Origin of the sequence: Flavobacterium humi, assembly GCF_004745595.1 — a bacterium.
GTDB classification, from domain to species: Bacteria; Bacteroidota; Bacteroidia; order Flavobacteriales; family Flavobacteriaceae; genus Flavobacterium; species Flavobacterium humi.
The window spans coordinates 230,687-288,357 of sequence record NZ_SRLH01000003.1 but is presented as its reverse complement, the minus strand read 5'-3'; the positions used below and the strand labels follow the sequence as shown (position 1 = coordinate 288,357).

General features: G+C 41.8%; 47 protein-coding genes (2 of these 47 running past the window's edge). 31 read left to right on the top strand and 16 right to left on the bottom strand.

The genetic code is table 11. The features are described from left to right. The 4 genes from E4635_RS06625 to E4635_RS06610 form a co-directional block, all read right to left on the bottom strand. Positions 1-1,165, bottom strand: partial view of a S8 family peptidase gene (locus E4635_RS06625; RefSeq protein WP_135525842.1) — the 5' portion only. 443 nt of this gene lie to the left of the window's left edge; the window shows 1,165 of its 1,608 coding nt (coding positions 1-1,165); it begins with the start codon at positions 1,163-1,165; the stop codon falls past the left edge of the window. Positions 1,166-1,253: 88 nt separating this feature from the next. Continuing rightward, positions 1,254-2,612 carry an alpha/beta fold hydrolase gene (locus E4635_RS06620; protein WP_135525841.1) on the bottom strand — a complete coding sequence of 453 codons (1,359 nt, stop codon included), beginning with the start codon at positions 2,610-2,612 and terminating at the stop codon, positions 1,254-1,256. A gap of 29 nt (positions 2,613-2,641) precedes the next feature. Next, the gene (locus tag E4635_RS06615; RefSeq protein WP_135525840.1) at positions 2,642-3,076 is read right to left on the bottom strand and encodes a MarR family winged helix-turn-helix transcriptional regulator; all 435 of its coding nucleotides are present in this window, start codon (positions 3,074-3,076) and stop codon (positions 2,642-2,644) included. Between the two features lie 129 nt (positions 3,077-3,205). Beyond that, positions 3,206-4,069 carry an MBL fold metallo-hydrolase gene (locus E4635_RS06610; RefSeq protein WP_135525839.1) on the bottom strand — a complete coding sequence of 288 codons (864 nt, stop codon included), beginning with the start codon at positions 4,067-4,069 and terminating at the stop codon, positions 3,206-3,208. A gap of 163 nt (positions 4,070-4,232) precedes the next feature. Here E4635_RS06610 and E4635_RS06605 point away from each other — a divergent pair, with 163 nt between their 5' ends. Genes E4635_RS06605 through sufD form a run of 4 tightly spaced genes read left to right on the top strand, consistent with a single transcriptional unit; the run spans position 4,233 to position 8,130 of the window. Continuing rightward, entirely contained in the window at positions 4,233-4,562 is a 330-nt protein-coding gene (locus E4635_RS06605) for a HesB/IscA family protein (RefSeq protein WP_135526020.1), read from the top strand. Positions 4,563-4,580: 18 nt separating this feature from the next. Further along, positions 4,581-6,029, top strand: coding sequence for a Fe-S cluster assembly protein SufB (gene sufB, locus E4635_RS06600; RefSeq protein ID WP_135525838.1), 1,449 nt, complete (start codon positions 4,581-4,583; stop codon positions 6,027-6,029). A 30-nt stretch (positions 6,030-6,059) separates the two neighbouring features. After that, the gene (gene sufC / locus E4635_RS06595) at positions 6,060-6,812 is read left to right on the top strand and encodes a Fe-S cluster assembly ATPase SufC (RefSeq protein WP_135525837.1); all 753 of its coding nucleotides are present in this window, start codon (positions 6,060-6,062) and stop codon (positions 6,810-6,812) included. 1 nt (position 6,813) lies between these two features. Beyond that, positions 6,814-8,130, top strand: coding sequence for a Fe-S cluster assembly protein SufD (gene sufD, locus E4635_RS06590; RefSeq protein WP_135525836.1), 1,317 nt, complete (start codon positions 6,814-6,816; stop codon positions 8,128-8,130). Between the two features lie 52 nt (positions 8,131-8,182). Here the strand turns inward: sufD and E4635_RS06585 are convergent, their stop codons facing one another. Further along, positions 8,183-9,529 carry a serine hydrolase domain-containing protein gene (locus E4635_RS06585; protein ID WP_135525835.1) on the bottom strand — a complete coding sequence of 449 codons (1,347 nt, stop codon included), beginning with the start codon at positions 9,527-9,529 and terminating at the stop codon, positions 8,183-8,185. A gap of 113 nt (positions 9,530-9,642) precedes the next feature. Here E4635_RS06585 and E4635_RS06580 point away from each other — a divergent pair, with 113 nt between their 5' ends. From E4635_RS06580 to E4635_RS06545, 8 genes are all read left to right on the top strand, one after another. Continuing rightward, positions 9,643-10,632, top strand: a complete 990-nt coding sequence (locus E4635_RS06580) for a DUF2157 domain-containing protein (RefSeq protein ID WP_135525834.1) — start codon at positions 9,643-9,645, stop codon at positions 10,630-10,632. Then, positions 10,616-11,773 carry a hypothetical protein gene (locus tag E4635_RS06575; RefSeq protein ID WP_135525833.1) on the top strand — a complete coding sequence of 386 codons (1,158 nt, stop codon included), beginning with the start codon at positions 10,616-10,618 and terminating at the stop codon, positions 11,771-11,773. The genes E4635_RS06580 and E4635_RS06575 overlap by 17 nt, the downstream gene beginning before the upstream one ends. 66 nt (positions 11,774-11,839) lie before the next feature. Then, complete coding sequence (locus tag E4635_RS06570) at positions 11,840-13,051, top strand: aminotransferase class V-fold PLP-dependent enzyme (protein WP_135525832.1); 1,212 nt, start codon at positions 11,840-11,842, stop codon at positions 13,049-13,051. Positions 13,052-13,063: 12 nt separating this feature from the next. Continuing rightward, positions 13,064-13,540 carry a hypothetical protein gene (locus tag E4635_RS06565; protein ID WP_135525831.1) on the top strand — a complete coding sequence of 159 codons (477 nt, stop codon included), beginning with the start codon at positions 13,064-13,066 and terminating at the stop codon, positions 13,538-13,540. Between the two features lie 2 nt (positions 13,541-13,542). Beyond that, a complete protein-coding gene (locus tag E4635_RS06560) occupies positions 13,543-13,962 on the top strand; it encodes a SufE family protein (RefSeq protein WP_135525830.1) in 420 nt (139 codons plus the stop codon). A 10-nt stretch (positions 13,963-13,972) separates the two neighbouring features. Next, positions 13,973-14,296, top strand: coding sequence for an SUF system Fe-S cluster assembly protein (locus E4635_RS06555; protein WP_135525829.1), 324 nt, complete (start codon positions 13,973-13,975; stop codon positions 14,294-14,296). 4 nt (positions 14,297-14,300) lie between these two features. Further along, complete coding sequence (locus E4635_RS06550) at positions 14,301-14,807, top strand: DUF2480 family protein (RefSeq protein ID WP_135525828.1); 507 nt, start codon at positions 14,301-14,303, stop codon at positions 14,805-14,807. 54 nt (positions 14,808-14,861) lie between these two features. Further along, entirely contained in the window at positions 14,862-15,815 is a 954-nt protein-coding gene (locus E4635_RS06545; protein ID WP_135525827.1) for a DUF3078 domain-containing protein, read from the top strand. 253 nt (positions 15,816-16,068) lie between these two features. Here E4635_RS06545 and E4635_RS06535 read toward each other — a convergent pair whose 3' ends face one another. Further along, positions 16,069-16,587, bottom strand: coding sequence for a ferritin (locus tag E4635_RS06535; RefSeq protein ID WP_135525825.1), 519 nt, complete (start codon positions 16,585-16,587; stop codon positions 16,069-16,071). A gap of 84 nt (positions 16,588-16,671) precedes the next feature. Next, positions 16,672-18,732, bottom strand: coding sequence for a methionine--tRNA ligase (metG, locus tag E4635_RS06530; protein ID WP_135525824.1), 2,061 nt, complete (start codon positions 18,730-18,732; stop codon positions 16,672-16,674). A gap of 280 nt (positions 18,733-19,012) precedes the next feature. On the opposite strand from metG, the gene E4635_RS06525 reads away from it, so the two are divergent. From E4635_RS06525 to E4635_RS06510, 4 genes are all read left to right on the top strand, one after another. Next, positions 19,013-19,915: a S66 peptidase family protein gene (locus E4635_RS06525; protein WP_246020712.1), complete on the top strand. Its 903-nt coding sequence runs from the start codon at positions 19,013-19,015 to the stop codon at positions 19,913-19,915. 1 nt (position 19,916) lies between these two features. Then, positions 19,917-20,276 carry a YraN family protein gene (locus E4635_RS06520; protein ID WP_135525822.1) on the top strand — a complete coding sequence of 120 codons (360 nt, stop codon included), beginning with the start codon at positions 19,917-19,919 and terminating at the stop codon, positions 20,274-20,276. A 73-nt stretch (positions 20,277-20,349) separates the two neighbouring features. Further along, entirely contained in the window at positions 20,350-21,009 is a 660-nt protein-coding gene (locus E4635_RS06515; RefSeq protein ID WP_135525821.1) for an aspartate kinase, read from the top strand. Positions 21,010-21,015: 6 nt separating this feature from the next. After that, positions 21,016-21,609, top strand: a complete 594-nt coding sequence (locus E4635_RS06510; protein WP_135525820.1) for a DUF6624 domain-containing protein — start codon at positions 21,016-21,018, stop codon at positions 21,607-21,609. On the opposite strand, the gene mfd is transcribed toward E4635_RS06510, so the two are convergent. Together mfd and E4635_RS06500 are read right to left on the bottom strand one after the other, a co-directional pair. Continuing rightward, a complete protein-coding gene (gene mfd / locus E4635_RS06505) occupies positions 21,606-24,914 on the bottom strand; it encodes a transcription-repair coupling factor (RefSeq protein ID WP_246020720.1) in 3,309 nt (1,102 codons plus the stop codon). The two genes, E4635_RS06510 and mfd, sit on opposite strands and share 4 nt — an antisense overlap. 52 nt (positions 24,915-24,966) lie before the next feature. Next, positions 24,967-25,587, bottom strand: coding sequence for a hypothetical protein (locus tag E4635_RS06500; protein WP_211518739.1), 621 nt, complete (start codon positions 25,585-25,587; stop codon positions 24,967-24,969). Between the two features lie 135 nt (positions 25,588-25,722). Here E4635_RS06500 and E4635_RS06495 point away from each other — a divergent pair, with 135 nt between their 5' ends. Together E4635_RS06495 and E4635_RS06490 are read left to right on the top strand one after the other, a co-directional pair. Next, entirely contained in the window at positions 25,723-26,667 is a 945-nt protein-coding gene (locus tag E4635_RS06495; protein WP_135525818.1) for an L-threonine 3-dehydrogenase, read from the top strand. 166 nt (positions 26,668-26,833) lie between these two features. Then, positions 26,834-27,535 (top strand): hypothetical protein, encoded by a 702-nt coding sequence (locus tag E4635_RS06490; RefSeq protein ID WP_135525817.1) that lies wholly within the window; start codon positions 26,834-26,836, stop codon positions 27,533-27,535. A 301-nt stretch (positions 27,536-27,836) separates the two neighbouring features. Here E4635_RS06490 and E4635_RS06485 read toward each other — a convergent pair whose 3' ends face one another. The 3 genes from E4635_RS06485 to E4635_RS06475 are packed head-to-tail and all read right to left on the bottom strand — an operon-like array spanning position 27,837 to position 32,648. Then, on the bottom strand, positions 27,837-29,207 hold the full coding sequence (locus E4635_RS06485; RefSeq protein ID WP_135525816.1) for a DUF5689 domain-containing protein: 1,371 nt from the start codon (positions 29,205-29,207) through the stop codon (positions 27,837-27,839). Positions 29,208-29,220: 13 nt separating this feature from the next. Further along, positions 29,221-29,835, bottom strand: a complete 615-nt coding sequence (locus tag E4635_RS06480) for a choice-of-anchor J domain-containing protein (protein ID WP_135525815.1) — start codon at positions 29,833-29,835, stop codon at positions 29,221-29,223. 11 nt (positions 29,836-29,846) lie between these two features. Continuing rightward, entirely contained in the window at positions 29,847-32,648 is a 2,802-nt protein-coding gene (locus tag E4635_RS06475; protein WP_135525814.1) for a carboxypeptidase-like regulatory domain-containing protein, read from the bottom strand. Between the two features lie 348 nt (positions 32,649-32,996). On the opposite strand from E4635_RS06475, the gene E4635_RS06470 reads away from it, so the two are divergent. The 5 genes from E4635_RS06470 to E4635_RS06450 all read left to right on the top strand — a co-directional run bounded on the left by E4635_RS06470 (position 32,997) and on the right by E4635_RS06450 (position 39,432). Then, positions 32,997-34,097, top strand: a complete 1,101-nt coding sequence (locus E4635_RS06470; protein WP_135525813.1) for an endonuclease/exonuclease/phosphatase family protein — start codon at positions 32,997-32,999, stop codon at positions 34,095-34,097. 170 nt (positions 34,098-34,267) lie between these two features. Beyond that, the gene (locus E4635_RS06465; protein WP_135525812.1) at positions 34,268-34,786 is read left to right on the top strand and encodes a 3-hydroxyanthranilate 3,4-dioxygenase; all 519 of its coding nucleotides are present in this window, start codon (positions 34,268-34,270) and stop codon (positions 34,784-34,786) included. Positions 34,787-34,944: 158 nt separating this feature from the next. Beyond that, positions 34,945-35,871, top strand: coding sequence for a magnesium transporter CorA family protein (locus tag E4635_RS06460; RefSeq protein ID WP_135525811.1), 927 nt, complete (start codon positions 34,945-34,947; stop codon positions 35,869-35,871). Between the two features lie 165 nt (positions 35,872-36,036). Beyond that, complete coding sequence (gene amaB / locus E4635_RS06455) at positions 36,037-37,590, top strand: L-piperidine-6-carboxylate dehydrogenase (protein ID WP_135525810.1); 1,554 nt, start codon at positions 36,037-36,039, stop codon at positions 37,588-37,590. A 462-nt stretch (positions 37,591-38,052) separates the two neighbouring features. After that, the gene (locus E4635_RS06450; RefSeq protein WP_135525809.1) at positions 38,053-39,432 is read left to right on the top strand and encodes a PcfJ domain-containing protein; all 1,380 of its coding nucleotides are present in this window, start codon (positions 38,053-38,055) and stop codon (positions 39,430-39,432) included. A 31-nt stretch (positions 39,433-39,463) separates the two neighbouring features. Here E4635_RS06450 and E4635_RS06445 read toward each other — a convergent pair whose 3' ends face one another. Genes E4635_RS06445 through E4635_RS06435 form a run of 3 tightly spaced genes read right to left on the bottom strand, consistent with a single transcriptional unit; the run spans position 39,464 to position 41,316 of the window. Then, positions 39,464-40,048: a PhnA domain-containing protein gene (locus E4635_RS06445; RefSeq protein WP_135525808.1), complete on the bottom strand. Its 585-nt coding sequence runs from the start codon at positions 40,046-40,048 to the stop codon at positions 39,464-39,466. A gap of 2 nt (positions 40,049-40,050) precedes the next feature. Beyond that, positions 40,051-40,548 (bottom strand): DUF6646 family protein, encoded by a 498-nt coding sequence (locus tag E4635_RS06440; RefSeq protein WP_135525807.1) that lies wholly within the window; start codon positions 40,546-40,548, stop codon positions 40,051-40,053. A 42-nt stretch (positions 40,549-40,590) separates the two neighbouring features. Then, positions 40,591-41,316 carry a metallophosphoesterase family protein gene (locus tag E4635_RS06435; protein ID WP_135525806.1) on the bottom strand — a complete coding sequence of 242 codons (726 nt, stop codon included), beginning with the start codon at positions 41,314-41,316 and terminating at the stop codon, positions 40,591-40,593. 285 nt (positions 41,317-41,601) lie between these two features. Between E4635_RS06435 and E4635_RS06430 the strand changes: the two genes are divergently transcribed. The 7 genes from E4635_RS06430 to E4635_RS06400 all read left to right on the top strand — a co-directional run bounded on the left by E4635_RS06430 (position 41,602) and on the right by E4635_RS06400 (position 55,994). After that, positions 41,602-41,811: a hypothetical protein gene (locus E4635_RS06430; protein WP_135525805.1), complete on the top strand. Its 210-nt coding sequence runs from the start codon at positions 41,602-41,604 to the stop codon at positions 41,809-41,811. A 92-nt stretch (positions 41,812-41,903) separates the two neighbouring features. Then, positions 41,904-43,943 (top strand): ATP-binding protein, encoded by a 2,040-nt coding sequence (locus E4635_RS06425; RefSeq protein WP_135525804.1) that lies wholly within the window; start codon positions 41,904-41,906, stop codon positions 43,941-43,943. A 30-nt stretch (positions 43,944-43,973) separates the two neighbouring features. Next, a complete protein-coding gene (locus tag E4635_RS06420; RefSeq protein ID WP_135525803.1) occupies positions 43,974-44,636 on the top strand; it encodes a response regulator in 663 nt (220 codons plus the stop codon). 523 nt (positions 44,637-45,159) lie between these two features. Continuing rightward, complete coding sequence (locus E4635_RS06415; RefSeq protein WP_135525802.1) at positions 45,160-52,248, top strand: Ig-like domain-containing protein; 7,089 nt, start codon at positions 45,160-45,162, stop codon at positions 52,246-52,248. Positions 52,249-52,299: 51 nt separating this feature from the next. After that, entirely contained in the window at positions 52,300-53,235 is a 936-nt protein-coding gene (locus tag E4635_RS06410; protein ID WP_135525801.1) for a PorP/SprF family type IX secretion system membrane protein, read from the top strand. A 17-nt stretch (positions 53,236-53,252) separates the two neighbouring features. Beyond that, positions 53,253-55,187, top strand: coding sequence for an OmpA family protein (locus E4635_RS06405; RefSeq protein WP_135525800.1), 1,935 nt, complete (start codon positions 53,253-53,255; stop codon positions 55,185-55,187). Between the two features lie 495 nt (positions 55,188-55,682). Then, positions 55,683-55,994 (top strand): hypothetical protein, encoded by a 312-nt coding sequence (locus tag E4635_RS06400; RefSeq protein WP_135525799.1) that lies wholly within the window; start codon positions 55,683-55,685, stop codon positions 55,992-55,994. 20 nt (positions 55,995-56,014) lie between these two features. Here E4635_RS06400 and E4635_RS06395 read toward each other — a convergent pair whose 3' ends face one another. After that, positions 56,015-57,172 (bottom strand): ATP-binding protein, encoded by a 1,158-nt coding sequence (locus tag E4635_RS06395; RefSeq protein ID WP_135525798.1) that lies wholly within the window; start codon positions 57,170-57,172, stop codon positions 56,015-56,017. Positions 57,173-57,243: 71 nt separating this feature from the next. Between E4635_RS06395 and E4635_RS06390 the strand changes: the two genes are divergently transcribed. Further along, a protein-coding gene (locus E4635_RS06390; protein ID WP_246020711.1) for a DUF4382 domain-containing protein crosses the window boundary here: on the top strand, positions 57,244-57,671 show its 5' portion. It continues 385 nt past the right edge of the window; only the first 428 of its 813 coding nucleotides appear in the window; its start codon is at positions 57,244-57,246; the stop codon falls past the right edge of the window.

The window sequence follows — 57,671 nt, the reverse complement described above, 5'->3', positions numbered from 1 at the left end:
GCGCCGTATCGATATCCTCGGCATCGTTTCCTGCAGCATGTACAAAAAGGACGTCTTTGGATGCCGCATATTTGATAGCGTCATAAACCCATTGTTTGTTTGGGGAGAAGCCTTTTCCGAAACTTCCGTTGATTACTTTGGCACCATTGTCAACCGCATAACGGATCGCTAAGGCAATATCCTTGTCGTACTCGTCTCCGTTCGGAACCGCACGAACGGCCATGATCTGAACGTTGTTGGAGGCAATTCCGTCTCCACCTTTGTTATTCCCGCGAACGGCAGCGATAATACCTGCTACGTGTGTTCCGTGTTTGGCACCGTCTTTTTTAGGCCCGATAACGTTATTGTTCCCGTATTTTGTGTCGTTGATGTCGTTCGGGTTGTCCCCAACAATTTTACGCCCGTCAAAAGAAGTATTCAGGTTGTAGTTCACCTGATCGTAAACATAGTCTTTGTATTCCTGCATTTGCGCGTCAAATTCCGCTCTTGGCGTAGACGTCAGGATTTGAACCATCATCGCTTTGTATTGTGACAAAGCCTGGTCTGTAGTTTGTATTTTTTTAGCGTCTTCGGCAGTATAGTCTTTCTTTTTAAGGTAATCTGCTACGGCTTTGTCTCCGGCAAGGATAAAATCCAATTGCTGTTTTTGCGGAGCCAGTTCTGCTGTTTTGTGCTCCAGTTCTGCTTTGGCATTTTCAAATTGTACCGAACCGTCGTTGCCTTTTTTGACTATACGCGTCAATTCTAGCTGTTCGTTGTCGGCATCACCCAGGAAGTTCCATCCGTGGATATCATCAACATAACCATTGTTGTCATCGTCTTTTTTGTTTCCGGCTATTTCTTTTGGATTGTTCCAGATTTCACCCTGTAAATCTTCGTGTTCGATATCTACACCTGAATCCACAACACCGACAACTACTTTGGTTCCTTTTTTGCCTTTTAGCAATTCGGCATAAGCCCTGTCTACACTCATACCAGGCACTGTGTCTTTGTCCAGGTCGAAATGGCTCCAGCGTTGCAATTGTGTATCGGAAAGTTTAGTGGTTTTGAATGGTCTGACATCAATTTTAGCCGGGTTGGTACTTACGATGCCTTTTGGAGCGCTGCAACTTGCAATAGCTAAGGCAATGGCTCCGGTAAAAGTAATGGTTTTTAAAATTCTCATGTTTTGGATTTAATAAGTGTAAAAATCTGCATTAATCTAACAAAGTTATATTTTTTAACATTACTTTATATGATTTTGCTTAAAAAACTTACACTTTTGATTGTAGCCATTTGACGGTTTCCTGGGCAATCTTTTCATTAAAATTCCCTTTGGCATATTGTTGTTCGTTGAAGTTTTTGACAGCTTCCGGCCAATCCTTGCTTTTCATCATAAAATGATCCAGGTCGGGAATGGTGATCCAGGTAGCGGTATTGGGGTGTTTTTCATTAATTGTTTTCTGGGTGAGCATAGGTTCTACCAATGAACATTGCTCGTAATCGGTCCCGCCGTGCAGGATGAGGACAGGGCAGTTGACTTCCTGCCAGCTTTTGGCCAGGTCCAAAGTATCAAGCTGCTGCCAGAATTTCCAGGATCTTCCCCACATATTGGTGCTTCCGGGCTTGTAATTCAATTCCGAAACGACCAGGGCGTTGTATTCCGGGTTTTCCGATAATGTGGCAGGCGATTTTTTCAACACAAAGAACTCATAATAGATTTTCTGGATTTTACGGGTGAAATCTTCGGTTTGCTGATACGTCAGGTTTTCCAATAAAGGTTTTTGGACCCGATGCATTTCCAGCAGGAATTCGCTCCATGGGCGAAACACGGAACCAAAGACCATGACGCCTTTGGGATGGTGTTTTTTGGCGACTTCCGGAGCTATCGTGCCACCCATCGAATGCCCCCAGATAAATAAATTGGCCTTGTCTACAAACGAAAGCCGCTCCATATAGCTGTAGCCTGCATCGAAACTTTCAATATCGGTAAGCAAATCTGCTTCAGCGCAAGCTTCACAACCGAAACTGTCTCCCAATCCTGATTTTTCAATGGTCACTACGGCAAAACCGTTTTTGAGCCATTCGTCCATGAGTTTTCCATTGTAGCTTTTGCTGTAATTTTCGATACTTCCGCAACCGTAACCTGGGATTAGTAAAATGCAAGGGACGTTTTCTTTTCCTTTCGGTTTTCGAGTGATGGTCCTTAAATAACCGTTCCTAAATCGTACCCAATCATACATTATATCGGCCACGACCGATGTTTCCAGTGGTTTTACAACGGCTTTTGTTGTGGCTGTCGCCGTTTTTCCATTTCGGGTGTACTGAGCGGTTATTTTGTCATTTGCCCTGATGGCGGAGGCTGCTGCGGCATACAATTCCAAAGTTGAGGTGGCGTTTCCGTTGATGGACTGGATTACATCTCCTTTTTTGAGTTTGAGTTTGGATGCTGTCGAATTCGGCAGGACCGAATCGATACTGATTCCTTTTTCGGTAGGTTTGCCCAAAAAACCTATGAAAGCCTTACGCTCAGGGAAAGTTTCCCCGGCAACCGGAACAGGGCTTTGTGCACGAAGTACGGTGGTTATTGCTGTGATCAGAATGAGGGCTAAGGTCCAGGCTAATCGTACCATGATGTTTGTTGTTTGATTGATGATTGAAACTATGCTGATTTACAGTTCCTGATGATTTGATTTAATGTTTTATTCAAAATGTCCAATTCGTTAAGGGTTACTCCTTCCAGTGCGGTTTTCCTGTTTTCCAATACCAGGCCGTGCACTTTTTTGATGATTTGTTTTCCGGTTAGGGTCACTTTCAGGTTTGTTTTCCTTCGGTCCTCCATATTGACGGAACGTTCCAAATACCCCGATTGTACTAAAAGTGCTATAATCCTTGTGACCGAAGCATTATCTTTAAAAACCATTTCCCCTATTTCCTGTTGTGTGATGTTTGGGTTCTCCATGATTGATTTAATAACCAGCCATTGGTCTATGGTTATTTTGAATCCAAACTCTTTAAGCCTTTTCTGGGCATAAACCCGATATGTTCTTATGGCTTTGTCTATGGTGTAAAAGGTGATGTCTTTTAGTTTTTCCATGTATATTTTTTTCAAAATTAGAAATGATTTGTCAATATTTGATATATCAAATAAATTTTAATATAAAATTAACAGCCGCCAACTTATTCGTTTTCAAAAGTTGGCGGCTGCGGGTTTGTATGTTGTGCTTTAGTTGGTTAAGATATCCCCACAGGTAAAAACTTCTTTTTGGCGGACACCTTTTTCAGTCATTTCAACCGTTATGATTTCATTATGGGCATCGTGTTCCAGGAACAGATAGTAATTGTTTTCTGCGGCAGCGGTCAGGAATTTTGCTTTTTCCGGCAGTGTCAATAAAGGCCGGGTGTCGTAGCCCATTACGTAAGGCAGCGGCAGGTGGCCGGCTGTAGGAAGCAAATCAGCCATAAATACAATGGTTTTTCCCTGGTATTGGATGTGCGGGATCATCATCTTTTCGGTATGGCCATCCACAAAATAAATCCCAAAATCCAATTCGGACTGGTTCAGGAAATCGCCTTCCGGCCTTTTGATGAAATGCAACTGCCCGCTTTCCTGCATAGGCAGTATGTTTTCGGAAAGAAAAGAAGCTTTTTCCCTGGCGTTTGGTTGGGTTGCCCATTGCCAATGATTGTCATTGGTCCAGAATTTCGCATTCTTGAAAGCCGGCTCATAACCCGTTTTGTCCTTATTCCATTGGATGCTTCCGCCGCAATGGTCAAAATGGAGGTGTGTCATGAAAACATCGGTAATGTCATCCCGGTGGAAACCATATTTTGCCAACGACTTGTCTATGGAATGGCTTCCCCAAAGTGAATAATACCCAAAAAATTTCTCGGATTGCTTGTTTCCCATTCCGGTGTCAATCAAAATGAGCCGGTTTCCTTCCTCGATCAGCAAACAGCGCGCACCAATGTCAATCAGGTTGTTTTCATCTGCAGGATTGGTTTTGTTCCAGATGGTTTTCGGCACCACGCCAAACATAGCGCCTCCGTCGAGTTTGAAGTTGCCGGTTTCTATAGGATAAAGTTTCATGGTCTTGTTTTAAAAAAACTGCAATTTAAGAAAAACGGGCCGTTTTATAATGGCCTGATAAACTTTTTCTATAGCCGGATTAGTTATAAAAATGTTAGTAATTATGGAAAAAGGTTTTTTATATAGTATCTTTGTGGATTATTTAGACAAAATCAAATTAACGATGATAAAGGTATCAGATACAGCAAGTAAAAAAATTGTCGATATGATGAAAGATGACGGTTTTGATGCTACTAAAGATTACGTTAGAGTTGGCGTAAAAAGCGGTGGGTGTTCAGGATTGTCTTATGAATTGAAATTTGACAGGGAAATAGGAGAAGATGATAAGATTTTCGAGGACAACAATGTTAAGATTGCGGTCGAGAAAAAAAGCTTCCTTTACCTGGCTGGGACTATTTTGGAATTTTCAGGAGGATTGAATGGGAAAGGTTTTATTTTCAATAATCCTAATGCTAACAGGACTTGCGGTTGTGGGGAAAGCTTTTCCTTATAAAAAAAATTAAAAAAAATTATGTCAAAATACACGGAGGACGACCTAAAAATTGAACTCGAAAACAAAGAGTACGAGTACGGGTTTTATACTGATATAGAATCCGAAACTTTTCCTATTGGCTTAAATGAAGATATTGTACGGGCCATTTCACTTAAAAAGGAAGAACCGCAATGGATGACCGACTGGCGCATCGAAGCGTTTCGTGCCTGGAAAGAAATGACCGAGCCAAATTGGGCAAATGTGGCATATGATAAACCTGATTTCCAGGCCATATCGTATTATTCCGCCCCTAAAAAAGTAGATCCCAACAAAACCCTGGACGATGTAGACCCGGAACTTTTGGCGATGTACAAAAAACTGGGTATTTCACTCGATGAACAAAAGAAGATGAACAATATCGCTATGGATATCGTTGTTGATTCTGTCTCGGTGGCCACTACATTCAAAAAAACATTAGCGGAAAAAGGCATTATTTTCTGCCCTATTTCCGAAGCGATCAAAGAACATCCGGAATTGGTACAGAAATACCTGGGGACTGTGGTTCCGCAGAAAGACAATTTCTATGCCGCACTAAATTCTGCTGTTTTCTCTGACGGTTCTTTCTGTTATATCCCAAAAGGCGTTCGCTGCCCAATGGAATTATCAACGTATTTCAGGATCAACCAGGCAGGGACAGGGCAGTTTGAAAGAACATTGGTCATTGCCGATGAAGGAAGTTATGTTTCATACCTGGAAGGATGTACGGCGCCAAGCCGTGATGAGAACCAGCTGCACGCTGCAGTTGTAGAACTTATCGCCCTTGATGATGCCGAAATAAAATATTCTACGGTACAAAACTGGTACCCGGGGAACAAGGAAGGAAAAGGAGGCGTTTTCAATTTTGTAACCAAAAGAGGCTTGTGCGAGAAAAACGCAAAAATCTCCTGGACACAAGTGGAAACCGGTTCTGCCGTGACTTGGAAGTACCCGTCTTGTGTACTAAAAGGAGACAATTCAATTGGGGAATTTTACTCCATTGCCGTAACCAATAATTTCCAACAAGCCGATACCGGGACAAAAATGGTCCATTTGGGTAAAAACACGAAATCAACCATTATTTCCAAAGGAATTTCTGCAGGAAAATCGCAAAATAGTTACCGAGGCCTGGTACAAATCAGCGCCCGTGCCGATAATGCGAGGAATTTCTCGCAATGTGACTCACTGCTGATGGGCAACAATTGCGGTGCGCACACTTTCCCGTATATCGAAAGTAAAAATACATCTGCCAAAATCGAGCATGAGGCGACAACTTCAAAAATCGGGGAAGACCAGGTGTTTTACTGCAACCAGCGCGGAATCCCGACCGAGAAAGCCATTGCCTTGATCGTAAACGGTTTCAGTAAGGAGGTATTGAACAAACTTCCGATGGAATTTGCGGTAGAAGCACAGAAATTATTGGAAATCTCCCTTGAAGGTTCCGTAGGTTAATTACAAATCAGAATAAAATACATTCGAAAAATGTTATCAATAAAGAATTTACACGCAAGTATAGAAGATAAGGAAATATTAAAAGGAATCAACCTTGAGGTAAAAGCAGGCGAAGTACACGCAATCATGGGGCCGAACGGTGCCGGGAAAAGTACCTTGTCCTCCATTATCGCCGGGAATGAAAATTACGAAGTGACCCAAGGGGAAATCAATCTTGAAGGAGAAGATATCTCAGAATTGGCTCCGGAGGAAAGAGCGCACAAAGGCGTTTTCCTTTCCTTTCAGTATCCTGTGGAAATCCCTGGGGTTTCGGTAACCAACTTCATGAAAACTTCCATCAACGAAACACGCAAAGCCAACGGCCAGGAAGAAATGCCTGCCAATGAAATGCTTAAACTGATCCGTGAAAAATCGGAATTGTTGGAAATTGACCGTAAATTCCTGTCCCGCTCGCTTAACGAAGGTTTTTCAGGTGGAGAAAAGAAACGCAACGAGATTTTCCAGATGGCGATGCTAAACCCGAAATTAGCCATCCTGGACGAAACGGATTCAGGATTGGATATCGATGCCCTTCGCATCGTGGCCAACGGTGTCAATAAGCTGAAAAGCAAGGACAATGCAGTAATTGTCATTACGCACTATCAGCGTTTGTTGGAGTATATCGTCCCTGATTTCGTGCACGTTTTATACGATGGGAAAATCGTAAAATCGGGTGGGAAAGAGCTGGCCCTTGAACTGGAAGAAAAAGGCTACGACTGGATTAAACAAGAACAAGAAGCATAATATGGAATTGAAAGAAAAATTGATTGCCTCTTTCATGGCTTTTGAAGAAAATGTGGATGTAAACGCTGATTTGCACGACATCAGGACTTCGGCCATTAAAAATTTTGAAACCAAAGGATTCCCGACCAAAAAGGAAGAATCCTGGAAATATACTTCGCTGAACACCATTCTTAAAAATGATTTCAGCGTATTCCCGAAAAAAGACAATGCCATTGAATTCAAGGACGTTAAGAAGTTCTTTTTGAATGATGTAGATACGTATAAGGTGATTTTCATCGATGGGATCTTCAGTTCTTACCTGTCTTCGACAACGCACGACGGGTTGGATGTTTGCCTGATGTCATCGGCTTTGACCAAACCGAAATACAAAATGATTATCGATACTTTCTTTAATCAGGTAGCCAGCAAGGAAGAAAGCCTTACGACGCTGAATACTGCTTTCGCCAATGAAGGGGCTTACATCAATATCCCTAAAAGCAAAGTGGTCGAAAAACCAATCGAGATCATTTATTTTTCAACGGGGAATGAAGCTGCGCTGATGGTCCAGCCGAGAAACCTGATCATTGTGGGTGAAAACGCCCATGTCCAGATCATTGAGCGTCACCAGAGCCTGAACGAGAATCCGGTCCTGACCAATTCGGTAACGGAAATCTTTGCCCAGAAACGTGCCATTGTCGATTATTATAAAATCCAAAATGACCTTCAGTCTTCCAATTTGGTAGACAATACGTATATCGCCCAAAAGCAGGAAAGCCGCGTAGCTGTGCACACTTTTTCTTTCGGAGGGAACATCACCAGGAACAACCTGAATTTCTACCATCAAGGGGAAAGGATCGACAGTACACTTAAAGGAATCACGATTATCGGCGACAAGCAGCATGTGGACCATTATACATTGGTACAGCATGCAACGCCTAACTGCGAAAGCCACCAGAATTACAAAACAATCCTGAACGATAGCTCGACCGGGGTTTTCAACGGGAAGATTTTTGTGGAAAAAGAAGCGCAGAAAACCGATGCTTTCCAGCAGAACAACAATATTTTATTGAGCGACAAAGCCACGATAAACGCCAAGCCGCAATTGGAGATTTTTGCCGATGATGTAAAATGCTCTCACGGATGCACAATCGGGCAATTGGATGAAAACGCCATGTTCTACATGCAACAGCGTGGTATTCCTAAAAAAGAAGCCAAAGCATTGCTGATGTATGCTTTTACAAGCGAAGTGACTTCCAGCATCAAAATACCGGAACTGAAAATCAAGATTGCCAAGATCATCGCCACAAAATTAGGCGTGAATTTAGGATTTGATTTATAAAACAAAACCCGCTACCTGAGTAGCGGGTTTTTTTTATGATAAACAGGTTGTTTTATTTCTTCAAACTTCCCACCACTTCTTTCAAAAATCCATTAAAATCGAAATCCGGCTCTTCCGTGAGCCCCATTCGTACAATAACTAAGTCCTTTGAAGGGAAAATAGCAATCATCTGCCCCTGGTAACCACTGCAGTAAAACATTTCCTTAGGCACATCCGGGAAATAACCGCCGGCATTAAGCCAGAATTGTGCACCATATTGCCCTTTGGAATCGTTTGTAGGCGTAGAAACGTATTTTACCCAGCTTTCGTCCAGGATTTGTTCGCCGTTCCAGTTGCCTTTGTGCAAATACAGCAATCCGAATTTTGCCCAATCGCGTGTTGTGGCCCAACCGTAAGAAGAACCTACGAAGTTGCCCGCCATATCGGTTTCTACCAGCGCGGAATTCATGCCAATTTTATCCAATAGGGAACTGTACCAGAAATCAAGGTATTCCTGATGCGTTTTGAATTGCTGGCGCAAAATGCCCGATAACAGGTTGGTAGTCCCCGAAGAATAGTTCCAATGGGTGTTGGGTTTGAAAGCGGCCGGTTTTTCGATCTGGCATTTCGACATGTCTTCCGCCTGGAAAAGCATTTTGGTTACATCTGAGATTTTGGTGTAATCTTCTTCCCATGCCAACCCCGAATTCATGTGTAGCAAATCATTGGTGGTGATGTTTTTGCGCTGGTCATTTTTCCATTCTGCAACAGGTGCCGGTTTGTTGATGTCGAATTTGCCTTGCTTCTGAAGGATCCCAAAATAAGTGGCCGTGATGCTTTTGGTCATGGACCATCCGAGTATCTTCGATTTTTTCGAAAACCCGTCAGCGTATTTTTCGGCAATGATTTTATCTTTATAAATGACAAGGATCGAACGGGTGCGTCGTTTTTTTTCTCCTTTTTTATCGAAGGCATTGTCTACCGCCGATTGCAGCCTTTTGTAATCAATCGTACTGAAAAGGGTATCCTTGGGTTCGTTATTTCCGTACGGGAAAGGCAAATTGTTCTCTATAATGGTTCTTTTTGGGATGTCATACGGTTTGTTCACATCAAAATTGTCATCAATCAGGACCGCTCCCAGGCCTTCCCGGTAAATGGCCTTCCTGCTTTTCAAACCATACACTGATGCGGATGCGATTTTGGCCGTTTCGTCAATTTCGTTTTTGGCCAAATCGATCATGTCAATATCGTTATCACCCTGCTGGATGGTCTCAAGCGAACGGTTGTCTATAAAATGCCCCGAAGCGATGCTTTTTGAAGAAAACCCGGAAATCAGGTCCAGTTTTGGATACGTTTCAAATCCGTAGTAAAGAATTACGGCCAAAAGCACAAGGGCTATAAAACCAAATATTTTTTTCATGAGTTGTAAAGTTTACCGCAAATTACTAAAAAAAGCTTTTCGTTCTTACAGCCCGATAATTTTACTGAATTTTATTTCTCTTTTAGGTATATTTGTTTGTAAGCGATTGAAAAATGAAACAAGAAGAACTAGTACACAAATTAAGGGAAGAAGAATTTATTTCAGCGGAACAGCTCAGTGATATTGAGGAATACCGTGCCCTCGGCATTTTTTCCCTGCACAACGAACTGCTGTTTTTACTGTATTTGGCAGTATTGCTTTTTACAACAGGAATCGGGATCCTGATTTACAAGAACATAGACAGCATCGGGCATGGTTTTATTTTGGGTGTTTTGTTTTTGGTAACTGCGGCCTGTTTTTATTTTAGTTTTAAAAAATCAAAAGGGTTTTCAAGGGAAGATGTTGATTTTGAAAATCCGGTCTACAATTACCTGGTGCTCGCGGGTACAATCCTGTGCTGCATTTTTATGGGTTATTTTCAGTTCCAGTACCAGGTTTTCGGAGCGAATTACAGTTGGGCAACCTTGGTTTCGGCTTTGTTCGGTTTTGGCGTAGCATATTATTTCAATAATAAAAGTGCGTTGTCCATTGCCATTACGGCTTTGGCAACGACCATAGGAATTTCCCTAACACCGAAGGATATCCTGGAAAATGATATTTATAACAATCCTATGCTTTCTTATTACGGGCTGGCTTTAGGGGTTTTGCTGTTGGTTTGGAATCATTATTCCGGAAAAATGCTTCTAAAAAAACATTTCAGCCTGGTATTCCTGACCTTTGCCCAGCATTTAATTGGCCTTTGCTGCATTGCAGGGCTGACAGAGGATTACTGGTTCGTTTTTGTGTTGTTAATGGCAGCTTCCATGTATTATTTCTACCGGGTTAGTTACCAAACCAAAGCCATTTCCATTTTTACCTTCACGCTGGTGTATGCCTATATCGGTTTTAACATCTTCCTGTTCAGGCTGTTTGATATTGTTGATCTGGATTTGTTCGGGGAATTCATAATCATTATGGCGCCCTTATATTTCATCGGATCGATAGTTGGATTTATCCAATTGATAAAACAATTTAACAAAAAAGCACATGATAGCATACAATAAAGAGCTGTTAGACAATACGTTCCTGTTTAATGAAGCACAGCACTTGAAAAACAGCGGTTTTATACCGAAGAACCAGCTTGATGGAATTGCCGCAAAACGCCCAACACTAAAAAACCACCAGAATATATTGGTCCGGATTGGTTTTTTCCTGCTAGGGTCATTTTTGTATTCTTCCATTGCAGGAGTAGTTTCTTTGATGACGCTTCCTTTTTTGGAAAACCAGTATAAAGCCTTGGTTTTTATATATGCCATTATTGGTATTGTTGCATCTGAATTTTTGGCGGTACAAAATTTTAAAAGCCATGGCTTAGACGATGCTTTTATACTGGGAGCCCAAGGCTGTTTGCTGGGAGCTGTTGGTGTTGCCACAGAAGAACCCGCAGTTGTCTTTGCCACAATGGCCATAGTTGGGCTATTGAGCTGCTTGCGATACGCCCATGCCTTATCTGCGTTGATTGGTTGTATTGGGATAATCGGTTTTTTTGGTAATCTGATTGTTGAGGAAAAAATGATCAACATGTCGTTCCTTCCTTTTGTCATGCTGCTTTTGGCCTTCATTATTTATTTTATTTACTTCAGGTTGATTTCGGTTTCGGCAGTATATTACAAAAACAGCCTTTTGCTTGTACAGGGTTTTGCCTTGGTTTTAGCCTACGCATCTATGAATTATCTTGTGGTACGAGAGCTTTCGGTTGCTTTGATGGATTTGGACCTCGCGCCAGGTTCGGACATTCCGTTTGCTTTTGTATTTTACGGATTCACTTTCCTGATCCCGCTTTTTTATATCTTTTATTCTTTGGCCAAAAAAGACAAACTAATGTTGTACGTGGGTTTGGCAGCTTTAGGCTTTTCCTTTTACACCATCAGGTACTACTATTCGGTTTTGCCGGTTGAAATTGCTTTGATCCTAGGCGGATGCTTATTGTTTGCCATTTCCTATTTTGCCATTTCCAGGTTGAAAAACAACACAAGCGGTATTACTTTTATGCCGGACAGGAACGAAAACAATACCGTTTTGTCCAATATCGAAGTGATAATGGCAAATTCACAGGTAAGTTTAAAAGGAGTTTCGGCCACAGAACAGAAAATGCCTTTCGGCGGCGGAGGATTTAGCGGCGGCGGTTCGGGAGGAACATATTAAGTTTATCAATTCATTAGTATTGTTTTAAGTAAACATAACTTAAATTTGCACTAAATTTTAGAAGTTATGTTTGATGTTCAAAAAATAAGAGCTCAATTTCCAATATTATCACAAACCGTAAACGGAAAGCCTTTAGTCTATTTTGATAATGGTGCGACTTCGCAAAAACCCAAAGTGGTCATTGATGCGATTGAAAAATATTACCAGGAAATAAATGCCAATATCCACCGTGGCGTGCACACTTTAAGCCAGTTGGCTACTGATGCCTATGAAATTTCACGGGCTAAAATACAGGACCACATTAACGCGGAGCACCTTCATGAAGTGATTTTTACTTCGGGGACTACGCACGGGATCAATCTGGTGGCCAACGGATTTGCTTCGATTGTAACCAAAGGCGATGAGGTAATGGTTTCCGCATTGGAACACCACAGCAACATTGTCCCTTGGCAAATGCTTTGCGAAAGGACCGGAGCCAAGCTTGTCGTGATCCCAATGGATGAAAACGGGGAACTGATCCTTTCCGAATTTGACAGGCTGCTTTCCGATAAAACCAGGATTGTTGCCGTAAACCATATTTCAAACGCTTTGGGAATTATCAACCCGATCCGCTACATGATTGATAAAGCGCATCAGGCCGGTGCAGCGATCCTTATTGACGGGGCGCAGGCAACTCCGCATCTAAAACCGGATGTACAAGCCCTGGATTGTGATTTTTATGTGTTTTCAGGGCATAAAATCTGCGGGCCGACCGGAGTTGGGATCCTTTATGGAAAAGAAGCGTGGCTCAATAAACTGCCGCCTTATCAGGGAGGAGGAGAAATGATCAAAGAAGTTACTTTCGAAAAAACAACCTACGCCGAACTGCCGCATAAATTTGAAGCCGGGACGCCTAATATTGCCGGTGGGATCGTGTTGGGAACGGCCATTGATTTTTTGAACGAAGTAGGTTTTGATGCGATTCAAAAGCAGGAAAAGGAACTACTTCAATATGGAACGGCCAAATTATCGGAAATAGAAGGACTCACGATTTACGGCACCGGCGAGAAGACCTCCGTAATTTCTTTTAACATCGAAGGCATCCATCCGTATGACATTGGTACGATTGTTGACAAATTAGGGGTAGCGGTACGAACCGGCCATCATTGCGCACAGCCGATTATGAATTATTTTAATATCCCGGGAACGATAAGAGCAAGTTTTGCGTTTTATAATACCAAGGAAGAAATTGATATATTTGTAGAAGCGGTCCAAAAAGCTAAAATGATGTTATCCTAAAACCCATAAATTATGAAAGCAATTACCTTACTAACGGCCATGATAGTGACTTTTTCAAGTTGCAATTGCCAAAAGAAAGCAGCAGCAGCAAGCAACAATGTAAGCGAAGAAACCGTAATGAAACAGCAAACAGTGCTCCCAACATTGGAATACGAAGCCAACACCCGTGGTTTTTTCAGGAAAATCTCCGTTGCAGACCAGGTGGCCTGGGTAACCAATGTACGGGATGGAAAACCGGAAGAAGTCAAAATAAGCGATGCGGACTGGAAAGAACTGGTTTCGCTTTACAAATCAGTGAACAAGGACGGCCTGGCCAACCTGAAAGCGCCTACTGAAGAACGTTTCCATGATGGTGCGCCGATGGCAAACTTCAGAGTGATCGAAAAAGGGAAAACGTTCGAATCGGTAACCTTCGATGGAGGAGCCCCGCCGGCAGAAATAGCAAAAATCGTAAATAAACTTATCGAAATAGCCGATAAAAAGGAATAAGAATGACTATTAAAGAAATACAGGAAGAAATTGTCGATGAGTTCTCGATGTTTGAAGATTGGGACGAGCGTTTCCAATATGTAATCGATTTAGGAAAAGGACTTCCGCTGATCGAGGAAAAATACAAGACGGAAGAAAATACCATCAAAGGATGCCAATCCAAAGTTTGGGTCCATGCAGAGCAAAAGGACGGGAAAATCATATTTACCGCTGACAGCGACGCCATCATCACCAAAGGGATTATCGCAGTTTTGGTCCGGGCCTTTTCCAACCATTCTCCAGCCGAGATTTTGGAAGCCGACACTCAATTTATAGATGAAATAGGATTAAAAGACCATCTTTCGCCAACCCGTGCCAATGGCTTGGTATCGATGATCAAACAAATAAAAATGTACGCTTTGGCCTTTCAGGCGAAGCAATAATAAAACAATAATGGAAGAATTTAACGATACCATCAATTTAGGAGAAGAAGTAGTAAAGGTTTTGAAAACAATTTACGACCCGGAAATTCCGGTTGATATTTACGAATTGGGATTGATCTACGATGTTTTTGTGAATGAAACGCTGGATGTGAAAATCCTGATGACCCTTACCTCGCCAAATTGCCCTGTGGCCGAAACCCTGCCTAAGGAAGTGGAAGACAAGATCAAGAAAATCGAAACCGTAAAATCCTGCGAAGTGGAAATCACTTTCGATCCGCCGTGGAGCAAGGATTTAATGAGTGAAGAAGCCAAACTGGAACTGGGAATGCTCTAAGGAAATGGAAGAAATTGTAAACAAAGTAGCCAGCAGCGCCCTGGAAGTTTTTGACCTGGAAGATTATTACCAGCCCGGGGCAAGGACTCAGGTGGATATTTCGCAGTGGCTCTATGAAGGTTTTCTTTTGAAGGAAAAAGATTTCCGTGAAGCCCTGAAAAACGAAGATTGGTCCAAATACCAGGATCATTATGTATACCTTCGATGCTCCACGGATGCTATTCTTCCGGCATGGGCCATGATTTTGGTCACTGTCCATTTGGCTCCTTTTGCCAAAAAGATTGTCAAAGGGACAAAAGATGACCTGGAGACTGCCTTGTACCAGGAAGTACTGTCTACCATTGATTATGCGCCTTATAAGGACAAGCCGGTCATCATCAAAGGATGTTCCAAAAAACCGGTTCCTGAAACCGCTTATATCATGGCACTGCAAAAACTGCAGCCTTTTGCCAGGAGCATCATGTACGGGGAAGCCTGTTCGGCGGTACCGCTATTTAAATCGAAAAAGTAAAACAATCTGCCGTATATTTTCATAATTTTGTGAGAATTGTAAACACAAAATGCTATGAAAAAGATCATTTTAGCAGTATCGGTTTTATTTGTTGGCGTGTATTCACAGGCACAGCAAACGGAAAGAGAACTCATAGACAAAACAGCAAAAGCGGCAGCCAAAACCCTGGACACTACCAATATGGGTTGGAAAAAAGCCGGAACGGTTACTTTACTCTTTAACCAATCGGCGTTTAACCACGAATGGCTCGGAGGAGGAACGTCAAACATGGCGGGGAACGTGGGCCTGAATTACGATTTTAACTATAAAACACCTAACATCGTTTGGGACAATAAAATCTTAGTAGCCTATGGTTTGACCAAAGTGAAGGATGCCGAAATGACCAAATCCGACGACAGGCTTGAATTTACCTCGCTTTTAGGGAAAAAGGCAGGAGTCGGTTATTGGTACTACTCCGCTTTTTTCAATATCAGGACCCAGATGGATTCCGGTTTCAAAAAGGAAGATTTTACAAACGATAACGGAACGCCGCTCAATCCCGCAGATGATTTCGCGGACCAGAGAGACGTAAAGATCTCGCATTTTTTTTCTCCTGCTTATTTACAGGCCGGGCCGGGAATGCTTTGGAAGCGGTCTGATAACCTAAAAGTCAATATTGCCCCGGCAACATCCCGCCTTATATATGTCCACAGCCATTTTACAGAGTTTGGACCAGCTTACGGAGTCGAACAAGGGGAAACCACCCGTTTTGAATTTGGGGCCGCTGTAAACGCTTATTACAAGCTCACCCTAATGGAGAATATCTCGATGGAAAATATCCTGAACCTGTATGCTAATTATTTGGATAAACCGCAAAATGTTGATATTGATTACCAAATGAATTTGGTCATGAAAATCAATAAATATATTTCTACGAATTTGGCACTGCAGGCCATTTATGACGACAACGCCATTGGAGCGTTCCAGGTAAGGGAAATATTTGGGTTGGGTGTCAATTACGGTTTTTAAAAAGCTGCCGGAAAACATATGGCATAAAAAACTCCTTCTGTTCAGGAAGGAGTTTTTTTATTGTATTTTTTGAGCAAATCAAACATAGGACAGCGTTTGCATCGCTTTTTTTCTGCTTTTAAATATTTTTCACAACATTTTGACTTGCAGTCTTCAGCAATTTTATGGATTTTAAGAAGCGCTTTTTCATGCTTCTTTTTCTCTTTGCTTTTTTCCTTATTTTTTTCCTTGTTGCCCAAAACAACTGGTTGTTTTAATTTTTGCTTGCCGCTGTAGCGTCTTTGCCGGTCATTTGTTGGATATCCCGGTCGAATAGATACAATCCGCCTTTGTCGTCACCGATCAAATTGATTTTATCCAATATGGTTTTGGCCTGGGCTTCTTCTTCAATCTGTTCGGCCACATACCATTGCAGGAAATTATGCGTGGCGTAATCTTTCTCATCAAAGGTCACATGGACCAGTTCATTAATGGAATTGGAAACAAACAGCTCATGGTTGTACAATTCCTCGAACATTTCTTTCATGGTCCCGAATTTGGTCTTTGGAGCCTTTAAATCGGTTACCACGGCATGCCCGCCGCGCTCATTGATGTATTTTACCAACTTCAGCATGTGCATGCGCTCTTCATCGGACTGCTTGTACATAAATTGTGCAACGCCTTCCAATCCTTGGGTTTCTGCCCAACAAGCCATGGACAGGTACACTTGCGACGATTCGGCTTCAATACGGATTTGCTTGTTTAATACCGATTCAATATTTTTTGATAACATAAGTTGACTTTTTCATAAAGTTACGAAATTTTGCGTAACCTGTATATCTTGTAAAGTTATTTTAGCATGAAACGGCTGTCGGTTTTAACCAATTATCGCCCCGTTTTCTACACCGTCAGTATCCGGATTGACAAATACCAGTTTGCCTTCGGCGGTATTGGTCAGTAATAGCATTCCTTCGCTTTCTACACCACGCAGGGCTCTTGGCGCCAGGTTGGCCAATACTGTTACGCGTTTCCCGATTACTTCTTCCGGTGTAAAATGCTCGGCGATTCCTGAAACAATCGTACGGACATCAATGCCTGTGTCTACCTTCAATACTAGCAGTTTGTTGGCTTTGGGCATTTTCTCGGCTTCGATAATGGTTCCTACACGCAAATCTATTTTAGCGAAATCTTCAAATGTTGAAGTTTCTTTTTGTGGTTCGATCACTTTGTTTTCTGCTTTATTCGCCTCTTTTGTGGCTTCAAGTTTGTTTATTTGCTTTTGGATTTCTTCGTCTTCGATTTTGGCAAAGAGCAATTCCGCTTCACCAATGGTATGCCCCGAAGGGATCAGGTCTGAAGAAGCAGCAATCCCGTTCCAGCCAAACTGGCCGTCAGATTTGAGGATGCGTTTCAGCTTTGCGGCCGTGAAAGGTAAAAAAGGTTCTGCCAAAACACTCAAAGCTGCTGCTATCTGCAAGGCGACATACATTTGAGTCTGTACCCTTTCCGGGTTTTCCTTTACGATTTTCCATGGTTCTTCGTCAGCCAGGTATTTGTTTCCTAAACGGGCTACGTTCATCAATTCGCCCAAGGCTTCCCTAAAACGGTATCGTTCCACCGAACTGGCAATTACGGCCGGGTAGGCTTTTAATTCGTCCAGGGTTTGTTGGTCTACTTCTGAAAATGCATTAGGCTGCGGCACCACGCCTTCGTAATATTTGTTGGTGAGTACCACTACACGGTTGATGAAATTCCCAAAAACCGCTACCAGTTCGTTATTGTTCCGTGCCTGAAAATCTTTCCAGGTAAAGTCATTGTCTTTGGTTTCAGGAGCATTGGCCGTTAACGCATAACGCAAAACATCCTGTTTTTCAGGGAAATCCAATAAATATTCGTGCAGCCAGACCGCCCAGTTTTTGGAGGTGGAAAGTTTATTGCCTTCCAAATTCAGGAATTCATTTGCCGGGACATTGTCGGGCAGTATATAGCTTCCTTCGGCTTTAAGCATGGCCGGAAAGATGATGCAATGGAAAACAATATTGTCTTTTCCGATAAAATGAACCAGTTTTGTGTCCTGGTCTTTCCAGTACGGTTCCCATTCTTTCCCTTCGCGGGCCGCCCATTCTTTGGTTGCAGAAATATACCCAATTGGGGCATCGAACCACACATATAGTTTCTTCCCTTCGGCACCTTCTACCGGGACGTCAATGCCCCAATCAAGGTCACGGGTTACCGCACGGGGTTTCAAACCGTCGTCCAGCCATGATTTTACCTGCCCCAGCACATTCGCTTTCCAATCTTTGGCATGGCCGGTCAAAATCCAGTCCGTTAAGAAATCCTGATAGCGGTCTAAAGGTAAAAACCAGTGTTTGGTTTCTTTCAAAATAGGAGTTTCTCCTGTAATGGTCGATTTGGGATTGATTAAATCCGTAGCATTTAAAGTAGAGCCGCAACGCTCGCATTGATCACCGTAAGCTTCTGGATTTTCACATTTTGGACAGGTACCGGTTACAAAACGGTCTGCTAAAAATTGGTCTGCTTTTGCATCATATAATTGTTCGGTTATTTCTTCAATAAAATCACCGTTATTGTATAGTTTTTTAAAGAATTCAGAAGCCGTATCGTGGTGTATTTTTGCTGAAGTCCTCGAATAATTGTCAAAAGAAATCCCAAAGTCCAGGAACGATTGGCGGATGATGCCATCGTATTTGTCAATAACCTGCTGTGGCGTGATGCCTTCTTTTTTGGCTTTCATCGAAATAGCCACCCCATGCTCGTCGCTTCCGCACATAAACGCCACATCTTTGCCCTGTAGGCGAAGGTAACGGGCATAAATATCGGAAGGAACATACACACCGGCCAGGTGGCCAATATGGATCGGGCCGTTCGTATAAGGCAAAGCAGCAGTAATCGTATATCTTTTTGGATCTTGTAACATAATTCATTTTAATTGAATGCAAAAATAAGCAATAGAATTTTGATTTGGAGCTATTCCCGCTATCCGTTGCAATCTTTTTTTCGGCGAAAAGCCTCAAAAAAGGATTTTCACTGCTATCGGGGCTATGAAATTTGCTGTAAATTACAAAATAAGCGGTATCAGTCGGCTCATAAAAATAACTTTAATACATTTGTTTATCGAATCCAGATTCCAAATGAAAAAAACGATTGGTATTTTATTTTTACTATTTACATTTTCGAACATCCAAGCTCAAAAAAACATGATCACACCTCCAAATCTTAAAAAAGGGGATACTGTCGCTATTGTATCTACCGCCAGAAAAAATATCGACGACAATCTGAAACCGGCTATCGACCTGCTTAAATCATGGGGGCTTGAGGTGAAAATAGGCAGTACGATCGGGCTTGACCTGAACCAGCTTGCCGGAACAGACCAGCAGCGTGCCCAAGATTTTCAAGAGCAGATGGATAACCCGAATATCAAGGCCATCTGGTGTGTGCGGGGCGGTTACGGAACGGTAAGGATGATCGATTTACTCGATTTTACAAAATTCAAACAAAACCCGAAATGGATTATAGGGTTTAGCGATGTGACGGTTTTGCACAGTCATTTAAATACGATGGGTTACAAATCCATCCACGGGATCATGCCCATTAGTGTTGGGAAAGCATCAGTGCAGGCAAAAGAAACCCTGAAGATTTCATTGTTTGGGAATGAAAGGCTGGAATACGAAATAGAACCACATGCCATGAACCGGTTCGGCAAGGCTTCTGGTGAACTGGTAGGCGGGAATTTGTCAATCCTTTACAGTTTGCTGGGTTCTTCTTCAGCCATTGACTGCCATGATAAGATTTTGTTTATCGAAGACCTGGACGAATACCTTTACCACATAGACCGCATGATGATGAACCTCAAACGCAATGGCTGCCTGGAAAGTATCAAAGGAATCGTATTGGGTTCGATGACCAAAATGAAAGACAATGACATTCCTTGGGGAAAGGACGCGCTCCAGATTGTGGATGACGTGACCAAAAAATACAATATCCCGGTCATTTATAATTTCCCGGCAGGGCATATCCAGGACAACCGGGCCATGATTTTCGGGTCGCAGGTTTCCATTGATGTGAGCCCAAATTGCAGCAAAGTCACTTTCCAGCAGTAGCATGGCAGACCACAACGAACTTGGGAAACTAGGAGAAGAACTGGCTGTGGGTTTCCTGCAGCGAGCCGGCTATGATATCCTGCAAACGAATTTTGTTTTCCAGAAAGCCGAAATCGATATCATTGCCCAAAAAGCGGACATTCTTGCCGTGGTTGAGGTAAAAACCCGGTCTTCGCTCGATTTTGGGAATCCGCAGGATTTTGTCAATCCCAAAAAAATCAAACTCCTGGTCAAGGCCATGGATCAATATGTGACGGAAAATAATTTGGATTTTGAGGTTCGTTTCGATATCATTTCGGTACACAAAAACGGTAAAGATTTCATTATTGAGCACTTAGAAGACGCTTTTTATCATTTTTAGCAAAAAACAACTGTTGTTTTATTTGTAACAAATTGTTTTAAATTTATCTTTGCAACAGATTTTAAGTGAAAAAATGAAAACAATCTCATCCGTAGTTGAAAACTACATCAAAACCAAACCGTTTTTACTCAACGCGCTTTCGCAGGGGATTATTAATTTGACTTCTTTGGCCAGGATTATGACTGAAGAATTGGAGCATGAGTTAGGGAAAGATGTCAAACAAGGCGCTATCATTATGGCGCTGAAAAGGCTTTCGGAAGATTTGGATTTTAAAGTAAACCATAAGATCACCAAGGTCTTAAAGAATATTGGCGAAATTACTGTGCGTTCTTCCCTGACGGATTACACTTTCCTGATTTCCGATACGATCCTCAACAAGCAGGCGGACCTGATTTCCGATATCAACATGCATTCGGATATATTTTATACGTCTTCGCGCGGTGTGAATGAAACCAATATCGTCGTAAGTGAAAGCGTGGGCCATTTGGTAGACAAGCATTTTTCGCAGGAAAAACTAATTCAGAAATTACAAAACCTCGCCTCGATAACGGTCAAATTGCCAAAAGAAAATGTCGTTATACCGGGAATCTATTACTTTATTTTCCAACGGCTGGCCTGGGAAGGAATCATTATCAATGAAGTGATTTCCACCTCAAACGAATTTACGATTTTGGTTAGTGACGATGTTGTGGATGTAGCTTTTAAAGTGATTAAAGATTTAAAACATTTGTAAAATCCTATGGAAAAAATATCCGTTATCGTTTTATTGAGCCTTTTGCTGTTTTCCTGCAAAGCTTCGGAAAGAGCCTATACTGAAACAATGAAGGAAGATCTGCAAATAAGGTTTAACAAAGAACAGAAAGCGCTAAAATTCGATATGGCTAGAATCAAGTCTGAAGGAAAAGCATACACGGATTCCATGGATTTGGAAGTTGACCGGATTTTTAAGGAAAACACAGAGGTGGTTAAAAAATATTTTCAAGACTATTCCTTTCCATGGGTGACGGTTAATGGAGAAAAAGCTTCGATTAATTTCTGGACAGTGGTACAACATTCCGATCATGATCCGGCGTTTCAGCAACAGGTTTTAAAAACTATGGAAAAAGGCCTGAAATCGGGCAAAGTATTGCTGAGAAACTATGCTTTTTTGTACGATAGGGTGATGAAAAACACCAACAAAAAACAGCGCTATGGAACCCAGGTGGGATGGGAATCCGGCAAGCCAATGCCTCTTCCGGAACTTCAAAACCCGGAAAAAGTGAATGAATTTAGAAAGGAAATGGGTTTAAACACCCTTGACGAATACTATAAATTCCTGTTGAGCATTTATTAAATCATCCCGATCAATTCCAAAGCTCTTTTAACCGATTTCACATTTTCAAAAGTCAATAACAAGCGCAAGCCGTTCTTGGTTTCCTTTTCTTTCATCCTGCACAGTTGCGGCTGTCTCTGTACAAATTGCAATACCTGGTGGAAACGGTTGGACTGGTAATAATTGCTTTGTTGGTCGGAAATGAAATAACAAACCATTTTTCCTTGTTTGAGGACGAGTTTTTCGATGCCCAGTTTCGAAGCAATCCATTTGATCCGCAAACTGTTGAGCAGGGCAGTAGCCTGTTTCGGTAAAGCGCCAAAACGGTCCGTCAGCTCATTTTCATATTGCTGCAGGCCTTCTTCATCCTTGATAAGGGCCAGCGAATTGTACAAAGCAAGCCTTTCGGTTACGCTGTTAATGTAATCGTCCGGGAAAAGCAACTCGAAATCAGAATCGATCTGGAGGTCTTTTACATATTCTTTTTCTTCACCGGTATCTTCTTCGGCATACAACTCTTTGAATTCATTTTCCTTAAGCTCTTCAATAGCTTCGTTCATGATTTTCTGATAGGTTTCAAAACCAATTTCATTGATAAAACCACTTTGTTCACCACCTAAAAGATCTCCCGCACCACGTATCTCCAGATCTTTCATGGCGATATTAAAACCGCTGCCGAGTTCGCTGAATTGTTCAAGGGCCTGTATGCGTTTGCGGGCATCGTCCGTCATGGCGGAATAAGGAGGCGTGATAAAATAGCAAAAAGCCTTTTTATTGCTTCGTCCTACACGGCCGCGCATCTGGTGCAGGTCCGACAATCCGAAATTATTGGCATTATTGATGAAAATCGTATTGGCGTTCGGGACATCCAGCCCACTTTCGATAATTGTCGTTGCGACCAATACATCAAATTCCCCTTCCATAAAGGAAAGCATCAGCTCTTCGAGTTTTTTGCCATCCATCTGCCCGTGGCCGACACCAATTTTGGCATTGGGAACCAATCGCTGCAGCATTCCGGCAATTTCCTTGATATTTTCGATGCGGTTGTTGATAAAGAATACCTGTCCGCCACGTTCTATTTCAAAGGAAACAGCATCGCGGATCAATTCCTCGTTAAATCCGATAACATGTGTCTCGATTGGATAACGATTGGGCGGCGGTGTGGTAATGACCGATAAATCCCTGGCGGCCATCAACGAAAACTGCAATGTCCTTGGGATTGGGGTTGCGGTCAATGTCAGGGTATCGACATTTTGTGTGATGGTTTTCAGTTTGTCTTTTACGTTTACGCCGAACTTTTGCTCTTCATCGACTATCAGTAATCCTAAATCTTTAAAAACGACATTTTTATTCACCAATTGATGCGTCCCGATCAGGATATCGAGTCTTCCGGATTCCAAATCTTTTAAGGTTTCCGCTTTTTGTTTGGCCGAACGGAAACGGTTTACATACCCGACATTTACAGGCATGTCTTTAAGCCGCTCCTTAAAAGTCCGGTAATGCTGGTAAGCCAAAATGGTCGTAGGAACCAAAACAGCCACCTGTTTCCCGTTATCTACCGCTTTAAAAGCCGCCCGGATAGCCACTTCGGTTTTACCGAAACCAACATCGCCACAAACCAGGCGGTCCATAGGGCGGTCACTTTCCATATCGGCTTTGACTTCCTGTGTTGATTTTAACTGGTCCGGAGTATCTTCGTAAATAAAGGAACTTTCGAGTTCAAGCTGCAAATAACTGTCTGGGGCAAAAGCGAAACCTTTGTCCAAACGGCGTTTGGCATACAATTGAATCAAATTGAAAGCAATATGTTTGACTCTTGCTTTTGTTTTTTGTTTTAAGGCCTTCCAGGCGCCGGAGCCCAGTTTGTAAATTTTAGGTGGCGCGCCGTCTTTTCCGTTGTATTTCGAAATTTTATGAAGTGAATGGATGCTCACATATACAATATCGTTATCGGCATACACCAGTTTTATAGCTTCCTGGGTTTTGCCTTCGACCTGTATTTTCTGTAATCCGCCGAACTTTCCTATTCCGTGGTCAATATGAGTCACATAATCGCCTACAATGAGCGAATTGAGCTCTTTGAGTGTAATGGTCTGTTTTTTCGAATAGCCGTTTTTGATGCTGAATTTATGGTAGCGTTCAAAAATCTGATGGTCGGTATAACAGGCAATCTGGTTTTCTTCGTCTATAAAACCCTGAAAGAGCGGCAATACAATAGTTTCGTATTGTTTGGTCAGGTTTTCGTGGTTTTGCTCGTCCAGGCTTTCAAAAATGTCATGGAAACGCTTGGCCTGCTGCTCGTTGGAACAGCACAGGTAATTTTTATAATGATGTTCCTGGTTGCTCTTAAGGTTGTTCAGCAGCAAATCGAACTGTTTATTGAAGGACGGCTGCGGCTGGGTATGGAATTCAAAGCTTTCAGAAATCTTGAAGGTAGGTTTTGAAGACAATTCAACCACTGCAAAATCCAATGCCTGCTTGAGGAATTCTTTTTGGTTCAGGAATAATTGCGAAGGAGAAGCATGTTTGATGTCTTTGGATAATTTATCGAAGGTTTCTTCCGCTTTGCCAAATAATTTGTCTAGGTTGGAGGCGAGCAAATCTGTATTTTGGATGAAAAGCGTTGTCCGCGGATGGATATAATCCAGGAAGCTTTCCCTGTTTTCCTGTAGTATTTTATTTTCGAAATTTGGAATGATTGTGATTTTCTGTTTTTTCTCAACCGAAAGTTGTGTCGCCACATCAAAGGTCCGGATGCTGTCAACTTCGTTCCCGAAAAACTCAATTCGGTACGGATTGTCATTCGAATACGAAAACACGTCCAGGATACCGCCACGGACCGAAAATTCGCCGGGTTCGGTAATGAAATCGACACGCTTGAATTCGTATTCAAAGAGTACTTCGTTAATAAAATCAATGGAAACCTGTTCTCCTACGGAAATTTTCAGGGTATTTTTCTCGAGTTCCTTTTTGGTCACCACCTTTTCGAAAAGGGCTTCCGGATACGAAACGATAATGGCGGGTTTTTTGCGGGAATTGATCCGGTTGAGGACTTCCGAGCGCAGCAGTACATTCGCGTTTTCGGTTTCTTCTATCTGATAAGGCCTGCGGTAAGAGCTCGGGTAAAACAGCACATCCTTGTTGCCTGTTAGCTGTTCCAGGTCATTTAGGATATAGGCCGCTTCTTCCTTTTCGTTGCACAAAATCAGGAAGGAATGCTCACTTTTTTGGAAAAGGGCATCCACAACAAAAGACAAAGAAGAGCCCGTGAGGCCTTTTACATGGATTTTGTTGTCTCCGTGGATGGCTTGGGCTATGGTGCCCACTTTTGCCTGCCGGCCGTATGTATTGCGGATGATTTCGGTGCTCAATGGAAAATTATTTTAGTATTCCTTCCTCTTTTTGTTCTTCTGGCGCGGTTTGCTGTGCCGGTTGTGACGGGCTGGCCATTCCGTTAATGGAATTCAGCATCTCCTGTTCGCCTTCTTCCCTCTGGATATGGCTCCTGCGGACAATTTCTTCTATCTGGTCCTGAAAAGCATACACTTCCGTATTGAGGTCGGTAATGATGCCCACGATTTTTTTCTCCGGGATCCTGTCAAGGTTGATAAAGGTGTCCAAACTCTTTATTTTGGTGACCAAAGCCATCATCCTGCTTTTGATCTGTGGTTTGTCGATTCTTTGAGGGATGGAAGTATTCATCGCTTCGGCCTGTTTTACCAACACGCTTACTTTTCGCTGGAAAGCGCCAATGGTCCCTTTGGGTTTTTGATTCAGTTCGGAAATGAACAAACGCCATTCCATCCAATTGCCTAACATGGACTGTGCTTCCGGGCTGAGGTTTCTTGGTCCAAAATTCCAGGTTTTGTTGATGGTATTAAAAGCCAGTTCTTTTTCCTTGAGTGCTTTGGTAATTTCTATTTCGTGTATTTTGCTGTCGTCTTTACAGGCCGGGAACAGCAAAGCAATCAAGAGGCAAAGGGTGATGGTATATTTCATGATGTAATCCGATTGAGAATACCGCAAAAGTACTATTTTGTTTTTTTACAGAATCAAAAGTGTTAAAGTTCTTAAGAATTTGTCGGTTATTTAATTTGTGAAAAGAGTATCTTTGTGCAACAACATTTACATAAGATGAGCACAAAAATATTGATAATAGGGGCTTGCGGACAAATTGGTACCGAATTGACCCAAAAATTAAGAGCTGTTTACGGTACGGACAATGTTATTGCTTCCGACATCAGGAAACTGGATAACGATGTGGTAAACGACGGGATTTTTGAAGTGGTAAACGCTTTGGATTACAACCAGATCGAGAACCTGATCGAAAAATACCATATTACTGATGTATACCTGATGGCGGCTTTGCTTTCGGCTACGGCAGAAAAAAACCCGGCTTTTGCCTGGGATTTGAATATGAACTCGCTTTTCCATGTGTTGAACCTGGCCAAAGCAGGGAAGATTAAAAAAATATTCTGGCCATCGAGCATCGCGGTTTTCGGGCCGACAACGCCTCGGGAAAATACACCGCAATATACGGTTATGGAACCTTCTACCGTGTATGGGATCAGTAAGCAGTCTGGGGAGAGATGGTGCGAATATTATAACAAACAGTATGGTGTGGATGTGAGGAGCATCCGTTATCCGGGGCTTATTTCCTGGACATCGCCACCGGGCGGAGGAACTACGGATTATGCGGTTGATATTTATTACAAAGCACTTGAGGACAAGAAATTTACCTGTTTCCTTTCTGAAAATACCGCGTTGCCAATGATGTACATGGACGATGCCATCAAAGCAACGGTTAGCATCATGCAGGCTCCGGCCGAAAAGATCAAAGTGCGCAGTTCCTACAATTTATCGGCGATTAGTTTTACACCGAAGGAAATTGCAGCATCCATCCAAAAGCATATCCCGGAATTTACCATTGATTATGCTCCGGATTTCCGTCAGAAGATTGCGGACAGCTGGCCGGCAAGCATTGATGATACTGTGGCAAGAGAGGATTGGGGCTGGAAGAATGATTTCGATATGGAAAAGATGACTTCGGTAATGCTGGAGAACCTTTCCAAGAAATAATATTCAAAAATAAAGGATCTTTTTCCTGAGATAAAAGCTGTAGCGTTTGGTTACAGCTTTTTTTTATGGAAAAACAAACTAAAATATTTGTAGGAATTTTTTTATGATTTTTGTTAAAAGTTGAAAGGGATTAATTAATTTTAACCTTTTAAAAAAAATAAAAACCATGAAATCAATTTCAGAAAGAGGGTTGGGGCCCCGCATCGGAAATGCCGAAAAATTAGTCACTGCTTTGGAATCTTTTGTAAACTATCTGCCGCAAAGGCCGGAATTCAGTATTGAATCACTACGAATATTTATCAACCAGATCAAGGATGAAAACGAAGCGGTCGCTTCTAAAAAGCAACAGTATTCGCTTTCGGTGGAAGCAAGGAGGCTGTTGTTCGAGAAAAACCTTTTCTCAATAAGGAAAGTGCTCACGCATATCAATGCGACCGTAAAAGCCGGTTATGGCAGGGATGCGAAGGAAGCTACGGATGTCGGGGCAATCATTGCCAAAATAAGAGGGGCAGAGCCGAAGGCCAAAACTTCTGCCGAGGAGGAAAGCGTAAGCCAGTCGCACCGGTCGTTTGCGGCGACGGTTCAGTATTTTTCGGATTTAATTGCCAGCCTGAACCATTTTGGCACTAATTACAATCCTTCGAACGGGTTGCTATCTGTGCAGAGCCTTAAAGGATTGCATGCTCAGGCGGAAGCGGCAAACAATCAGGTGATGGCGGCTTTTTCGCAACTCAAGCAAATGAATGACAACAGGATGGATAGTTACGATCATTTTTCGCAGATGGCCATCCGGGTGAAAGATGGCGTGAAGGCGCAGTATGGCATGGGATCTACCGAATATAGGATGATAAAGGGGCTTGTTATTTAAAACCTTGGGTCAGGATGGTTTAGGATAGTGCCTGTGCAAACGGTACACGAGGCTATGCAAACGATACATGAGGCTATGCAAATGATACATGAGGCTATGCAAACGATACATGAGGCTGTGCAAACGATACATAAGGCTGTGCAAATGATACATGAGGCTATGCAAACGATACATGAGGCTGTGCAAACGATACATAAGGCTGTGCAAACACTACACAAGGCTGTGCAAAAACGATAAGACATCTAAAAGAAAAAGCCCTCCTGTTGGTACAAGAGGGCTTCTTTTATGAAGATAACACTATTTAGTTTACTGTGATGTCATCAATTTGCATAGTAGTGGTTACACCACCGTTACCATTTCCTTTGTATTCGAAAATAAAGTAACCGTTTCCTGTTAGTGAAGACGGGATTGGATATACACCGCTGCTTGTAAAGCTGGTTGCATAAGCACTTGCCGGTCCTGCAGGAATAACAAAGTTAGAGGTAATATCTACTAAAGTAGCATTGTTGATATTAGATCCCGGAACGTAGTTCATGGAATAATATACTTTTAGGCATGGGCCATTGTCAAAACCTGCTTCTGTTTTGAAGGAGAAGTTATTGGCTGCGGTCATGTCTACAGGAACGATGAACAAAGATCTGTTCGCTTCAGGTGTTCCTCCGAAAGAAGACATCTGGATGTATTTGTTCCCACTGAATGTTTTTACCTGCCAGTACCTGCTTCCTACAGCTGCATCGTTGATGTATTTAGGGAATACCTGCTGGTTTGATGTTGTGTAAGAAGTGAAAGGCTCTGAAAAAGCACCTGTATACACAAGGGCAGAACCTCCGATTGGTGCAAATAAATCAGCTCTTGGGCCAGTTAGGTTAATGTCACTTTCATAACGTACCATAAACTGGAAAGTAGTTTGGTATTTTGTAATAACCCCTCTGATTTTACCGCTTCCGGAAGGTACCATGTTTCCTGAGAAAGGAGCAAAGCTGCTAAAACGGATGACCTGGCTTGCACCGCCTGTTGTAGCAATTACGGAATGATTGGTTGAACCACCGCCTGAATCTACATCATAATAAGTCCTGCCTAGGGAACCTTCTCCGAATTGTACCGGATCCAATTCAACCAAAGTGTTTTGGTTGGCATCTGTAAAAGCGGCCGCCATAGTCATTGGTCTTACAAAAGAATCTTCGCTTACTTTGGTAGCTGATGGGAACAAATGGTTTCTCCATACGTTTACCGGGATCCTTCCGATGGTTCCTTCAAATAATGAACCGATTTGCAGGGAACCGTATACTTTGGCAACATACAATCCTTTTAGTTTGATATACACTTTTCTTCCTGGTGAAAATCCTTCTCCATAAAGAGTATTGTCATCGATAGGCACACTGAACCCGATAGGAGCTGTGGCGTCTGTTGGGATGGTCTGGAATGAAACGGATTTGTAAAAGTTTCCTTTTTCATCGCTTGAAGTTACATAGGCTTCAATGATATCATCGCCGGCATACTGAACTACGGCAGCAGTTGCACCGTCATTAATTTGTTTTACTGTTTTTGTTGGTGTAAGATCAGCAGAAAATACGATTTCAGGACTATCATACTGGTCATCATTTACACAACTTGTAAAAATACCGGCAATTACTGAAAATAACAGCGCGGATTTTAAAAATATATTTTTCATAAATTGGGGTCGTTTAGTTAAAAACTTTTACATTATCAATTTGATAGCCTCCGTCAAGAGCTGTATTTGTACCAGATCCTTTCACTTTAAAAGCGATATATGCTTTTCCTGTATAACCTGATAAATCAATTACACCTGATTTGATCCATGCAAAATAAGCGCTTGATGTAGTAGGCAAAGTTGCGTTTAAATGCTGCCATGTTGCCGTAGTTACATTGGTACCGTCAAAATCCGTAGAGATCAACGCTTCAAGAGAGTTAGATGCAGAAGAAACATAACTTTGAGAAGCCTCGAAAGTCAGTTTTTCACCTTCCTGCTTGTCTAAATCAATTTGAGGAGAAATCAACCAGCCTACATTTACCAATTCACCGGACTGGTAAGAAGTAAATTCAGCATATGCATTGTGCTGGTATTCCTGGTATTTGTATTTTGCTGTTCCTGTTTCGGCTATATTGATCCAGCCTGGGACACCAAGTGTTGTATTGTCTACAAACCCTCTTGCAAAATCTTCGTTTACGATTAATGGCTTTAATTCCGGAGTTTTGATATCATCTTCTGGAGAGCAACTGTTAAAAACCAAACCGGAAACCATCATCCCTACCATAAGTATTATTCTAGATGTTTTCATAACAATATTTTTTAGAAATTAATGTATAAGTTAACAAAGTACGTTCTTCCGTTTCCGTAGAAATATTTCGGGCCAAAAGCAGGTGTACCGCTTGAAACGTCTTGGTTTAACTCTCTGAAATTCGCATTTCTTGCTTGTTCGAAACCACCTGTTTTGTATTTGGTATCCAAAACATTGTTTATAGAAGCAAAGATACCAAATGTTTGGTTTCCAACCTTCCATGATTTACCTCCAGTTAGGTTTACCAGGTAGAATTCGTCGAATTTCTGTTGTTTTAAAAGCTCAGAAGCTCTTTCTTGTGTAGCTTCAGGGAAAGGATCACCGTTAGCATCCATAGGATTTTTGAAGAAGTTGTCTGTTCTTAACAAAGCAGAAACATCCATGTAGTTGTCTGCCAGGTAATTTCCATTGGCACCAATCCACCAGAAGTGTGGGTCTCTGTACTCTATCCCGAAAGAAGCCGCCGTTTGAGGACCTCCTGATTGTCTGTATCCTTTTAATTTTGCCGTACCGAAATCAACAACAGGGTTAGTGTTTGTTGGTGAAGCAAGGTTGTCATTGTTTAAGGAAACGTTCGGGTTGTTGTTGTATGTATGCTCGCCGTAAGCAGCATTCGCAGTCAATTTGATTGTTGTTGTAAGCTGGTATTCGATACCTAATTCCGCTCCGATGTTTTGTTTTTCGATATTTGTAACAGTTTCAGCTACGAAAGCATCACCACCATCACTAGTCTCATCGTCAAAAATACCTTCACCGAAGAAGAAAGAAGTTTCAGTAGCATGCTTAACATTAGAATAGTAAGCTGTTAGCCTTGTTTTCAATTTTGGCGCTCTTACGATATAACTTGCATCAAGGCTAGTTACGTTTTCGCTGTCCAATTCAAGGGCATTGTTGTTTAAACGGGCATTCGGGAATACATTTCGCAAAGCAGGTGCTTTAGTCATATAAGCCCCGTTGAATGTCAATAAATGCCTTCCTGTCAATTTGTAAGTCAAGCCTCCTTTGAAACCGAAGTTTTCGTAGATATGCTTGTCTCCTTTACCGAAAGAATTGGTTGGGTAGATTCCGTTTTTGTATAAACCTTCTCTTTGGTATTCGTTACGGGCAAATGTTTGTGCCAAATAGAAATCAGCTTTTTTGTACGTGAATTTGAATTGTGTGAACGCATCAAAAGTAGTGGCAAGCAAGTTGTAGTTGTACCCGAAAGTATCGCCTTCAACCACATTCCTCTTTGGGAAGTTCAAGTCAGACTGTTGTTCTGAACCGTCTTGGAAATTATCGTAATCTTCGAAATATTTACCTCCTAAAAGATCCAATAAATTCTGGAAATTGTGTGATTTCAACTTTTTGAAAGTAGCACCACCGTTCATAGTGATGTTGTCTGCAAGCTGAGAGTTCAATACTGTATTGGCAGTCCATAATTTGTCATCTGTACGGTCTTCGTATAAAATGTAAACACTGTTCCCGTCGTGGGTTTCGCTGTTTGTTTTGTAAAGAAAATCCCAGTCCAGTTGTCTGTTCGTTAAAAACTTCGCATCATTTGCTAAGGCAATGTTTTCCGGGGTATCTCCCTGCCAGTCTGAATAATCGTCAATATTATATCTGGAAGTATAATAACTTGGTAGATTTCCATAATATGTAGGGTCCGGGTTACGGGCACCTTGGTAATCTATACGGCTGTTCCCGATTTGACCCGTCTGATACATTACATTAGTATTCAAGTTCGTCTTATCGTTTATTTTCCAATAGTGGCCCAGCATCAAGATAGGCTCTTCCACATCTTTATCACGTGAATTCCTTTTCTTGCCATCTTGCCATCCCCAGTATGAATTGTATTTTACACCGGCAATCCGTGTTACCTCGTCAGTGTTCGGAGAACTTTTACCACGGCTGTTTTGCGCGTAAATAGAAGTAAAGTTTAACGAGTGGTGGTCATTTATTTTTTTCTCGACACTTGCAAAAAGTGAATTGGCGCTGTAATCTGTACCTTCAAAATAAGCTTCTTTTGCCCAACGTCTTCCCGCTGAAATTACAAAAGCCCAACCGTCTTTATTCATTCCTGAAGCATGGGTTCCCATAACTCTCCAGTTGTAATTCGTATTTGTACCTGAGAATGAAATCCTCGAACCTGGTCTGTATATGGAAGCTCTTGTATTGATTTCCTGAGTTCCCAAAATTCCACCAAATGTATAATCTGAAGGAGAAGAACCCATTGTAAATTCCTGGTTACGAGTAGCGTCATTTAAACCACCCCAGTTACTCCATTGCGGTCTTCCGTCATAAATCTTGTTCATTGTAACACCATTTATCATGGTCGTTCCGTATTCATTATCCAATCCACGGATCCTGAAACGTGCCTGGCCCCAGTTGAAAGCTGCTGCTTGCTGGAACGAATCCCTAGAAGCCTGCAATAGGCCTGAAGTACTTTCCGAACCACTGTTGTCATCACCTAAATCATTTTCAGTAATGGTAATCAAACTTAATTGCTGCTCGGATGATTGGTCTTCTTCAAGGGCCAAAACGCCTAAATCGATCATCTGGCCGGTAAAGATCTCAACCGGAAGCATTTGATCTTTGTAACCAACACTCTTAATTTGCAATAACTGACTGCCTTTTGCCACTTCAGTGAACAGAAATACACCTCTAGCATCTGTAAGCTGCGTGAAATTCGTGTTTAGAATAGAAGCAACGACATTTTGTAATGGCTTTTGAGTCTTGGCGTCTACAACTCTACCGGTAATCCCTGTCGGTTGCTGAGCAAAAGCTAAAAAAGCCTGTAATACAAATAATGTACTAATAACAAGTTTTTTCATAAATTAAAATAAAGTTAAATCCCTTTTTCGTTTTTTTAAATTTAATTGGGGCGACAAATTTACAAGATTAAATGACATTTCAGCTATTTAGCATAAAACTTATGTCAAACTTGTTGATAAATTTACGTTTGCCGCCCAAATTTGGCTACTTCGAGAGGGTTTGTATTGATTATGAGGCTACTAAAATTAGATCGAAGGAAAAAATATGTAAGAATAATCGTGTGGATTGTTTGGTTTTTCATCTAAATAAATATTTCTTAACGGATTAAGATTAGGCTGTATGTAATATTATTTTACATTTGTAGCCCCAAAAGTTATTCGGCTCTTGGTTTAATTAATTATATATTTATGAAAATTAGAAATTTTTTCACTATTTTATTTCTATTGTCCTTAACAGTAAACGTGAAAGCCCAGACGAAGAAATTTGCTGTCCAGACAGTTGCTTTTTATAACCTGGAAAACCTTTTTGATACCATCAACGGGCCTAATAATGATGAAGAATGGCTGCCTAACGGACTTCAGAGATGGACAGGGGAAAAGTATAAAAAGAAACTGGCGAACCTAAGCCGTGTCTTGGCGGAAATCGGAACAGGTGAAAACCCGAACCCTCCGGTACTTATCGGAGCTTCCGAAATTGAAAACCGCGGTGTTCTTGAAGATTTGATAAAACAGCCTAAACTGATTGATAAAGATTATGGTATCGTTCATTTCGATTCACCGGACAAACGTGGGATCGATGTAGGCCTTTTATACCAAAAGAAACACTTCAAACCGACAAGTTACATCAATGTGCCTCTTTATATATATAAGGAAGAAGACAAAGGCAAGGATAAAAAAGAAGCCGAAGAGAAAACGGACGACGTTACGGCAGCTTCAGGAAACGACAGAAGGATTTATACCCGTGACCAATTGCTGGTTACAGGATTATTAGACGGAGAAGAAATCAATGTTATCGTTTGCCACTGGCCATCGCGTTCCGGAGGTGAAAAGAAAAGTGCTCCCCTTAGAGAAGCGGCGGCGGCACTAACCAGAAAAATCACAGATTCCCTGCAAAGGATCAAACCGGATGCCAAAGTAATCATACTTGGGGATTTGAATGACGGAAGTTTCAATAAAAGTGTCAAGGTTGAAATAGGTGCCAAAGGCAAAAAATCGGAAGTAGAGCCGTATGGCGTTTACAATCCTTTCGAAAGCATGGCCAATAAAGGAATGGGAACCATCGGATATCGTGATGCCTGGGATATTTTTGATATCATAATGGTTACCGAACCGCTTATCAAAGAAGATTATTCTTCCTGGAGGTATTGGAAAGCCGGGATTTACAACAAACCTTTCCTGATTACCACTACCGGGCAGTATAAAGGATACCCGCTACGCCATTCGATGACAGAAGTTGGGTTTAGCGACCACTTCCCGACGTATATTTACTTAATCAAGGAAGTAAAATAAAACTACCAAAGGCTGGATTTTCCCAGCCTTTTTTTATTTCATATAAACAGTAGGCAGCCATATTTGCTATGCTTCGCCAGTTCGCAAGCCCGGGCCGCTTTTATAATTATGTGCAATTGTGGTTTTGATTTATGGTGATTTCATAACTTTACATTTAAAACTATAAGCATATGGCAATCGCGAAACCTTTTAACCTTACGAAATGGATTGAAGAAAACAGGCATCTTCTAAAACCGCCCGTAGGCAACAAAAACCTGTACGTTGATTCCGGGGACTATATCGTCATGATCGTAGCTGGGCCCAACAACCGGAAAGACTACCATTACAATGAAACCGAAGAATTGTTCTATCAGCTTGAAGGTGATATTACCGTTTATGTCCAGGATGAAGGCAAGAAAGTAGCCATGCGGCTTTCTGCGGGAGATATGTACCTGCATCCGGCCAAAATTCCCCATTCCCCGGTAAGGGAGGCAAATTCCATAGGGTTGGTTGTGGAAAGGAAGCGCAATGACATCGGGGCAAAAGACGGATTATTGTGGTTTTGCGAGAACTGCAACCATAAACTGCACGAAGTGTATTTCGGTTTGAACGATATCGAAAATGATTTCCAAAAGCACTTCAACCATTTTTATGCCTCGAAAACCCTAAGGACATGCACGCAATGTGGTACCGTCATGGAACCGCTTTAGGCATTGTTAAGAAATAATTATGAGTTTTTGTATTTAAAAAGCTTTACTTTCGCAAAAAAATTAAGAATCCTCATGGACGATTATTCAAGGAAAACGAAAGATAAACAGGAATAGCGTTGCTTATTTGCAAACGCTATCCCAAAACAGCGCTTTGCATTATGATTACTTTTTACAAAAACAACAACGGGTTATTACAAACCGAAAATTCCGAAAACAACTGCTGGATCAACGTAGTCTGCCCAAACCGGGACGAAACCCAATACCTTCTTCAGGAGTTGCAGGTTCCGGAAGCTTTTTACAATGATATTGAAGATTTTGACGAACGCCCGAGGATTGAAACCGAAAACGGCTGGTGCCTGATCATTATAAGGATCCCTTTCAAGAGCAACGATGAAAAACTACCTTTTAGCACTGTGCCACTAGGCCTGATCTTCAAGGATGATGTTTTTGTGTCGCTTTGTTTCCAGCAAACCGATATGCTTTCCGATTTTGTCCTGTATACACAACGCAAGAAAATTACGGTCAAGAACCATTTCGACCTGGTACTGAAATTACTTTTGTCTTCCAGCGTCTGGTTCCAAAAATACCTGAAACACATCAACCAACGGATCAAACTGGCCGAACACAACCTGGAAAAATCGATCAAGAACGAAGAGCTGCAGGCATTGCTGCAAATAGAAAAATGCCTTGTTTTCTTCATTACCTCCTTAAAAGGCAACGATATTTTATTCCACAGGATCAAAAACCTCAAGAGCCAGGCCGGTGCCTTGGATCCGGATTTGCTCGAAGATGTCGAGATCGAATTACGCCAGGCCGAAGAAACCACAAATGTGTACAGCAACATCCTCACCGGGATGATGGATGCCTACGCTTCGGTCATTTCGAATAACCTGAACATTATCATGAAAAAACTAACGTCTATCTCCATCATACTGATGATCCCGACATTGGTAGCCAGTTTGTACGGCATGAACGTCCCGAACAACCTGCAGGGCAATCCGTTTGGTTTTTGGATTATCCTGCTTATTTCCCTGATAATTTCTATTTTTGGTGTATTCATGTTTAAGAAAAAGAATTTGTTTTAGGAGCTGTTCCTGCTGTACACTCTATCTTTTCATTCTTAAAGAAAGAATAAAAAGGATGCCGTTTCCATCAGGGCTAGCGATAACTTTACCCGGAAACCAATCCACGATTAAACAAAAAACCATACATTTGCGAAAAATATAACAAAAAACGATAAAATAGTTAAAATGTCAACAATAGCACAACAATTCGGCATGACCGAAGCATTAGCGCAATTAGGCGTAAAAGCAATAAACGAAGGAACCTCTACAGGAAATAACTGGTTTTCCAACGGAGAGGTTTTCGAAAGCCATTCACCGGTAGACGGGCAATTAATCGGTAAAGTAAAAGCATCTACAGCTGCAGATTACGAAAAAGTAATGCAATCGGCTACGGAAGCTTTCAAAACATTCCGTTTGATGCCGGCGCCGCAGCGTGGGGAAATCGTTCGCCAGTTTGGTGAAAAACTACGCAAGCACAAAGAAGCTTTAGGGAAACTGGTTTCTTACGAAATGGGGAAATCCTACCAGGAAGGTTTAGGAGAAGTTCAGGAGATGATCGATATCTGTGATTTCGCAGTAGGTTTGTCCCGCCAGTTGCACGGTTTGACCATGCACTCCGAGCGTCCGGGGCACAGGATGTATGAGCAGTACCACCCGATGGGAGTTGTAGGGATTATTTCCGCGTTCAACTTCCCGGTAGCGGTTTGGGCCTGGAATACCGCTTTGGCTTGGATCTGCGGAGATGTTTGTGTTTGGAAACCTTCTGAAAAAACACCACTTTGCGGAATTGCCTGCCAGAATATCATTGCAGAAGTTTTAAAGGAAAACAACCTTCCGGAAGGAATCTCTTGTTTGATCAACGGAGATTATAAAATTGGAGAATTAATGACTGCTGATAAACGCGTGCCATTGGTTTCCGCTACAGGTTCCACCCGAATGGGTAAAATCGTTGCGCAGGCAGTTGCCGGTCGTTTAGGGAAATCATTATTGGAATTAGGAGGAAACAATGCCATCATCGTAACTCCGGATGCCGACATCAAAATGACTGTAATCGGAGCTGTTTTCGGAGCAGTTGGAACGGCCGGGCAAAGATGTACTTCAACCCGTCGTCTGATCATCCACGATAGTATTTATGATAAAGTGAAAGATGCCGTAGTGGCCGCTTACAAACAATTGAGAATCGGAAATCCATTAGATCAGAACAACCACGTTGGTCCGCTAATCGATACGCATGCTGTTGAAATGTACAACCAGGCACTTACAAAAGTTGTGGCCGAAGGTGGTAAAATATTGGTAGAAGGCGGCGTTCTTTCAGGAGAAGGATACGAAAGCGGCTGTTATGTAAAACCGGCTATCGCAGAAGCGGACAATGCATTTGAAATCGTTCAGCACGAAACCTTCGCACCTGTTTTATACCTATTGAAATATTCCGGAGATGTAGAAAATGCGATTGACCTTCAAAATGGTGTAGCACAAGGATTATCTTCTGCGATCATGACCAACAATTTGCGTGAGGCAGAACGTTTCTTATCTGTTGCAGGTTCCGATTGTGGAATTGCAAACGTAAACATCGGAACTTCCGGAGCTGAAATCGGAGGTGCTTTTGGTGGGGAAAAAGAAACCGGCGGTGGCCGTGAGTCTGGTTCAGATGCCTGGAAGATTTATATGAGAAGACAAACCAATACAATCAATTATACGACAAGTTTGCCATTGGCACAAGGAATCAAATTTGATTTGTAATCTTCAGAAAATAAAAGAAAAAAAGCGTTCCCAATCCGGAACGCTTTTTTAGTTTAATTCTAAATTGACCCCAAAATTTTGGCAATCCGTTAAAAGACTTACTTTTGCCCCGATTAAAACAAAAAACAATGCCTTTTATCAAATCAACATACGGACAATTAAACGAAGGAAGCGATTTCCTTTCGTGCGGTTTTGGGTTTGGTAAAAGATAAGTAGACGATAAACGATGCTATATAACAAGCCCGAAACTATGTTTCGGGTTTTTTTATGCCCGTATGGAACAGCAAAAATCACATAACAAAACAACAACATCGCAAATGGTGTCATTCAATTTCAATCTTTCAGGAACCGGAACACTGCCCTAAAGCAGCAGCCATGAGATATGTCATGCCCGGTTCTGGAAAACAGAACCGGGTTTTTATTTATAACCCAAAAAGGAATCAGATGTAAAAACAAAAAGAAATGGAAACAACTGTACTAACATTGACCGGCAATTTCGCTGTAAAACCAAAATCTGCATTTACGCAGCTGGTAGAGCGATTGTTCACAGAAAACGCAAAAACCGTAGGGAATCAAGGGACATTAGCCTCTGTGATCGGTACTTGTTTTGCGTCAATGAGCCAAACAAAGCATACCTGGAAAAGAGAAACATTCCGCGATTTGTTGCTGCATTTGGAGGCTCAGGGTTGTTATGCGTTGTTACGGGAAACCGCTTGCATCAATACTTTGGCAAACATGGCCGCTTTTGGGAATAAATCAGTAAGGGAAATCCGGAACTGGGAAAAAGGAGCTGTTGCGGCCGAGATCCAGATGAGTTCTTTAATCAGGCATTGTTTTGCCCGATACGAAGTTCCTGAATTTTTGGAAACTGCTTTCTATGAGGAAAACAAAATCCACATGTTCTGGTACATTCAATTGGGAAGAGGGGAAAGTGTCCTGTCCTTAAAAGGCTTTCCGGTAACATTTACCAGGAAAATGGCTCACGAATTCCAGAATGTGCCTGCTCATTATAGTGTTGCCAAAGCCATCAGGTGGGCACAAGCCAAAGGGTATGGTGCTTCTGCCGATATGGCTGAAACCATCGCCTGGAGTAGTCTGAACGAGCATTTTGAACATGAGGAATTCTGGGGAACGGTCATCCGGTTTTTGGTAAAACAGGAAACGTTGGCGTATAATGAAGTCCAGGAAGTATTGTTCTATATCCAAAACCAATTGGAAGCAAATAAAGAGTATTCTATGAAAGGCAGGAACTGGAAAACCTTGTTGAAACAATCTGGCGAATGGCATATAGAATACGCCAAAAGAATGGATGCTTTAAACAGGGCGGACTGGGCACCAAGCGGGATATCTCATTTCGGCAAAGAAGTGGCAACCCATGAAGAAACCATCCAATACAACATTATCGAATTGATAAGTTCCGAAGCGTTGTATGAAGAAGGCCATGAAATGAGCCACTGCGTTGCCGAATACGAATACGATTGCATGCAAGGTGCGGTTGCGATCTTTTCTTTGAGGAAAAAAGTTTCCGGGAATACCGAAATCCTGGCTACAATTGAAATTGATCTGTATTGTAAATCCATTGTCCAGGCAAAGGCGAAATACAACGACAACATTTCCCTTGAAGCGGAAGGGATCCTAAAGGAATGGGCCGGAAAAGAAAAACTGGCATTGGATTATGACGAATACGAACATGGAAACGAAGCCCACATTCCACAACCGGCTCCTGCAGTATTTAGGGAGTACCGCGCAGAGCGAAGGAATGATGCGGATGAAATCAACTGGAAATGGCTGTTTTATATCCTCTTTGCTTTGGCAAAAATCTGTATCGTATTGTCCAAATAAAAAAGAGTCCCAACCGGGACTCTTTTGATTTTTATTTCGTTTTTTTTACATATTGTGTCAAAATGACAATATGCTGCCCTTCTACGCGGCCTTCGATTTGCCCGGCGTTGTCCCAGACCAATTTGATATTATGGACCGGCGCGCCTCTTTTTGCAGTAAAAGTTGCTCCTTTTACATCCAAATCTTTAATCAGTACTACAGAATCTCCGTCTTTTAGGATATTGCCGTTCGAATCCTTATGGACGATTTTGCCTTCTTCGTCATCGCCTTCACCAGTAGCAGAAGCCCATTCCTGGGTTTCTTCATCAAGGTACATCATGTCTAGCAAATCCTGTGGCCAGCCTTCTGTACGCAACCTGGTCAGCATCCGCCAGGCTACAACCTGGACGGGTTTGTTTTCATTCCACATGCTGTCGCTTAAGCAGCGCCAATGGTTGGCATCGGTGGTTTCCGGATTTTCAATCTGGTTGATGCAAGTGGCGCACGCCAGGATACTGTCTTCCAAATTTCCTGTGGAAGCAGGCGGTACAAGATAGGCCTTTAAGTCATGGCTGTTGCCGCACAATTCGCATTTGGAATCGCTCCTGTCTTTTAATTTCTTCTCTAGTACGCTCATTATTACAGGTTAAAAGACATTCCTATGCTTACATTGAACTGGTTGTTGTAATTGTCAAAAAGCTCATTGTCTGTAGTATCGTATTTCGCGATAGGGAAAGCGGCTTCGGTAAACACACCAAATCCGTCGGTAAAGAAATACCGCGCTCCCACGTGCCCTCCGAAATTCCGTAAGCCCAGATCCAGTCCAGGATATACATCGAATTTATCATCTACATTTATAACATTGCCCAGATTTGCATTGAAACGTGCCCTGACATCTGCCCTGTCTCCAAACTCCGGACTGAAATCCAAATATTTGTTGGCAGATAGCAAATAGGTAACCTGAAAACCAAATGACATGTTTTCACCTAACCCAAAATCGGCTGTAGAAGTAATACCTGTTGCATCTTGCTGGATATTGGCACCCACCTGGAATTTGATGTCTCCTTTTCCTTTAAACGCTTGAGCATTTGCTAAACAGGCTGTAAACACAGCAATAAGTGTGATGATTTTTTTCATTTTCAAAAATTTTAATTGAGGACAAAGATAAGAAAGTTCCTTTTAATTCCGGCCTTTTTCATCAGGATAGAGACTGCTTACAGGGTCGCTTTGCCAAAATTCCTTAGTGTGAATATCCATAATGGTCAGCGGGCCGTTAAAAGCTGCCCCGGTATCAACGTTCCAGACATTGGCTTTGTTGACCGGTGTGGTTTCATTGATTTGGGAAACAGGCGTATGCCCGATAAAAATTTCGTCGTAGAGCAACAACCGTTTCGGGTAAAAAACAGAATCGCGGCTTAATTGGGCATTGAAAGAAAGGGCAAGTTCCCAAAGCGTCCTGTCCCAATACAGCATCCGGGGGAAATGTTCTATGGTGACACCTTTCAGGTTCGTGAATCCGGCATGTACAAATAGCCTGTTCTGCTCGTCCAGGTGGTAATTTTTCAGGGCAAGAAGGAAATCAATGTGTTTTTGCCTTGTTTTTTCCGGAACAGATTCATAAGCCAATACGGTTGATCTGCCTCCATGTTCGTACCACATGGGGTTGTTGTGATTGTTCTGTAGCCAGTGCACGGCCAGTTCGTCATGGTTTCCACGGATAAAAATACAATTATGGGTACTGTCAAGCTGGATCAGAAAGTCCAGTACCTGAGGGGATTGGCTCCATCCATCGACATAATCGCCAAGAAAAATCAACGTGTCTCTGGGTGTTATTTTAGCTCGTTGAAGTATTTGTTGTAAGGCAATAAGGCCACCATGTATGTCGCCTATTACTAATGTTCTCATTTTAATCAAATTATATTCCGAAATTTACAAAAAATAGCGAATCCCTTTCTTAAAAAAACAGATCGGTTTTGCTGCTTTTTCCGGCATGAAAATTTATTTAACAAAATACGAGGTAAAACCATAAAATTGATTATTCAAAGGGTTATAATTTTGAATAAAATTATAACATAAAAAACAACACGGATGAAATAAAAGATAATGTAAGTTTTTTAAACTCTCTGAATCAGTCATTTCCATCTTTGATGTTTCCAAAAACAAGTTTTAATCAATTTAATTATTAATATTATGAAAAAATTTTTATTTACCCTAGGCTTTGTAGTTTGTTTTGGTGCTTTAACCTCTTGTTCAGTTGACGAAATTGACGAAAACAATACCACTCAGGTTTCAGAAAATACCACACTAAACAATAGCGCAAGTGTATCTGGTAAAGATGGTGACGAGGAAATCCCTCCAGTTGTTACAGTTGATCCTATTGTTAAGCCAAAACAAGATTAATTCGGGGAACCGTCGAAATTACTTTTGTAATCGTTTTCGGGCAATTAAATTTTGTTTAAATTTGTGTGTCATCTTTAACCAAATTAATTAATTTGAACCGTAAAATTTATTTCCTTTTCGTTTTTTTTCTTTTCCTTGCCAGTTGCTCGGATGAGAAAAAAGAAAAGCTGGACGATTTGTCTGCAAGGAACCTCGATACCTTGCTGTCAAAAGCCCGCAATGAAGCGTATTCCAAAAAAGAGCGTCTCGATTATACGGACAAGGCTTTTGAAATGGTAAGCAAGACAAAAAATGATTCTTTGAACAGAAGGAACCATTTTAAAATCGCGAACCGGTATTTTGAGCTTTACGAATTGGATAAATATTTGAATGTGAGCAGGAAGTCCTACTCGCTGGCATTACAAAGCAACGATACGTTAAGTATCCCGAAAGCACTGTACTATATCGGGGATTTTTATTTTGAAAAAGCCAACAATGACAGTGCCTATTATTACTATTCAAAGGCTGAAAAACTATACCGGAAGTTAAACGACAAGGAAAACCTTGCCAAGACTATTTTATACAAAGCCTATATAATGCTTACCGAAAGGAATTATATAGGAAGTGAGATAGCAACCATCCGGGCATTGGGCCTGGCCAAAGAGATAGACGCAAAAATGCTGTCGTATGAATGTAATGTGAATCTGGGAAGTTCCTTGCTTGGGATGGATGATTTCAATAAATCCCTTGAATACCACCAAAAGGCCTTTTCAGAGCTGGAAAATTTAAAAAAAGAACCTCAGTATGAGATCTTAAAAGCACAGACATTCAATAATATTGGTGTTGTTTACCAGCATTTAAAGCAATATGGAAAAGCGGTTGAAACCTATCAAAACGCTTTACAAATCAATGACCTGGATAAAATCCATCCGGCAATATTTGCCGCCATTATTGATAATTTAGCCTACTCTAAATTCAAAATGGGAAATAATACGGTCTCTCCGATGTTTAAAAAATCATTGCGGATACGGGACAGTTTACAGATTTTACCGGGTATCGTCATCAACAAAATACATTTAGCCGAATATTATCTTGCCCAAAAAGATACTACCAAAGCTTTGGAATTTATAAACGATGCCAAAGCAAAGGCGAGTGAAACAAAAAATTACAGGGACGAATTAGCCTCTTTGGAACTTTTGGCTAAAATCGACCCTAAAAAAGCAGCAGTCCATAACAGGAATTACATCAAATTGAGCGACAGCCTCCAGAACATGGAGCGGGCCACACGGAACAAATTTGCAAGGATAGAGTTCGAGACAGATGAAATCCTGACTCAAAAGAACAATATCGAAGCGGAAAAAAATAAGATTTCATCACAAAGATGGTTAATTTTAGGACTAAGTTCGGTCTTATTATTGATCATCGTATTATTGTATATTACTAAAGTCCAACACGCCAGAAATAAGGAATTGCAGTTCGAAAAAGACCAACAGGAGGCCAATGAGCAAATCTATCAGTTGATGCTTGAGCAGCAAAATAAAATTGAGGAAGGCCGGCAAAATGAGAAAAAACGAATTGCCCAGGAACTCCACGACGGGGTAATGAGCAAACTGACCAGTACCCGTCTGAATCTGTTCATCCTGAGCAAAAGGACAGATGAGGAAACGATAAAAAAATGCCTTTCGCATATTGAAAACATCCAAAACATAGAAAAAGAGATACGGAGCATTTCCCATGATTTGAGCAAAGATATTTTCTCCGGGAAAGACAGCTTTGAAACAATTGTGGATTCCCTTTTTGAAGAGCAAAAAAGCATTTCCGAAGCCAATTACCACCTGGAAACGGATTCTGCCATCAATTGGGAGGAAGTGGAAAGCACCACCAAAATGCACCTTTACAGGATATTCCAGGAATCATTGCAAAACATTAATAAGTATGCCAAAGCCAAAAACGTCCGGGCAACCCTTACAAAACTGGGCAATCGCATTCACATAGAAATAGCGGACGACGGGATTGGTTTTGATGTCAAGAAGACAAAAGAAGGCATTGGCCTTAAAAATATGCAGTCCAGGATTAAAATAGTCGGTGGTGACATCCAGTTTCAGTCCCAAAAGGGAGAAGGAACCCAAATCGATATTTATATCCCGGCATAAATTTGTTTCACAATAGTTTATAAAACACGTATGGTATTAAAAATTCTCATGGTAGATGACCATCCTTCAATGATCGAGGGATATAAAATTATTCTGTCTTATAATGCTTTAGGATATGAAATAGAAACCACGGCAGCCCATAATTGCGAAAGCGCTTATGAGATTATCACAAATAAGGCAAAGTCGAATTTTTTCGATTTGATTTTCCTGGATTACAGCTTGCCTCCATTTGAAGAAAAAAACATCAACTCCGGTGAAGATTTGGCGATGCTGGTCAAAAAGCATATGCCCAACAGTAAAATAGCCATCCTTACCTCGCATACCGAGGCACTTTTGCTATACAATATCTTACGGAATATCGAACCTGCCGGATTGCTGGTTAAAAGCGATTTCAGCGCTGAAGAATTGCTTACCGCCTTTGATATGATTGTCAATGGGGAAACCTACCACAGTATGACCGTTAAACAATGTTTGAAAGAATTGCTGTCAAAGAAAGTATACCTGGACAATTTCAACCGTCAAATCATAACGCTTCTTGCGCAGGGTATAAAAACGAAAAACCTTCCCAACCACCTGAACCTGTCCATCAGTTCCATCGAAAAAAGGAAGGTCCAGATAAAGGATTATTTCTGTATCGAAAAAGGGACAGACGAAGATATTATCAGGGAAGCTAAAAAACTAGGCTTGATCTAAACCTTTTTTCCTTTCTTTCTGAAAAAGGGATCCCAATCGGAATCCCTTTTTTTGTGCCTAAAACCCCGGTTTGGAACCCTTGCAAATCCAAACCTTAACATTTAATACGGTAAAACCGTAACATAACTAATTAAAAATAAGATAACTTTGATACAAACATAGTACCTACTTTAGTATAATGACGATCCAAAACAGAACATTATGAAAAGAGTGTCATTGCATTTTATGTTTTCTCCCATAAGTCTTACCGCGCACGCATAAACAAGTTTAATTATATTTTACTTGAAAGGATTGTTACAGTTCTTTCGAACCGGTTTAATTTTTTTAACAGTATTTAAGTTACAAATACGTTTTTTGAAATACCCCCCAAATTATAGTCTATTACATTATTGTTAAATATTTATTGTTTTGTTTGGGAACATGCATTTTGTTCCAAATAACAAGAAGTTCATTCTATAGGATTTGACTGCCTACGAACAAACTCCTGTAATTCACTGAGTTAAGAACAATTAAATTATTGCTTATGAATAGGAATTCTACAATTTGGGATTATTATGTCAGAACATTTTACATCTCTATCTTACTCGTTTTTTTTTCTCAAACTGATGTAAGCGCACAAGTAAGCTATGTGTACGCCAATCAGGTAATTTCCCACAGTCATGTCAATAACGAATCCAATGCGATCCTGAATGACAACACCTTCGCTACACTTAATTCCTATGGCGGTATAGCAGTAGGGATAGGCAGTTATAGCGGAAGGCTGGAACTGGGATTTCCCACGACTTTGCCGGCCGGGACAACTTCTTACATAAGGATAGGTTTTAATACCGATGCCCTGAATTCCTTATTGGGAGGAGGATTGGGCGGCGGTTTGGCCGATTTGCTGGGAACAGTTGTTTTGGGGGACCATTATTTTACCGTAAAGGCAAAGAACGGAGCGACAAGTGTGCTTTCGGGATCCAGCCATTCGGGGTTTTCCAATGAAAATGTCCGGCTGATAGTAGACGAGAACGGTTACTACTATGTAGCCATAACACCAAATGCTGCTTATGACAGGTTGGAAATTGAAGATTTTACCGATGCTTTGCTGCTCGGCTCAGCCAACAGTATGTCAGTTTATTATGCTTTTTATACGGAAGGTTATGATGTTTGCGATAAAAGTTTCGCCACGTCTTTTGACGGTACAGGTGGAACGATAGATATTTTAGGCCTTGGCGGAGCCGGAGTGGCAACCCCTAAAAATGCCATAGACGGGAATCCGAATACATTCTCACAAGTTAGCATGGGCGCTTTGACCCTTGCGGGAAATATCAGCCAGACGGTTTATTTTTCTTCGCTTTCGAACGCCACGGATCAATTCCATATTACAGTACAAATAGATGACCCATCCATATTGAATTTAGGGTTGGCCGATGGTATCAAGGTCGAAGCGCTTAACGGCTCAACCGTCGTTTTTACCCACGATCTTGGCAATGAGGTAAACCTTGACCTGTTACAGCTTTTAAGTACGAGCCAGAAAGTAACAATTCCTTTATCGCCGGGGCAACCTTTTGATAGGGTAAAAGTGACCATTTCATCATTGTTACAGCTCAATATTGTAAAAACATTAAAATTATACGAGATAACCAGGTCTCCGGCGCCTCCGGTAATAGATGTTGCCAGCCAGAACATAACCGTGTGCAGTGGCCAGACCGCAACAGTATCTGCCTTAACAGCCAATACCAACGAACTGGTTTGGTATGCGGGGCCGGTTGGTGGTGTGCCTCTTGCCGTGACGGCTTATAACGGAAGTTATACCACAGGGGCATTGGCAACTACAACAACAGTTTATGTAGCAGCCAGAAAAATAGGCTGTACCGTAGATTCGGAAAGGATCCCGGTGGTCATCAATGTTGTTCCAGTGCCGATTGCTTCAGATATTACCATTGATGCGGCCATACAGGCATCCTGTCTTGGAGTTGCTGTTTTAGCACCTACGACCCTAATTCCGAATTCGGCTTTCCATTATTATACCGATCAGCTAAAAGCACAGGAAATTACTACTGGGTTTAGCGGCCATCCGGGGATAACCTATGTGAAAGACAATATAACTGGTGCATTGACAATAAGCGGATTAACTATGGGCAATACGCCTATTACCTATTATGTTTCGATAGAAGTAAGCGGGACCTGCGAAAATGCCATCAATACCTTGCAACCGGTTCAGGTTACGGCTCCAACAGAAACAACCCTTGACGTACAGGCCTCGATTACAGGTTGCGGATTTGTAAACCTAAGGGATGCCATTGTTAATTTCGATACTTCAGGAGATACGGTATATACTTTTTACGATGCAGCCGATATGCCGATAACAGGCAGCCAGGCATCAAACATACAAGCAAGCGGTATTTACTATATTCAGGCGTCAAATACGGCGCAGACCTGTGCTTCAGATAAAGAACAAGTAAATGTGACTGTTAATCCATTGCCTCAACTAGGGGTTTCCCCAACAAGTTATTCTGCCAATATCGGTGAGACAGTCACATTGCTATCTACTTCGAATGCACCAATTGTCTGGTATGATCAAAACGGAACTGCTTTGGCTTCCAATATAGCCGGGCCATTTACACAAGCCGGGACTTATACTTTTACGGTAGTGGCCAATAATGGTTTATGTTCGAAAAGCCTGTCGGTAACAGTCATTGTGCTGGATCCTAATGCATGTCCGGTTATGATGGAAAAAGTTTTCGCTGACACACAAAGCAGTGATTCCATAATCACGGGCGGTGTGGTTAACGGTGCTGCAGCCATTGACCATAACCTGCAAACAAACTCTACCATAATTACTGGCCTTGGGCTTCTGGGCATTGGTACTACCTGGCAAACATTAGAATGGAATACGACCATAGCGGCCGGTACGCCCCTTACCATAAAATTAGGTTCGGAATACAGCGGCTTGGCTTTGATAGGAGCGGTTTCAGTAGTTGGGACAAAAAGGAATGGTGTCGGTAATCCTATTGATATCGGTACAATACAGCCCATTTCGGGAGACCTTCTTAATTTGCTTCCGGGCGAAAACAGTTTCGAATATACTTTTGTTCCGGCAAACGGTTCCGGCCCACAGGCTTACGATGGTGTGAGGATTATTGTGGGATCGGTTCTAAGCGTTGCACAAAACATAAAAGTATACGAAGCGTATTATACAAAAGAAGCAGATCCTATTGTTTGCCCTTCCGGAGATGTCGAAGATATATTTTACGGAGCAGTCGATTTGGGTGTCGGAGCATTGACCTCGCTGGTAGCTGTCCAAAATCCGTGGAATGCCGTTGACAATGACGAAGCGACTTTTGCCACTTTGTATAAAACCGTTGGTGTTTTGGCTGCAGCCGAAATGACCGTAAAATTCTCCACACCTTCACAAGGAAATGACATCCTGAAAATCAAAATATCGAAACCGGGGACACAATTAACCGTTGGCCTGTTATTCGGATTTACGATCCAGCGTTACATGGGAAATACTCCTGTCGGGGATTTGATGGAAGTTAACGGGGCATTCCTCAACACAGAATTATTAAATGGCGGAGCCGAAGTGCTTTTGGTTTCCAATTCGCAATCACCGGCTTTTGACCGCGTCAGAATCCGGTTTGGAGGGCCTGCCAATGTATTGGATTTCCTTCAGGTACACATGGTCAAAAGAGAAGCCCTTATTGATGTTGTAGGAAGTGGAGGAGACAATATTATCGAAGTTTGTTTCGGCGACACGGTTTCAATTGCTCCGCAGCCTTGTACTACATACACCTGGTACGATTCGGAATATGGAGGAACAGTTGTGGCAACAGGATCAACTTTTATAGTGCCAAACACATTGTCAGTAGGTTCACATGATTTCTACATACAACCTGTCCGCAATGGATGTGAGGTGTTATCAAGAACGAAAATAACAATAATCGTAGGTGCTACGGCTCCTGAAGTGGCCATTGGCAGTATCTTAATAAATTCCGGCACAGATACGGTATTTTGCAGTGCCAACGGAGCGGTAACATTAACAGCCCAGCTGAACAGCTTACCGGTGCTGACTAATCCTGTATTCCACTGGTATAGTTCCGATGGGATCAACCAGATCGCCATTCCTGGGGAAACATCCGCAACGTTGAACCTGACGGGTTTAGTGCCGGGCACTTATACATATTATGTTGGGGTAAGTTCAGATGAATTTTGTGAAACACTGCAGAATGAAAGAGCGGAAATCACATTTACAATCCTTCCTTTTTCTGTAGCCAATGATATCACTATAAATGATGTCCAGCAATGCTTGAATACGGATGTAGTCCTGCAGCCCGCCACGATATTGGCAAATCCGGTTTACAATTGGTATTTTACAAACGATACCACGCTGCCAATCGTAAACGGAACCTTTAGCGGGGTTACGTACAGTATAGCCGCAAACGGCGCATTGACTATCTCCGGGCTAACGGCAACCAACAGCCCTTATACTTATTATGTTTCGATTTCAAGTGATACGACTTGTCAAAATATAGCCGGGACTTTTCAGGATGTATCAGTAATTATCAACGATACTCCAACACCAACCACTTTAGACACGACTCAGGATTTCTGTTTGATCAATACTCCAACGGTGGCCAACATCCAGGTAACGGGTACTACAATTATTTGGTACGATGCCGCTACCGGCGGAAATGTTGTAGCGCCAACTACGGCTTTGGTCAACGGAATGATCTATTATGCCACACAAACGGATGCCATTACCGGATGCGAAAGCTCCATACGATTGGCGGTTACCGTCCAGGTGAACGATGGTGCCACACCAACGACTTTAGACACGACGCAGGATTTTTGTTTGATAAATAACCCAACGGTGGCCAACATCCAAGTAACGGGTACGACAATTGTCTGGTACGATGCCGCTACCGGCGGAAATATTATAGCGCCAACCACGGCTTTGGTCAACGGAATGGTTTATTACGCTTCACAAATAGATCCGGTTAACGGTTGTGAAAGTTCCATACGATTGGCGGTTACCGTCCAGGTGAATGATGGTGCTACACCAACCACATTAGACACGACGCAGGATTTTTGTTTGATCAATACTCCAACGGTGGCCAACATCCAGGTAACGGGTACTACAATTATTTGGTACGATGCCGCTACCGGCGGAAATATTGTAGCGCCAACCACGGCTTTGGTCAACGGAATGGTTTATTACGCCTCACAAATAGATCCGGTTAACGGTTGTGAAAGTTCCATACGATTGGCGGTTACTGTCCAGGTGAATGATGGTGCCACACCAACCACTTTAGACACGACACAGGATTTCTGTTTGATCAATACTCCAACGGTGGCCAACATCCAGGTAACGGGTACTACAATTATTTGGTACGATGCCGCTACCGGCGGAAATGTTGTAGCGCCAACCACGGCTTTGGTCAACGGAATGGTTTATTACGCTTCACAAATAGATCCGGTTAACGGTTGTGAAAGTTCCATACGATTGGCGGTTACCGTCCAGGTGAACGATGGCGCCACACCAACGACTTTAGATACGACGCAGGATTTCTGTTTGATCAATACCCCAACAGTGGCCAACATTCAAGTAACGGGTACGACAATTGTCTGGTATGATGCTGCTACCGGCGGAAATATTATAGCGCCAACCACAGCTTTGGTCAACGGAATGGTTTATTATGCCTCACAAATAGATCCGGTTAACGGTTGTGAAAGCTCCATACGATTGGCAGTTACCGTCCAGGTGAACGATGGTGCCACACCAACGACTTTAGATACGACGCAGGATTTCTGTTTGATCAATACCCCAACAGTGGCCAACATCCAAGTAACGGGTACGACAATTGTCTGGTATGATGCTGCTACCGGCGGAAATATTGTGGCGCCAACTACGGCCTTGGTTAACGGAATGGTTTATTACGCCTCACAGACAGATCCGGTAAGCGGCTGCGTGAGCTCCGTAAGATTGGCGGTTACCGTTCAGGTGAACGATGGTGCCACCCCAACAACGAGCAATACCACTCAAGGATTTTGTTTGCTGACAAATCCAACGGTGTCCAATATCCAGGTCACGGGGACAGGAATTGTCTGGTACGATGCCGCTACCGGTGGAAATATTGTAGCGCCTACCACGGCTTTGGTCAACGGAATGGTTTATTATGCTTCACAAATAGATCCGGTTAACGGTTGCGAAAGCTCTATACGATTGGCGGTTACTGTTCAGATAAATGACGGGACAACTCCAACTACAAATGATACGACGCAGGATTTCTGTTTGATTAATAATCCAACGGTGGCCAATATCCAGGTCAACGGAACCGGAATAGTTTGGTACGATGCCGCTACCGGTGGAAATGTCATAGCGCCTACCACGGCTTTGGTTAACGGAATGACCTACTATGCTTCTCAAGTGAGTGCGGTTGGCGGATGTGTGAGTTCTATCCGTTTGGCTGTTACGGTTCAAATAAATAATGCAGCTCCTCCAACCACCACTGATGCCACCCAGGATTTCTGTTCTTCATCCAATGCAACAATTGCGGATATCCAGGTAACGGGTACCGGAGTGGTTTGGTATACTACGGCTACTGGCGGGACTGTTTTGGCACCCACTACTTTATTGGTAAGCGGCACCACTTATTATGCATCTCAGGTTGATCCTGTAAGCGGTTGTGAAAGCTCTATCCGCCTTGCGGTTACGATTCAGTTTTACGCTGGCATACCGGCTGTTATAACAGGAGGAACCCCAACAGTTTGTATCAATGAGCCGGTAACGTATACTACTAACGCCGGGATGACGAATTACAGCTGGAATGTTACCAGTGGTGGAAATATCATCAGCGGCGGAACGGCAACGGATAATTCGGTAACGGTTTCCTGGGATCAGATAGGAAATGAATCCATCAGTGTCGCTTTTGTTGATACGAATGGATGTAGCGGCAGCAGTACAACTTCTAATGTGACTGTGGCCACCTGTTCCAACCTGACCATTACCAAAACGGCAGATAACATGACTCCTTTTGTGGATGAAAATGTAGTTTTTACCATCAAGGTGAGCAATGTCGGATCCACACAATTCCATAATGTAATTGTAAACGAACAGATCCAATCCGGGTTCCAATATGTAAGCTATGTGGCTTCCCACGGTACTTACAATCCGGTTACGGGAATCTGGACCATTCCGGTGTTGAACGCTAATGAAGTGGCTACATTGACCCTTACGGTTAAAGTATTGTTTGAAGGAATCCATGACAATACCGCTACAATTGATATGTCGGACCCTATAGATCCGGACGATGGAAATGTGGCCGGAGTTTCATTAGGGCCATTGTGTTTGGTTATTTTCAATGAATTTACACCAAATGAAGACGGCTCGAATGACTTCTTCAACATCATGTGTGCCGAATATTACCCGAACAACAAACTAGAGGTGTATAACCGATACGGCAGCCTTGTCTATAGTACTAATGGTTATAAAAATAATTGGAAAGGAATTGCGAATGTTAAAGGAACCTTTGATGGTACGGAATTACCTTCAGGAACGTATTATTATATATTCGATATTGGTGAATCAAAAGGTGTAAAAACCGGATGGTTGCAAATTGTAAGATAATTTTAATAACAAAGCATCTTTCTGAATATTCAAAACTAAATAGAAAAGCGTATGAAACTAAATATAAAAAAGATAACCACAAAAAGCTTTTTAACAGTACTGTTTTTTACAGCAGCCATTGTACAAGCACAACAGGATCCGGGATATACACAGTATATGTATAACACCATCACGGTCAATCCCGGTTATACCGGCTCAACAGGGGCACTCGAGGCGAACTTATTGCTTCGCAGCCAGTGGGTTGGTTTTTCCGGAGCACCGAAAACAGGGACGATAGGGATCCATGCCCCGATCGGGAATCAGAAAATTGGACTAGGGCTCAATATCATCAGTGATGATATTGGCCCGTCAAGCGAGCAGTTTGCTTCGGGAAATTTTTCGTACACCATTGAAACCAGTTACAAAACCAAACTTGCCTTTGGGTTAAAAGCCGGAGTAAGAATGCTGAATATCGACTGGTCAAAAGGGAGGTTTTACAATAGTGACGATGTCCTGCTAAACAATAATATTGAAAATAAGATTATGCCTTTAGTTGGGACGGGAGCTTATTTGTATTCGGATAATTGGTATTTGGGGCTTTCGGTTCCTAATTTCATCCGGTACGATTATTATGATGATATCCAGGAATCTGTGATTTCAGATAAGCTGCACTATTATTTCATTGGAGGATATGTTTTTACCATTTCGGATAATTTGAAATTCAAGCCATCTGTTTTAGTAAAGGCGGTAGGTGGGGCACCGTTGGCCACAGATGTTTCTGCTAATTTCCTATTGCAGGAAAAACTCACCCTGGGGGCTTCTTACCGATGGGACGATTCGGTGAGCGCACTGGTTGGGTTCCAGATTTCGAAAAGCTTTTTTGCAGGCTATTCCTTTGATTATACCGTGACAAAACTCAACAAGTATAACGACGGAACCCATGAGATCATCCTTCGTTATCAATTGCCTCAGAAATCTACAGCCATTAAATCTCCTCGATTCTTCTAATTAAAAAACAAATGTATATGAAGAAAATAATTACCTTCTGCCTGCTGTTCTGCCTGACCATTTCGTTGGCCCAGTCAAAACTAAAAAAAGCCGATAAGTTATTTAAGGAACTGAAATACGTTGAAGCTGCCCAAACATACGAAGAGTACCTGGAGAAAGAATCCAATCCTTCTATCGAAGCGGTGACGCATATCGCCGACACCTATTATTTCCTGGACAAGCCAAGAGAAGCTTTAACCTGGTACCGGAAACTATACGAACTCCAGGGGCAAACGCTTTCCGACCAGTACCTGATCCGGTATACACAATCCCTTCGGGGTGTCCGGGACTATGATAAAGCGGATGAAATAACCAAAAACGAGCTCCTCAAAAAAAGGGACGACAAACAGGCCAGTCATTTTATGGCTCAGAAAAAATACAACGATAGTTTGGCTTCGCGACCTTCGTTGTTTACGATCAAACCGGTAGCCATCAATAGTTCGAAATCCGATTTCGGCCCTGCTTTTTACGGGAACCAACTGGTATATTCTTCTGCAAAGGATACGACCAAATTCCATGAAAAATTATATTCCTGGAACCAACAGCCGTTTCTGGAACTCTATGTCGCCGACAGGAACATTTCTACAGGAGAGTTATTTAACGAGCTCCCTTTCCTGGAAAACATACGGTCTAAATACCATGATGCTACGGTTACTTTTACCCCAGACCTGAAAACGATTTATTACACCACCAATACCCTCAAGAAAAGCCGGTTGCTTAATGATAAGGAAGGGGTGAATAATTTTCAGATCTTACGGGCCACTATAACAGACGGAAAAGCTTCGGAACCGGAAAAGATGTTTTTCAACAGCCTGGATTTCAGTGTTGGGCACCCAGCCCTGAGCCCGGACGGGAAGTGGTTGTTTTTTGTTTCCGACATGCCCGGCGGATACGGGGAAACCGATATTTATGTTGCTGAGGTTTTTTCGGATGGGAAACTAAACAGCCCGCTCAACCTCGGACCGACGATAAATACGGCAGGAAGGGAAATGTTTCCGTTTTACATAAACAATACACTTTATTTTTCTTCCGATGGGCATTACGGTTACGGCGGTTTGGATGTTTTTGAAAGCAAGCAATCGGGAAAATTGTTTTTTTCAGAACCTAAAAACCTCGGAGAACCCATAAACAGCAATAAAGATGATTTTTCTTTTATCATTGACCCGGAATTAAAATTTGGATACTTTTCCTCCAACAGGGATACAGGCAAAGGCGATGACGACATTTATTATTTTACCAAGGCCAAAGCGCCGTGTGACCAGATCGTGTCCGGAAAAGTCATCAATGCTAAATCAAAACTGAGCCTGGATGGAGCGATTGTTAAGGTTTTCGATTCTTTCGGAGATTATAAAACAGAAGTTACAACACTTCCCAACGGAGAGTATCAGGTAACAATCCCATGCGGCGGATCGTATCGCCTGCAGGCTTCCAAAACCAAATTCGTCCCACAGGAGAAAGAAGTCATAACCGGTTTGAAGAACCAGGACCAAATAAAAGATGTCAATTTCGAACTGGCCAACCTGGATGATTTTGTGGTCATTGAAGACAATAAGAAGAAAGTGGACATCAATCCTATCTTTTTTGAATATGACAAATGGGGCATTACACCACAAGCCGTCATAGAACTAGACAAAGTCGTATATGTGATGAATACTTTCCCGAAAGTCAAGATCAAAATCGAATCCCATACCGATTCCAGAGGGAAAGACCTTTACAATATGATGCTTTCGGATAAAAGAGCAAAAGCCACACAGGAATACATACTGTCCAAAGGAATAGACCCGGGCCGTATTGAAAGTGCCATCGGTTATGGCGAAAAACGCTTGCGAAACAGGTGCAGCAACGGCGTAAAATGCAGCGATGAGGAACATCTTTTGAACCGGCGTTCCGATTTCATAATCATAGAAGAGTAGTATTTGTTTTTTTTAGTCTTGCAGTTAAACCAAAGTAGTTTTTAGTTTGGTTTAACTGCTTTCTTTTAAAATATAACAAATGATGAGGAAAAACCGTAACGAAATTTTTACAAAAGACAATAACTTTGTTGGGAAACACAAGCTTAAAAACCTATTCGTTCTTACTGTTTTTTATATAACAACTTCGTTTACCACACCATTAAGATTGATGGTTTCGCCTTGATCTTAAACACATGCCGGAATTCCGGCAACTATGGTTTTCCCCAATAAGCCATTGTCTTTACAGGCATTCAGCCAACAGCTTTCCAGGAATCGGACAGGCCGTGACAATGCCCGCTCAAAGAAAAACTACCCTGTTGTTATGTAGGACTGATACCTGCAATTGTAATTGGATTTAAAATGATTGAATGAGGTATAGTTTAACCAAAAAATTACCTTTATAGATGACCGGATAGTTACCACGTAAAGGATAGTTTTTGTAAATAATTTGGATTTATGATACGGGAAATACAAAAATTAGAAAAACAGGCAAAGTATAATTTATTAATTACCACTTTGGCTTTGGCGATATTCGTAATATTAATAGTTAACATATTAATTGCTACGGTTTATATGCTCGAATTGATTAAAGAACCTAATTATGATTCTATTTTGTTGTCATTTAAAGAAGGGTATTATACCATAAACGGCAAAAAAATGGGCGTTTCCATCTTCTTTAATTTTATGGGGATTTTTGCCTTATGGGGATTGATGATTTTCCATACGTTGAAAACCATGAACAAACCTATTATAAGCGTCTTTTTATGATTTATTTTTTTTACCTGATATCAGTTATTATCAGTAGAATTCTGCTCGTTATATTTCATTTTTCTTAAAACGCGCAATGCTTCCTTAAAACTAGCGTATACTTTCGGATACGGTTTTAAAAAATTTTTGGCATCGACCAGTTTCTGCTTTGCATCACTAAAACCATTAAGATAGCAGATCATTAATGTAGAAGGGAGGTTTTCAAGATCTTTCAGTTCGGCATTGGTGAGCTGCATTTCTTTTTCCATCTTAGACAAAAGGGATTTGTTGGAATTGTAAATGTGGAACAGTATTTTTTTATTGAATTCCGGAGGCTCGAACAGCATTTTGGATTCTATTTTATAATAACCGTTGTCAAAAAAAGTGATGCTTACCTTTTCCAGGGGATAATAACTCGTTTTATCGTTCAGCCCTAACGGGATGTATTCGGTAATGATAAACGAATTGTCGTCATACGCAATGGAAACATCGTCCTGGGCAGAATAAAAAAGTTTGATCTGTTCGTTGATCAGCTCTATGTCAACCCTTGTAAAATAAGTATTTTCCCTGATTTTCTTCTTATTTCCGGACCAGCATACCACAAACAATTCCTTAAAAACCTTATAATTGGTATACATGTCCCTGTGCCGCAAATTGACAAAATCCAGGACACCTTCAAGGGTATGGGCGATGCTGTTGCGCGAATTGTTCTCGATACTGATCACCGTTTCGATATTTTGTTTGGAAAAAGGGATCTTTTCTTCCGTAGGAATACTGTTGCTCCCCACACGGACAAAGGCCGAATTGGCTAAAATGGTATGGATTCCTTTCTTGAAAAAAGAAACTTTATTATTGGGTTTTATCGTTACCAACCCAACCACTTTGTCTTTGGGAAGTTGTGGGAACGGAACATTTTCATATTGTATTTTGGGCGGGTTTTCCAAGAAAGCGTTCACCAGGTTCTGGATCCGGCTGTCATCGAAAAAATCATCTCCTACGATTTCATTTTCCTGGTCTTCAACACCTACAACGATATAGGAATTGTTGGTCGGGTTCGAATTCGACAAGGCACAGATATGCTTGAGGAATTTCCCTTTTCCTTCCCGGGTATGCAAATTCAGCTGGCGCTTTTTATCATAAAAACTGTTCTCGTCATTATGAGCCAATAAGTTCTTTATAAGCAGCCGTTTATTAATCATAATACATGCAATTAGGACACTAATTTACATTTTTTAGCGTTACTATATCACTAATTTTAATCTCCCCAGATATGAAAACAGATAGGATGAAATTGTTGAGCTTATTGGTAATGATTTTTACAACGTTATTTTTTGTGAGTTGTAATGATAGTAATGACACTGAAAAAACATCAACTCTAACAGTAAAGTTAGCGGATTCACCAGGTGATTTTGATGAAGTTAATATAGAGGTTTTAGATGTAATGGTTAAAAATAACTCTGACACAGGCGATAACGGTTGGATAAGTATAGGGACAGCAGCACCACACGTTTACAATTTACTGGAGTTAACAGGCGGTTTAAATGTTGTACTGGCAGACAATGCCATAATACCTTCCGGGAATTTAGGGCAAATCCGATTGTTGCTTGGTACTGATAATACAGTTGTCAAAGATGGGATAACATATCCGCTGAATACGCCGAGCGCACAACAATCAGGACTGAAAATAGCGGTGAATAC

What these genes read in the sequence shown, in the direction of transcription:
- E4635_RS06620 (WP_135525841.1), bottom strand. Translation starts at nt 2,612, where the DNA reads ATGGTACGATTAGCCTGGACCTTAGCCCTCATTCTGATCACAGCAATA.
- E4635_RS06615 (WP_135525840.1), bottom strand. Translation starts at nt 3,076, where the DNA reads ATGGAAAAACTAAAAGACATCACCTTTTACACCATAGACAAAGCCATA.
- E4635_RS06610 (WP_135525839.1), bottom strand. Translation starts at nt 4,069, where the DNA reads ATGAAACTTTATCCTATAGAAACCGGCAACTTCAAACTCGACGGAGGC.
- E4635_RS06605 (WP_135526020.1), top strand. Translation starts at nt 4,233, where the DNA reads ATGATAAAGGTATCAGATACAGCAAGTAAAAAAATTGTCGATATGATG.
- sufB (WP_135525838.1), top strand. Translation starts at nt 4,581, where the DNA reads ATGTCAAAATACACGGAGGACGACCTAAAAATTGAACTCGAAAACAAA.
- sufC (WP_135525837.1), top strand. Translation starts at nt 6,060, where the DNA reads ATGTTATCAATAAAGAATTTACACGCAAGTATAGAAGATAAGGAAATA.
- sufD (WP_135525836.1), top strand. Translation starts at nt 6,814, where the DNA reads ATGGAATTGAAAGAAAAATTGATTGCCTCTTTCATGGCTTTTGAAGAA.
- E4635_RS06585 (WP_135525835.1), bottom strand. Translation starts at nt 9,529, where the DNA reads ATGAAAAAAATATTTGGTTTTATAGCCCTTGTGCTTTTGGCCGTAATT.
- E4635_RS06580 (WP_135525834.1), top strand. Translation starts at nt 9,643, where the DNA reads ATGAAACAAGAAGAACTAGTACACAAATTAAGGGAAGAAGAATTTATT.
- E4635_RS06575 (WP_135525833.1), top strand. Translation starts at nt 10,616, where the DNA reads ATGATAGCATACAATAAAGAGCTGTTAGACAATACGTTCCTGTTTAAT.
- E4635_RS06570 (WP_135525832.1), top strand. Translation starts at nt 11,840, where the DNA reads ATGTTTGATGTTCAAAAAATAAGAGCTCAATTTCCAATATTATCACAA.
- E4635_RS06565 (WP_135525831.1), top strand. Translation starts at nt 13,064, where the DNA reads ATGAAAGCAATTACCTTACTAACGGCCATGATAGTGACTTTTTCAAGT.
- E4635_RS06560 (WP_135525830.1), top strand. Translation starts at nt 13,543, where the DNA reads ATGACTATTAAAGAAATACAGGAAGAAATTGTCGATGAGTTCTCGATG.
- E4635_RS06555 (WP_135525829.1), top strand. Translation starts at nt 13,973, where the DNA reads ATGGAAGAATTTAACGATACCATCAATTTAGGAGAAGAAGTAGTAAAG.
- E4635_RS06550 (WP_135525828.1), top strand. Translation starts at nt 14,301, where the DNA reads ATGGAAGAAATTGTAAACAAAGTAGCCAGCAGCGCCCTGGAAGTTTTT.
- E4635_RS06545 (WP_135525827.1), top strand. Translation starts at nt 14,862, where the DNA reads ATGAAAAAGATCATTTTAGCAGTATCGGTTTTATTTGTTGGCGTGTAT.
- E4635_RS06535 (WP_135525825.1), bottom strand. Translation starts at nt 16,587, where the DNA reads ATGTTATCAAAAAATATTGAATCGGTATTAAACAAGCAAATCCGTATT.
- metG (WP_135525824.1), bottom strand. Translation starts at nt 18,732, where the DNA reads ATGTTACAAGATCCAAAAAGATATACGATTACTGCTGCTTTGCCTTAT.
- E4635_RS06525 (WP_246020712.1), top strand. Translation starts at nt 19,013, where the DNA reads ATGATCACACCTCCAAATCTTAAAAAAGGGGATACTGTCGCTATTGTA.
- E4635_RS06520 (WP_135525822.1), top strand. Translation starts at nt 19,917, where the DNA reads ATGGCAGACCACAACGAACTTGGGAAACTAGGAGAAGAACTGGCTGTG.
- E4635_RS06515 (WP_135525821.1), top strand. Translation starts at nt 20,350, where the DNA reads ATGAAAACAATCTCATCCGTAGTTGAAAACTACATCAAAACCAAACCG.
- E4635_RS06510 (WP_135525820.1), top strand. Translation starts at nt 21,016, where the DNA reads ATGGAAAAAATATCCGTTATCGTTTTATTGAGCCTTTTGCTGTTTTCC.
- E4635_RS06500 (WP_211518739.1), bottom strand. Translation starts at nt 25,587, where the DNA reads ATGAAATATACCATCACCCTTTGCCTCTTGATTGCTTTGCTGTTCCCG.
- E4635_RS06495 (WP_135525818.1), top strand. Translation starts at nt 25,723, where the DNA reads ATGAGCACAAAAATATTGATAATAGGGGCTTGCGGACAAATTGGTACC.
- E4635_RS06490 (WP_135525817.1), top strand. Translation starts at nt 26,834, where the DNA reads ATGAAATCAATTTCAGAAAGAGGGTTGGGGCCCCGCATCGGAAATGCC.
- E4635_RS06485 (WP_135525816.1), bottom strand. Translation starts at nt 29,207, where the DNA reads ATGAAAAATATATTTTTAAAATCCGCGCTGTTATTTTCAGTAATTGCC.
- E4635_RS06480 (WP_135525815.1), bottom strand. Translation starts at nt 29,835, where the DNA reads ATGAAAACATCTAGAATAATACTTATGGTAGGGATGATGGTTTCCGGT.
- E4635_RS06475 (WP_135525814.1), bottom strand. Translation starts at nt 32,648, where the DNA reads ATGAAAAAACTTGTTATTAGTACATTATTTGTATTACAGGCTTTTTTA.
- E4635_RS06470 (WP_135525813.1), top strand. Translation starts at nt 32,997, where the DNA reads ATGAAAATTAGAAATTTTTTCACTATTTTATTTCTATTGTCCTTAACA.
- E4635_RS06465 (WP_135525812.1), top strand. Translation starts at nt 34,268, where the DNA reads ATGGCAATCGCGAAACCTTTTAACCTTACGAAATGGATTGAAGAAAAC.
- E4635_RS06460 (WP_135525811.1), top strand. Translation starts at nt 34,945, where the DNA reads ATGATTACTTTTTACAAAAACAACAACGGGTTATTACAAACCGAAAAT.
- amaB (WP_135525810.1), top strand. Translation starts at nt 36,037, where the DNA reads ATGTCAACAATAGCACAACAATTCGGCATGACCGAAGCATTAGCGCAA.
- E4635_RS06450 (WP_135525809.1), top strand. Translation starts at nt 38,053, where the DNA reads ATGGAAACAACTGTACTAACATTGACCGGCAATTTCGCTGTAAAACCA.
- E4635_RS06445 (WP_135525808.1), bottom strand. Translation starts at nt 40,048, where the DNA reads ATGAGCGTACTAGAGAAGAAATTAAAAGACAGGAGCGATTCCAAATGC.
- E4635_RS06440 (WP_135525807.1), bottom strand. Translation starts at nt 40,548, where the DNA reads ATGAAAAAAATCATCACACTTATTGCTGTGTTTACAGCCTGTTTAGCA.
- E4635_RS06435 (WP_135525806.1), bottom strand. Translation starts at nt 41,316, where the DNA reads ATGAGAACATTAGTAATAGGCGACATACATGGTGGCCTTATTGCCTTA.
- E4635_RS06430 (WP_135525805.1), top strand. Translation starts at nt 41,602, where the DNA reads ATGAAAAAATTTTTATTTACCCTAGGCTTTGTAGTTTGTTTTGGTGCT.
- E4635_RS06420 (WP_135525803.1), top strand. Translation starts at nt 43,974, where the DNA reads ATGGTATTAAAAATTCTCATGGTAGATGACCATCCTTCAATGATCGAG.
- E4635_RS06415 (WP_135525802.1), top strand. Translation starts at nt 45,160, where the DNA reads ATGAATAGGAATTCTACAATTTGGGATTATTATGTCAGAACATTTTAC.
- E4635_RS06410 (WP_135525801.1), top strand. Translation starts at nt 52,300, where the DNA reads ATGAAACTAAATATAAAAAAGATAACCACAAAAAGCTTTTTAACAGTA.
- E4635_RS06405 (WP_135525800.1), top strand. Translation starts at nt 53,253, where the DNA reads ATGAAGAAAATAATTACCTTCTGCCTGCTGTTCTGCCTGACCATTTCG.
- E4635_RS06400 (WP_135525799.1), top strand. Translation starts at nt 55,683, where the DNA reads ATGATACGGGAAATACAAAAATTAGAAAAACAGGCAAAGTATAATTTA.
- E4635_RS06395 (WP_135525798.1), bottom strand. Translation starts at nt 57,172, where the DNA reads ATGATTAATAAACGGCTGCTTATAAAGAACTTATTGGCTCATAATGAC.